Source organism: Pseudomonas sp. NFACC56-3, assembly GCF_900100025.1.
Classification (GTDB): Bacteria; Pseudomonadota; Gammaproteobacteria; order Pseudomonadales; family Pseudomonadaceae; genus Aquipseudomonas; species Aquipseudomonas fluorescens_AA.
The window spans coordinates 1-57671 of the sequence record NZ_FMTK01000028.1; the positions used below are offsets into that span (position 1 = coordinate 1).

Genomic DNA, 57671 nt, shown 5'->3' on the forward strand with positions numbered 1-57671 from the left:
GAGAAAAGGGGACAGATTTATTTTCCTGACCTAAATAAATCTGTCCCCTTTTTCATTCAAAAAAACACCCGCCCTCATCTATCCAAATCACTCCTGGAATTTCATAAAAATAAGCTGTTAGCTCGCTATCATTTTCAGATTCTGCACTTTCTGCCCAACAATCTCTTAGGTAAGACACAATCTTCTTCACATCTAAATCCCAATGGGCTGCTTCATCGTAAATAGAAAGCTTTGGACAGGGATTATCTGGGGAAACATAGCAATCGGCCCCGGGCTTAATGAATTTTATCTTACCACTAACCAGCAAATACTCAATCATGTAAAAAAACGCATCTTTTCGCTGTTCAAATGTAAATTCAGGGTTCCATGAACCAATTGTGCTAAAAAGAGCAGATATCCATAGACCAAATGAATCGCGAACTATTTCATCAAAAAACTTGACAGTCATCATGGCTTCCCAATTAGGAATTTTATTTCTGGGTTATATGTGGTCCCTGTGGCCGCTTTGGGAACATCAAGAAGAAAAGGGGACAGATTTATTTTCGATGCATGCCTTGAAAAATAAATCTGTCCCCTTTTCCTGATATATGCCCATCACCGGTATCGACATCGCCCCAGCAACCCTGCTGATCGACACCGAAGCCCCACTCGACGTCCTCTTCGAAACCGCCGACTATCGCATCCGCACAGTGACTCAGCTGCTGGAAAATATCGCCTTTCGTTCAGATATCAGCTCTGACACGCTAGTGCTTTCTGATTTCTGCAAACTGCTGACGATATCGCTTCGCGATGGGTGTGATGTGATGGATGTGCTTGGGAGACGGTTGCGGGCGCAGGCGGCGGAGTAAGGAGAAAGGGCGACTTGAGGGTCGCCCGCTTCAAGTTCAATAAGTAAGCTGCAGTCAACGGACACTATCAAACTCATAGTTCGCTGGTGTGTGTTCGCAACTACCACCGTAGCCTAATACCACCCCTTCTTCATGTTTCGCAGTTCAATCGTTTAGCCGCTAAGGAAGTGCCATTCAAATCTTTCCCCTTTTTCGCATTTCGTTCCGGGGCAGGAGATCCGGCCGACACACCAGAGTGATCTCCCACATCCAGACACTACCCGTGGCGAGGGCTTTGTTCCCGCTGCGCAGCAGACCCGAACCGGACACCTCGCAGAGGAAGCCTGAGGTTCCCTAAAAACCCAATGCACTCAATCGTCGAGCGCCCTTTTAAATCTGCCGACTGTCTAGCCGCCTCCCGCGAGGCAAGGTCCCTGTCCCTTCTCGTGGCGCAGTTCTGAAAAGTGCGTCAAAATGACGCCAACAGCATCTAAACGGAGCCAACTCAGAGTGAAGAAAGGGAGAGTGAAAAAATTTTTTTCGCCGCACACCTTGAAAAATAGATATGAGAATTATCTAGCAGGCTAATGGGTGTCCCTTTTTCTCTGTGCTCGCCCTATGCGAAGATTTTGAAACACCAGACAAAACGATTTTTTGTATTCAGCCCAGAGTTAAAATAGCAATCATGAACAGCAAACAGCTCAACGAGGTCAGTAAGTTTCTCAGCTATGTATTGCGACATGAACCGCAGTCCATTGGACTTCAGCTGGACATGGAAGGCTGGGCAGAAATTAATTTATTAATTGCAGGCGCCGCTGAGGAAGGGCGTGTTTTAAATCGAGAATTGATCCTGACTGTGGTCAGCAACAGCGATAAGAAACGCTTTGCCATTTCTAACGATGCGCAATACATTCGCGCCGTGCAGGGCCATTCAATTGAAAGCGTAAAGCTCCGGTATATTGAGAAAGAGCCGCCCGAGTTTTTATATCACGGAACAGCAACTCGCTTTCTAGAGTCAATTCAGAAAAAAGGATTAATTGCGGGTTCTCGCCATCACGTACATTTATCACAAGACATGGCGACTGCCGCATCGGTGGGACAGCGATATGGAAAACCTGTAGTGCTAAAAATTGAAGCCCTACGAATGCATCAGCAGGGCTTAAAATTTTTTCTGAGTGAGAATGACGTTTGGTTAACTAGTAGCGTCTCCATTTCTTTTATACATCAGGAATAGCCTTCGTCTTCGACTCGATCAGATTTATAACGAGCGGACTCTTCTTTGGCAGCGCTAAACCATTCAGAGAAACAAGAGTAAGAAAAGTTATCCCAAGGACTTGATTTCGGCCTTGAGTAATCATAAATCCGAACACTTGGATCCCCCTCCCCGCCTCCATCAAAGCAAGCGAGAATTACCCAGCCATCATTATACAGTCCAGACTCGTCATGAATAATTGCAAATGGAACCAGAGCACTCCCTGGAAATTTCAAAAGCATAGAACCATAGTAGGAAAGAGATAACGCCATGTCTTTCGATAAAAACCTCCACGGCTCTATATCCGAACACTCATCCGCCATAACTACACTCAAGTAATCAGCGGGAAATTTAAATCCATTCGGCAAAATTGGAAGCTCATACAAAAAAGGCTTCATTACCTACCTCCTCCAGTAACACGTGGCAAATCTGATGAACCGTAAGGGTTGGAGGAAGAGAAGCCTCCTGACTGTTTATTTATACGAGAACTAATCGCCTCACCCCAAGTACTAAAACTCTCCCACCCTCTAGCCTTTTGAATAACGGGCGTCAACGGATCGTCAAATCCACGAACGCTAGCATTCACGGCAATCCCCGCTTCTCTGGCAGCAGCAATTCGAGTGTTGTCCATACTAGTCAGCTTACCATCGGGCATTTTCACCACATCAACCGGATCACCTTTCCAGCCATCGGTTTTCATGCTCTGAACTAAATCGTCGTAGGTGTAGTTCGTGCCAGAAATCCGGTCCGTCTTATTGAACGAAACGGTATTCTGCGAGAAGCGAATGTCATCAGCTGCATAAGTTGCTGTGTTGCCTACACCTTTCGCTCCCCCTACCTCCCCCAAACCTTTTGTCACAACAGCAGAGCTTCCCCCACCTATCGCCTCGCTCGCAACTCCTTTCCCAAAAATAGATCCCAAGACCTTACCCACCCACGCCATCGGCAAAGGCACGAGTGACCCAACTGCCAAGGCATCTTTCGCCGCCTTTGCGTCTCCTGCGCTGATCCAGCGCTGCGTTTCTGGATCCTTAAGGTCGATGGCGGCCCCGCTTGCAACACACGAAGCATCACCGCAAGGCAGGAAGCGTGGGTTGAACGCCTCTCCATCTACGAGAACTGGCGAGCGGAAACCACCCTGAGCATCAAGCACACGACCCGAGAGGCGATCACGCACCTCATCACTGACATTTGGTGTTTTGCTCCAATCGTAATCAGGAGCAGCAGGGAACGCCGCCCATGTGTAGTTGCTGGCCGATGCACGGATATAGGCTATGAGGTCCAGATCGGGCTTCGCTAATTGCTGGACAAATTGACCGTTACCCAGGTCCACCCATTTTGCCGAAGGATCGTAAATACCATCCTTGGTGGCGACTATGTCGCCTGCATGAATGTCAGTGCCCTCAACATTGGAAAGACGTAGCTGTTCTTCGATTTGCTCGGCCGTGTACTTTCCACCACTGCGCGCCGCCAGTTGCTTGGCGAGCTCGCGATCTTCTTTGTGCAACTGCCTGTTGTACTGCGAAGCATTCTTTGCAATCCACGCAGCCTTCTCCAGCGTGCTGGAATCGACGTCCTTTTGCGCCGTGGCGGCCAAGATCCCGACGATCTGAGAACTCATCGTCAGGAGGTTTTCATTACCTTTGACCAGATTATCCAAGTCTGCTACCAGGGCCTCATTCGCTCCTGCCGCCAAGGCGCCAGTTTTGAAATCCCCGCCAGTGGCTTTAGCCAGCAACCCTCCCACCATCGCGTGTAGAGCGATTTTCTGCAGGGAGCCGTCGTCAATTATTCCTTTTGTATAGTCACCTACTGCATTGAAGCTAGCTGCCGCCAAGGTGTTGAATAAGGCCCCTTTCAGCGCGTCACTTCCACTCCCCCCTTGCCCGAGCGCCTTGCCCAGCAGCGCAGATGTTTCGCCTTGCAGAATCTGATTTCCTGCGAATCGACCGACCCCTTCCAGACTGCTCAGATCAACGGTAACTTTCCCCGTAATCGGATTAGTCGTTGTTTTCAGCATGCCGTCAAAGACACCAGCTGTTAGCCCAGCCGTCACTCCTGAAATGACATAACCTTTAAGCGCATCCGAAGACGTCACGTCCTGGAACACCGCCCCAAGATTTCCCCCATTGTTGATGAAGCTGGTCGTCGCATTCGTCGCGGCACCAGTAGCTATCGCCGCAAGACCTGCGGATCCGATGGTCCCCAGACTGGCAAAAGCGCTCAGGGCAGCAGGGCCGACAACAGCCGCCATGACGATAGCAATGATCATCTGCGAAGCCGGGCCAAGTCCCGAATTCTCGTACTTGAATGACTGGTGGATTTCCTTGACCAGCCGCCAATCCACATCGCCGCGTGCTTCAGCCTGTTTCAACCAGGCCAGTTGCGGATCGGCCTTGACCATCGCATCGATGGCCTGACTGACGGTTTGCTGATTGACCTGTTTAACATCGATTTGCAAGCCATCAACCGCTTTGATCACGATGTTGCCTTTGGCCACCATCTGGGTCTGGCGCAGGGTTTCGTCGGTGTTGCCCTTTCCTTTCGATGAGGTCCAGAACGCATCGCCATTGCTCTTGGTATGCGTCTCCTGGACCAGATCCTTCACACCCTCAAAGGTAATCGCCCCTCCACTCTGCACAGTCAGGTCACCCCCACTGTTCAGCTTCGCAGCCTGATACCGCTGGTCATCCCCACTGACCAACGTCAGATCACCGCCCGCAGTGATTTCACTCCCCACGTTCGTGACCTTGGTCACCTCGTCATGCTTGGTCTTCTTTTTCCCCCAACTGCCTTTTTTCTTCTTGTCGTACAGCGAATAGTCACTGTCCTGCGCCGCCAATACGTCGAGGTTTTCGCCCGCCACCAGATAAGCCTCGTCCCCGGCGCTGATGCGGCTGGAGATGATGGCCATGTCTTTTCCGGCCCCCATCGTCACGTCACCACCAGCGGTGATGGCGCTGCCGATCTGTTTGACGTGATCTTCCTGGATGGTGACTTTTTTCGTTTTGGAATAAGAGTGGGTTTCGTCAGCCGCGGAGGAGATGGTCATATTCTCCCCGGCGGTCAGTGCGACGTTGCGCTCGGCCCCGAGTTGGCTGGCGATGGCGTTGAGATCCCGGCCAGCGTTCACGACCAGGTCACGACCTGCTTGGGCGCTGGAGCCGAACTGCGTCACCGCGCTTTTGCGAACGCCATTGTTGCTGGCACTTTCCTGTTGGGCTGAGACAATGATTGCGTCCCGGCCGGCATCGATCGTGGTGTCACGCCCACTGACCATGACGCTGCCGACACTCTTGATATCGCGTCCGGCGCCCATGTCCAGATCATTGGCAGCCTCGATACGGGCGGCGCTGTCCATGAAGTCCTGTCGCCGGCTGTAGTTTGCGGTGGTCACGGTACGCTCGTTGACGACGTCTCCCATCACCGCCTTGATGTTGACGTCACGCCCGGCGAGGATCCCGCCAGCCTGGTTGGCGATGTTGTTGACCGCCAACAGGTCCAGACGATTACCGGCCTGGATCAAACCACTGTTGACCAGGTCGTTGCCCGCGGTCGCCGACAGGTTGTTGGCGGCGCGCAGGGTGCCGACGTTATCGAGGTTTTGACCAGCGATCAGCGTCACGTCATTACCGGCGATCAGCGCACCGGTCGGCCCGAGGCGGCCTTCGGCCTGGGCTAGGTACAGCACCGGCACCAGAACTTTTTCACCATTCACTTCGTGCTCTTCGAGCCAGACGATGTCGTGGGTCAGCGCGGCGACTTGTTCCGAAGTCAGCGTCACGCCCACCGACAGGCCGAGCTCCTGCTTGCTGGCGATGGCGTTGTTCATCAGGTACTTGAACAAACCTTCGTCGCTGGTCTGACCGTCGATGAAACGCTGGCCGGTGCGGGCAACGACCGCCTGTTGGATCAAGCGCTGTTCGTAGAGGCCATCGCCCAGGCGTTTGGCGCTTTGGTCCGGGTCGTAGCCGAGGTTTTGCAGCAGGTAGTCCGAGCTCATGAAGGATTTGAGGTCGGTGAGTACGGGGTTGGTCTCGATCAGGTACTTCTGCGGATTGGACTTGAAGGAAGTCTCCGGTACACCTTGAACGCGCACGACCGCCTGGCTGGCGGCTGGCGTATCCACCGCATTGCCCACCTGTGGGACGACCTGTGCCGTAGGGAGCAGGTTGGTACCCGTGACATTCACGGCGGCCACTTGAGTCCCGGCGCCGACGTCGCCGTTGCGACTTGGCATTGGCAGCGAGTGACTGCCTTCAACGGGCGCGCTGACGTTGAGCGTACTGGCGCTCACGTTGCTGTCGTTGGCTTGACGAGCGATCAGGGCCAGTTGCCGATCACTGGTGCCCACCGCCGCGATAGCACCTACCTGGACATCACGGGCTTGAGCATCGGGCAGATCTTGTTGACGCTGGCGGGTGCTGATCGAGGCGCTGCCCATGCTCCAGTTTTGCGAGCCGGTGCTGGCCTGGGTGGCCTGTTGAGTCGAACCACCTTGGCCGCTCAAGCGGAACAGACCGTTTTGCCCGGAGGGCAAGGCGAAACCAGGAAGGCTCAGCGGGTTCACCTGCTGCTGGGCGCGATCAGGTGGCAGCTGATTGTTGATCCTTACAACCGTGGTGCCGGTGCCGCTGGCCTTGGTGTCTGCAACCTTGTTGGTACCGCCACTGGCGGCGTAGTCCTCATGGATGACACTGTTCTGCAGGTCTTTGGTTGCGGTGATCGAGACGTTACCGCCGGCCTGGATAACGGCGTTACGGCTGCCGACTGTACTGGCGGCGCCGGAACTGTCTTTGACGATTTCGATGTCACTTAGAAGGTTGTACTGATCCAGGTTTGGCATCTGAAGCAGGTTGTTCGGGTCGTACTGGGATTGCGTGGTGTTTTCGAAGCCGTAGCTCAGCCCGGGCAGTACGAGGTTGTAGTCTCCACGTGTTTTGACAGTGGCCCCTGTATCGACATCTGTAAGAGCCACCACGGAAAACGATTCACCGTCTCGCCCCCCTTCCCTGTAGCGAGTCGATTTGGGGATGGCCTTGTGAATATTCCCGTCCAGATCAAGGTAATAGACATATGGGAAATCAGGGTTATTGCGCTGGTTGTAAGGCGTCAGGACGTTGGCGAAGAACCGCCCGGTACCGCCGTCACTCATACCTGCGACTTGGTACATGCGCGTGCGCTCGATGGTTCCGTTCTGCGCACCGATGTTCTGTACGTTGTCGGCCACAATGTTGATATTGCCGCCAGCGCTCACCGTACTTTTACTGTTGAGAAAGCTGCTGCCTTGGAACACGAAATCCTTGCCGGCCGTCAGCAGCGCCGAGGCACTGGTGTCGTTGTCAACACTTTCAAAGACCTCACGGGCCGCCAGCGTGAAGGTGTAATAGTCCCCTTTGCAGTCATTACATATATTGGCGATAAACCCCGAAATCAGCTTGCGCCCACCAGACGCCACCGCGCCCTCGGTACGGTTCTGGAACCCATCGGCGTTGATCGTGAATGTGCCGCCGCTCTCCATCGAGCCGGAGACGTTGTTCACACTGGCGGCTCGTGCGGCGCCGCCATAGCCCCCCATCAAAACATTCCCCAACCCGTAAAGATCACCGCTCTGGTTGGTGAAGTTGCTCACGCCCAGCGTCATGTCCGCACCGCTGAATACCAACCCGCGGTCATTGAGCAGCGAAGGGGTTTTCAATACGAGGTTCCGGGCCGAACCCAGGGTACCGGAATTGATGAGGTTCCCGGCCTGGACGGTCAGGTTTGCGCTGGAGGTCAGGCGCCCGGCATTGGTCAGTTGTCCACCGATGTTTACCGTGGTGTCACCACCGCCAGCGATGCTGGAAACCGCGCCCAAGTTCAGTTGCGCTGCGGTCAGGTCGATACCACCGAGACTCGACATCCGCCCGCTGCCTCCGTAGCTTCCCCCCAACGCCAGACTGATCGAACCATCACTGGCAATCAGCCCATCGTTACTCCAATTCCCCCCGTTCCCCACCAGGCTGGTAGAAGCCAGCAACTGCCCGGTCCCGGTCTGAGTCAGGTTGTTCACGTTGACGGTCAGGCGTCCGGCCTGGATCACGCTGCTGTTGGTCCAGCTGTCGGCGGTCAGCGTCAAGCCGCCGCGGGTGACGAGGCTGCCGCCGGCGTTGGTGAGGTTGGCGGTGGAGATATCAAAGTTGCCGCTGCCCACGTGTAACAGGCTGCCGCCCTGGTTCTGGAAGTTGGCGGCGTTGAGGATCAGGCCATTGTTGGCGGTTTCCAGCGTGCCATTGCGGTTATCGAACAGGCCGCCAATCTGGAAGTTGGTCGTGCCGCTCCCACCCAAGGCACGCAACTGCCCGGTCTGGTTATCCAGGCTCGCCGCCTTGATCGCCAGGGTGCTGTCACTCTCGATAATCCCCAGGCGGTTGTTCAACGCGCCGGTGAGGTTCAGGTCGATCTGGCTGCCGGCGATCTGGCCGTCGTTGTCGCCGCTGTTGTCAAAATCGTTGCCGCTGACGTTGACCTTGCCTTTGGCATAAAGCCCGCCGTTGCGGTTGTCGAAGTTGCGGGTGGTGACGGTGGCGTCACCGGTCTGAGCTGAGATGCGCCCGCCGTAGTTGTCGAGGCCACCGAGGGCGATCAGGTTCAGGCGCTGGGCCTGGGTGATGCCGCCCTGGCGGTTGTTGTTCAGGTCGTAGCCGTTTTTCAGCACGCCGCTCAGTTGGGTGGCGAGCAGGCCTTGGACGCTGGCGAGCACGCCGCCGCGGTTGTCCAGGTTGCGCCCGACGACAGTCACGTCACCGGTCTTGGCTTGGATTCGACCGCTCTGGTTATCGATGTCCGCATCGACCGTGAGTTTCAACCCGCCTTGGCTTTGCACCACACCCTTGCCGTTGGTAAGGCTGGCCGCGTCGATTTCCACGCCGCCGTTCTGGCTGTAGATCAAGCCATCGGCGTCGTTCTGCACCGCACCAGCGGTGTTCATGATGAGCTGATCATTGGCCGCAACGGTGCCGCGATTGCGGTTGTCCAGGCCGCCGGTGAGCAGGGTCAGCAGGCCCTGGCTGGCGATCTGGCCGCCCTGGTTGTTGATCTGCGTGGCGCGTTCGACCCGCAGCGGGCCGGCGCTGGCGATCTTGCCCGTGGTGTTGGTCAGGGCGCCGAGCAGGTCCAGGGTCACGGCGGCGTTGCCGATCAGGTTGCCGCCGCTGTTGTCCAGGCTGGTGCCGGTGAAGCTCAGGGCTTGTTGTGCATTGACGGTGCCGCCGGCATTGCCCAGGGTCATGGCCTTCATGACCAGAATGGCGCCGCTGTCGATCAAGCCGCCTTGGGCGTTGTTCAGCGAACCGCCAGTGACGGTCAGGATCTGGTCGCCACCGCTGGACAGAATCCCGCCCCGGTTATCCAGGCTGGCGGCGCTGACAGTGAGTTTTTTCTGGCCGACCAGCGCACCGGCAGCGCTGTTGAGCAGAGCTCCGCTGAGGGTGACGCCGACGTCTCCATTGCGGCTGGAGAGCGTGCCGTTGTTGCGGTTGTCCAGGCTGCTGCCACTGACCTGCAAGTCTTGCCATCCAGAGATCAAGCCGTTCTGGTTGACCAAGCTATCGCCCTTTAGGCTCAAACTCTGGCTGCTGATCAGTTTGCCGCCGCTGTTATCGAGTGTCTGACCGCTGAGCGTGAAACTCTGGCTACTGGAAATTTCGCCGCCCTGGTTGTTCAGGTTGCGCAGGCCGTTGAAGGTCAGCGGACCTTTAGCGGTGATCAGGCCATTGCGGTTGTTCAGGTCATGGCCGCCCAGGTTCAGCGCCATGGCTTGTTCGCCCAACAGACGTCCGCCGTTTTGGGTCAGCGCCGCGAGGGTCAGGTTCATATCGCCCTTGGCCGACACTTCGCCGCCGTCGCTGGAGTCCAGCGCGTTGGCAGTCAGCGTGAGGTCACCCTGAGCATTGATCAGGCCGTTGGCGCTGTTGTTGAGCGCCATGGCGTTGAGCAGCAAGGCACCGCTGGCCAACACGCTGCCGCCCTGGTTGTTCAAATCGCCGCTGTTGAGCGTGAGCAATTGCGCGGCGCTGATGAGACCTTGGGCCTGGTTATCCAGTTGCTGATCGATCGCCAGGACGAGGTTGCCGCGGCTGGTGAGGACACCCCCGTTGTTGTTCAGGCTCTGGGCGTGGGCATCGACGGTTGCCGCGCCGATCAGGCCTTTGACGTTGTTCAGCGCCTGGGCGATGCGCAGGGTCAGGCCCTGGTTGCTGAGCAGCCGGCCGCCATCGTTGGTGAGGTTTTGTGCCGCCAGGGTGAAGGCTTGGGCGCTGGAGATTTCACCGCCCTGGTTGTTCACACCGAGCAGATTTTTCAGCAGCAACGTACCGGGGGCGTTGATCAGGCCGTTTTGGTTGTTGAGCTGGCCGTTGTTCAAGTCCAGGCTCAGCGAGGTATTGCTGAACAATTGCCCGCCCTGCTGATCCAGGCCGGAAACCGAGGCAGTCAACGCGCCCTGGCTGCCGATGCGGCCGCCGCCCTGGTTGGTGACCTGGGCCGCCTTGAGGTTCAGCGTGCTGCCACTGTTGAGGCGTCCACTCTGGCTGTTGTCGAACGCGCCGGTGGTGACGTTGACCGCGCCTTTGCCGCTGATACTGCCTTGCTGACGGTTGTCCAGGGCCGTGCCGCTGAGCGACAACGCGCCGTCGGTCACCAGTTCGCCGCCCTGGTTGTCGAGGCGGCCCAGGCTTTTAACGGTGAGGTTCGCCGCGCTGGACAAGCTGCCGCCGCTGTTGCTCAGGTTGGCGGCGCTGACGTCGAGGGTACCTTCGCTGCTGAGTTGGCCCTGGGTGTTGATCAGGTCGCCACTGAGGTCAATGCGTTGGTTCTGCTGGCTGACCAGATAGCCGCCGCTGTTGTCCAGGGAACCGCCGTCGAGGCTCAATTGGGTTTTGGCACTGAGCAGGCCTTTGGTCCGGTTGAGCAGCTTATCCACGGTGAGCTTCAGGCTTTGCCCGGCGAATATTTGGCCGCTGTCGCTGTTGTCGAGGTTTTTGCTCACCAGTGTGACGCCAGTGTTACCGCTCAGCTCGCCGCCACGGTTGTCGAGGTCGTCAACGTTGAGATCCAGCACTTTTGTCGCGCCGATCAAACCGGCCTGGCGGTTGTCGAGGCTGGATGCCTTCAGGGTCAGGTCCGTGGTGCTGACCAGCGTGCCTTGACGGTTATCCAGCGCGGTGACGGTAACGTTGAGCCCGGCTTTGCCGGCGATGCTGGCGGCACGGTTGTCCAGGCGATCAGCGTTCAATGTCAGCGCGCCGTCGGCGATCAGCGAACCGCGCTGGTTGTCGAGCAGTGCATCTACGTTCAAATCGAGCTGATCGAGACTGCTGACCAAGCCATCGCTGTTATCCAGGCTGGCGCTGTGGCTGTCCACGGACGCGGCCGAGATGATCCCTTTGGCGTTGTTCAGGGCCTGGGCTGTCCTCAGGACCAGGCCTTGATTGCTGAGCAGCTTGCCGCCGCTGTTATCGAGGTTCCGCGCCGCCAGGGTGAACGCTAGCCGGCTGGAAATTTCACCGCCCTGGTTGTTGACGTCCTTGAGGTTGCTCAGCAGCAACAGGCCCGGGGCGTTGATCAGGCCGCCCTGGTTGTTCAACTGGCCCTGGTTCATGTCCAGGCTGACGCTGGTGTTGCTGAACAACTCCCCTTGCTGTTGATCCAGCCCGGTGACCGATGCGCTCAAGGCCTGGCTGCTGGCGATACGGCCGGCGGCGTTGTTCACCTGAGCGGCGGTGAGCTTGAGGGTGTTGCCCGAGGTCAGGCGGCCACCTTGACTGTTATTGAAAGCGCCAGTGCGGACCTCAGTGGCGGCGCTGCTCGAGATCAGGCCTTTCTGGCTATTGTCCAGGCTGGCGCTTTTGAGGCTCAGGCCAGCGTCGGTGCTGATGGAGCCACCCTGGTTGATCAGCCCACCCTGGCTGACGATGGACAACGCACCGGCGCTGCCCAGACTGCCAGCGGCGTTGTCGAGGCTGCCGGCGTTGACGGTCAGTTCACCTTCGCTGCTGATCAGGCCTTTGTTGTTCAACAATGCGTTGTCGAGTGTGATCACCAAAGCATTCAGGCTGCTGAGTGCGCCACCGCTGTTGTCCAGCGTACTGCCTGTGAGCGTGAGGCGGCCTTGGGCGTGGATCAGGCCTTTGGTCTGGTTGATCAGTTGCGCGACTTTCAATTCAAGCGCGCTGCCGGCAATCAGTTTGCCGCCGTCGCTGTTGTCCAGGCGTTGACCGCCGACCTTGACGTCCAGCCCTGCGGACAGCTCGCCCGCCCGGTTATCGACTTGCCCAACCTGCAAATCCAGCGCTTTTGTGGTGCCGACCAAGCCACCGTTGCGGTTATCCAGAACGCTGCCAGTCAGGCTCAGGTTGCCTTGTGAAACCAGCGCGCCGCCCTGCTGTTGCAGGGTATCGATCAGCGCGGTGAGGTCGGTTTGGCTGGAGATGCGGCCAAGGGCGTTTTGCACCTCATTGGCCTTCAAGTTCAGCGGGCCGACGCTGCTCAGCAGGCCACCGCTGTTGTCCAGCCGCGTGACTTCGACACCGACGCCGGCCTTGCCGGTGATGATCCCGTTGTTACGGTTGTCCAGTTGCGCGACCGCCAGTTGCAGCGCTTTGTCGGCGCGGATGTTGCCGCCACGGTTGTCGAGCGAATCGCTGCGCACGGTCAGCAGGTCGACCCCAGTGAGGCGACCGCCGCGGTTGTCGAGGCTACCGGTTTGCAGGCTGAGTGCGCCCTTGGCGGTCACTTCGCCCTGGCTCTGGTTGTCCAGCAGGCCGCTGATGCGTGCGCTCAGGCTGCCGTCGCTGATCACCTGGCCGGCGTTGCCGTTGTTCAGGCTCGCGGCCTGGATGTCCACGACCTTGCCCGAACCGAGCACGCCCTCGCGGTTGTCCAGCGCACCGCCCAGGCTGATGTTCAAGGCGTTATCGCCCAGCACCTGACCGTTGCGGTTATTCAGGGTCATTGCGTTGAGCCGGGTCAGACCGGCACTGGACACTTCGCCTTCCAGGTTGGTCAACGTTGCGTCGACGTTCACGCTCAGGTCGGCGTCGCTGCTCAAGGTGCCGCTGCTGTTGTCCAGGCTGGCGGCGCGCACGGCAAGGCCATTGGCCGAGACCAATCCTTGGGCGTTGTTCAACGCCTGGGCAATGGTCAGGTTGAGGCCCTGCTTGCTGACGACTTTGCCGGCACTGTTGTCCAGGCTGTTTGCATTCAGGCTGAAGGCCTTGTCGCTGGAGATCTCGCCGTCACGGTTGTTCACGGCGGCGAGGTTGTTCAACAGCAGCGCGCCGGGGGTGCTGATCAGCCCGCCCTGGTTGTTCAATTGCCCATGGTTGAGATCGAGGGTAAGGCTGGTGTTGCTGACCAATTGGCCGTTCTGTTGCTCCAGCCCGGTGACGCTGGCATTCAGGGCTTTGGCACTGGCGATGCGGCCGGAGGTGTTGCTCACCTGACCGGCCTTCAGTGCCAGCGTGTCGCCGCTGATCACGCTACCGCCGAGGTTGCTCAGGCTCGCGGCGCTGTCGATGTTCAACGCACCGACGCTGGTCAACTGGCCCGCATCGTTATTGATACCGGCGGCTTTGACGCTGGCGCTGGTGTCGCTTTTGAGGCTGCCTTGGGCATTGAGCAGTTGCCCGCGCAGGTCCAGGTTCATCCCTTGCCGGGCGTAAAGCGAGCCCTGGCGGTTGTCCAGTTGCCCGGCATTGACGGCCAGGGCGCCTCGGGTGGAGATCAACCCTTGGCTCTGGTTGGTCAGGCGTTCCAGGGTCAGGCGCAGGTCGTCGTAGGCGATCAGTTTGCCGCTGTTGCCGTTGTTCAGCTCGGTGCCGGTCAGCGCCAGGGCACCCTGGCTCGACAGCTCACCGCCGCGGTTATCCAACGTGCCTACGGTGAGGCTGGCAGCCTGGCTTGTGGTGACGACGCCGCTCTGACGGTTGTCCAGGCTCGCCGCGTTGAGGGTCAGCAGTCCGGCCGAAGACAGCAATCCCGCCTGATTCAGCAACTGCGCCGAAATGCTGGCGGTGAGCGCACCGTCACTGAGCAAGCGGCCTGCGGTGTTATCCATCGACGCAGCGCTGAGCTGCACGCTCTTGCTTGAAGTGATCCGGCCGCTGCGGTTGTTCACTTGGCTGCTGGCGTTGATATCCAACCCCTGCCCCGCCGCGACCAGACCCGCTACGTTGTCCAGCGAAGCAACGCGCAACGTAACGCCGTTCAGGCCGGTGAATTCGCCACTGGTGTTATTCAACTGCCCGACATTGGCCGTCAGGTTGCCGTTGCTGCTGACTGTGCCCTGGGTATTGAGCAGTGTGTTGGCGGTGATGTTCAGTGTATTGCTGCTGAGTACCCGTCCTTTACTTTGATTGTCCAGGGTCGCGGCGTTGACCGTGGTGGTCTGCCCGCCGCTCAGGGTTCCGCCCTGGTTACTCAGCGTCTGCGCCACGTTGGCTGTGAGGTTACGACTGGCAACAACGCTCTGACCATTGTTATTCAGGCTCTGCGCCGTCAGGCTCACATCCCCCGTGGTGTTGCGGGTGTTGTCCGCATTAACCCCAGCCTCGATGATGCCGTTGTTGGTCAACTGCCCGTCCGCGTTCAGCGTAACGCTGTCCCGCGCCGCAAGACTCTGCTGGTTGCTCAGGTTGCCCTGGGTCTGGGCGTTCAACGTGGTGCCGGCGTAGACCGGGCCTTGGGCATCGAGGCTCGCGGCTTTGACGTTGATCGTGCCGGTGGCCGAGGTCTGCGCCAGGCTCAGGTGGCCGTTGGCATCGAGCTGAATATCACCGCCACTGGCAATCAGCTTGCCATCCAGCTTCACCCCAACCCCGGCCTCGGTGCCCACCAGTTTGATCGCGCCGGCGTACATACCGCCCAGGGCCGAAGAGTCGATAGCCAGTTGCGGCTTGGCGCTGCCGTCGTCGGCGCGGGCCGTGGCGCTCAAGGTGTCGGCGTTGACGTCGTTACGCCCGGTGACGATGGTCAGGTTCTTGGCCTGAATCTCAGCGTTGATCTTGGCGCTGCGAGTGATGATTTCGAAACTGTCGACGTTGTTGGCGTTCAGGCCCGCGCCTTCGATGGCGACGCTGCCCTGGTCGACCTGATAGCGGCTCACCTGGCCGTTCTCGATGATTGGCTTGCCGGTGGTCAGGGTGGCCTTCGGGGTATTGATGAAGCCGCAGCCGTTGCAGGTAATGCCGTAGGGGTTGGCCACGATCACGCGGGCCGATTGCCCGGCCACTTCAGTGTAGCCGCGCAACTGGCTGGGGTTGCCGCCGTTGACTTCGTTGAGGATGGTGGTGGCGGCCGTGCCGTTGAGGTTCGGGTTGCCGATAATGATCCCGCCCAGTTGCGTGGACTGGGTGCGGGCGGTGGCGTTGTTGAGGATCACGCCGTTGCTGCCGACGTTGTAGTCGCTGAACTGGTTGTGGGACAGCCCGCTGCCGTTGGGTTTGGCGATGTTGACGATGGGTACGCCGTTGCCTGCCTGACTGAGGCCGGTACCCGGGGCGCTGACGACAATGCCGTCTGCCTGGGCCCACATCGGTTGCCAGAACATGACGTTGGCCAGCAGGAACGCCAGGCCACGCTTGGGCATGCCCCAGAAGCGGTCACGGGCGTGCAGGGCTGCGGAAGGTTGGCGGGCCAGGAAGGCGTATTGGCGGTCGTCCATGTTCAGGTCTCGTTGCAGCAAAATTTAGAGAAATGCATCAATGCGGAAGTAGATCGGCGCTTCGCGCTCGGTCAGGGCATCCGGGCGTTCCAGGGAATGGGCGAAGGTGACACTGGCGCTCAAGTGCTCGCCGCGGGCGAACAACTCCACCGAGTTGCTCGACATGCGCCCGTGCTGCCCGCCGTTGTAGCGGTCGCCGCGAATCACGCCCTGGTCATAGCCGAGGCTGGTGCCGTATTCGGCGAACACCGGGCGCAGCCACTCCACCGCCACCGGGCGGCTCCAGCGCAGGTCGTTGCGCCAGTAGCCGCCGCTGTCGCCGGACAGTGATTGGTCCTTGTAGCCACGAATCGACGATTGCCCGCCCAGGCTCATGCGCTGTGGGCTGAACAGCACGTCTTCGCTGCGCTGGCCGGTCATCAGGCTGCTGAAGCTGAAGGACTCGTCCCACAGTTTGAAAGGCTGCAGGTAGCTGGCGGTGGCGGTGTATTTGCGATAGCGCGCATCCGGCACGCCAGGGCCCGGGTCGTGATCGCCCTGGGCGTCCAGGGCACCGATGCCCTCCTGCATGCCCAGGTCGAGGTTGACGAAAGCACTGCCGACTCGCCGTCCGTGGTTGATCCCGAACTGCGCTTCGCTGATGCGATTGCTGCTCTCGCGAAGCTTGCTGTCTTCGATGAAGTTGTTGGTGCGCAGGTACGAAAGGCCGGTGTTGAGGGAAGTCTTGCTCAGCGCATCGCGATGGATCACCCGCTCGACCCGCAACTGATGGTTCTGGCTGTCGCCCGTCTGCTTGAAGTTGAAACCGTTGGCCGGGATTTGCGAGCGGTATTCGCTCTGGCTGTAGGTGTAGCTGACGTTCCACCAGCCCCAAGGCAGGTTGTAATAAAGCATGGCGTTGTTGGAAGTGTGCTGGTGATCGGTCATCCCATCGTGACCGCCACGCAACATCAACTGGTCGGCCAGGCCCAGCGGGCTGTCCCACTCGAAGCTGCTGCCCCACTGCTGCTCACCGGTGCTGCGCTGGCCGTCGTTGCTGCGCGACAGGCCGGCGCGCCAAGGCTTTTTCGGTTCATTGGTGACCCGCACTTCACTGCCACCGACTTCCTGGCCGGGGGTCAGCTCCATCTTGGCCTGGTTCGACGGCAGGCGATTGAGCTGGTCCACCATCTGCTCGATCTCCCGCAGGTTGACCAGGTCACCGGCCTTGCCGGGAAAAGCCATCGCCAGCTCACGGTCCGACAACTGGCTGTTTTCGGCGCCCTTCAAGCCTTCCAATCGCCCTTCCACCACCAGTACGCTCAGATGCCCACCGGACAGGTCCTGCTGCGGCAGATAGGCACGGCTGGTGACCAGCCCCTTTTCGATGTAGTGGTCGGTGATGACTTTGAGCAGTTCGTTAAGCTGCGGCACACCCAGGCATTGGCCGATGTAGGGCTTGAGCAGATGCTCGCGCTCGCTGGCGGAAAGACTGTTGGCGCCTTTGAGCTCGATGGTCTTGATGGGGAAGCAACGGGTATCGACAGGTGCGCTCGGCTGGGCCGGCTTCGCCTCCTGGCCGGGCAGGTCCTTGAGTTCCTCCAGGCGACGACGCTGCTCTTCGAGCAAACGGTTCTGGCGCTCGCGGATCAGGTCCGTCTCGCCTGGAGTGGGGGCGGCGTGAGCCAGGGTCAGCGGAGAAAGGCACAGCAAAGCCACGCACAACCTCGCCCAAAAGACGGGTGAGGACATGTTCGATCCCTCGAGTGGAAAATGACATCAAAATAGTGGCGCGATATTAATGAGCCATCATTTTGACGTCAACTAAATGAATTGGGCTTTAAGGCTATTTCTGGAACCATTCATCTGAAATCGGATGGCGCCGGTACGGGGGTACGAAAGGTCCCGAGGCAACTCTGGAAACCTCCGACAAAACGGACAAGCAGCGTTCGCCGGGGTAATTTTGTATCGACGGGGCTTCATAAAAAACCGGACTCAAGGTCCGGTTCTTTTATGAAAGAGCTAGGCATTCGCCTCGGAAAGCACGGATACCCTGCAGGGCAGAGGGTTGACGACTACTTGCTTGCCTCCTCAACGGCTGCCGTGTTCCGAGGACCGAAAGAATATTTCAGCGCCCTTGCCTTCATGGTGCGCGGATCAGGTAAGCCTACGGTCTCTGGGCCCGCAAAGCCGGTGACACCGTTGTTGAACGTGGGATTGATCGCGTCGAACAGGAAGCTGAAACCTTGTTTCAGCGAGCTCTGGGCAATGCCGTGACACCCCATGCAACCACCCATGGTCAGGCTTTGGGTGCTGTGGTCATAAACCGGCACCTTGATGTTCGGCTGGTTGCGCGCATTGGTCAGGGTGTTGTTATTCGGGATCGGGAATACGTTGCTCCCACGAAACAGCTGAATCCCCGGCTGGCTGCTTTCGACCATGATATTGGCCAGGTAGTAATCCGGATCGGTTTGAGTACTCGACGGGATGGCCTGCACGCCTTTGAGCCGATAGTGCTTCCAGACCGAATTATCGAACTCATTGCTGCTATCCATGAGTTGCTTGACCTGGTTGTTCACCGCCGCAACTTCGGAATAAATGGTCAGCGGTTGAACGACACGAATCGGGCCTGCCTGCCCCTCGGGGATTCCATTACTGTTGGAGTAGACGGGAGGATTGAGGTTCGAATTGGCGACTGGCCCCGCCTTCGGTAAAGAAACCGTATGGGTTTTGCTGCCGTCAGAGAAAGTGGCCGTTGGGGGATTTGTATCGGAACCGGGGTAGGCAATCTCGTTGTAATTGGCGATGTAGTAGAGTCCGCTCGGCGACTTGCCATCGGACAACGTCAGGGCATCCTCATGCTCGAACGTGGCGAATATGAAGGTCGGGTAGTTGGGCGTCTTGTGGATGATATGCAGGGCAACCAACGCGTAGTCTTCATTGTGCGCCACCGGCGTATCGTCTTTGCCCTGGTAGGTCACCACCGTCGCTGTATGGTAGCGCCCGCGATTCTGTACCGGAATGTCTGCCAGCTTGCGCCATGCCGCCTTGACCTCCACCGCGCCGTCGGGCAGCACTACATTAGTATCCGGGAAACTGGTCAGGCCTTTCGCATATTCGTAAACGACGGGGTTCGCCTTGGCCTCGAACAGGATCTGGCTGTCGTTTGAAGGTGCGTAGTCGTTTCCTGTCTTCGCCGCATTCGGCGGGTTGACCGGGAAAAATATCGCGTTCTGACCTATCTGGGTCGCCTCGTCCAGATTGTTGTAATGAGCATAGGTGGCGCCAGCCGCCAAGGGCACCCCAGTGGGGAAATTGATGTAGCTGTATTGCGGGTCGGAACCAAACGGACGTATAGGACCGCCAGCGGAGTTTTTTTGTTTTCCCGCCGGAAACAGCTCGGTACGGTGAGCGAAGGTTTGCCACAACAAGGGATTGGGAGATTGTGAGGCCTTGCCCGAATCGGCAAAGCTGCCGGTGGGATTGCCGACGCCACGGTTAGCCGGCAACGGGGTCTTGGCCGTATTGTTCAGCGCGAAAAAGCTCCGCCAGGCGAACGTCGCATAGTCGGTATGGCTAAGACCCGTTGCCAGGTCCGCAGGCAGTTGTGGGTTGTCTGCTGTCAGATCGCTCGTGGTAATGGCATAGGAAACGCCCAGCCCCGGCGCGCCCGTCAAATCCCCGGGGAACGTCTTGGAAAAATAGGGGCTCCAGTTGACTCCGTCGATTGAAGCAAACGTATTCGTGCCACTGCTGATGAAAATGCGGTTGCCGATCATTGTGGCACGGCTCAGGAGAAGCTCATTGGCGATGCCCGACAGCGTTTGCTCATCGCCCCACTGAGCACTGCGGTTGTAAGCACGCACGGCCAAATGGCCAACGTCATAAGAGTAGTAAAGCAACAGTTCACCGTTATATACCACCGGCACTATGCTCAGGACCCTGTAAGCGTTTGCCTTGAACCCGAGATTTGGCTGGCTCCACTGAAGACCATCGTCCGAGGTCACGTAGTAAACCGTGTCGTCGTCCTCCTCGCAGTAGAAGACAAACAATTGTCCGTTGTACACCACAGGACTGTTATAGGCGGCATCACTGGAGGCCGTGACAGGGCTAGCGTCGGACCAAGTCATGCCATCTTCGGAACTGATGCTATTTATTTGAGCCTGGTCGGTAAAGGTCAGTATCAGCTTTTGCTTGAACACCGTGACTGAAACATTACCCAAGATATTGGCGACGGGGATGGACTGTGGGGCAGACCAGTTATTTCCCTGCGCCGAAGTGGAAAAATAGATATGAGCGGTATCGCTATCGCTGACCCAGAACATATACATCTTGCCTTTGAACGATTGCACCGCGGGTGTAAACAACCCAACCGAAGTGGATGGCACGTTGCTGGTTGCAGACGGTTTTCCATTGAGGGCATCAGGACTGTCGAATACGTCCACTTCGATCCCCACACCTCTTTGCGGAGTGGCGATGACTACACTTTCTGCATAACTTGATGAGACCGCGAATAAACTACACAGGCACAACACCAGCCGACTGGATATCGCTCTAAGGTTCATCGCTTTCATTCCTTTGAGTTAATGAAGATCCAACATCTGACAGGAGCACTCCAGCGTTGCAGGTTCAGCGCTACCTGTCACATTTTCCATGGTAGACGACGGTTTAATATCGGCGAGGGAATTGCGAAAAAGAAAGCCATCAGGACGGTGGCCAATGAACTTTCCACCCGAGACCGGCCTCAACCCATTACCTGCCTAACAAGGAATACGAGGCCCTGCCATGAAAACCCTCTTGAAACTCACCCTCGCAGCCACCCTGACCTGCGCCCTGCCCGCCTGGGCTTGCACGCCTGACGAAGCCACCCTCAAACGTGAACAGCTGGCCCAGGAAGTGTCCAAGCTCACCGAGCAGAACCCGGCCAAGGCCAAGGAAATCAATGATGAGTTGCAGGCCATGAACCTGGAGACCGCCAGCAAGGATCTGCCGGATAAGTGCCAGTTGATCGATAAACGTCTGGAAGAGTTGAAGCAGGCGGAGAAGAAGGCTGGGTGATTGCTCGAACCGGGCACAGTCAGCTTTTGTGGCGAGGGAGCTTGCTCCCGCTGGGGTGCGTAGCGCCCCCAAAAACCAAGTCTCACTGCGGAAAAATGGTGAACTCGCACCATTGGGCCGCTACGCAGCCTAGCGGGAGCAAGCTCCCTCGCCACAGGGGTCTGCACCAAACTTACATTTTAGTTTCACCCATAAAAAACCGGACCCAAGGTCCGGTTTTTTTCATGAAGCCCTACCGCCGCTTCACTCAGCCGCAGGCGCCTCTGGCTTGCGGCGCTTGAGCGGGGCCATGCCGTCCTTGCTGACCAGCGATGGGGCGTCGGTCTTCGGGCGGTTGGCGGTCTTGCGCTTGGTCGGGGCCTTGGCGCCGGTTTTCTTCTTGTCGCCCTTGGCGTCGACCTTTTTCTTTTTCACACCCACGGCCTTGCCCGAGGCCTTGACCTTTTTCGGTCCGCCGTAGGTGCCTTTGACTTCCTTGATGGTGCGGCGCTCGAAGCTCTGCTTGAGGTAGCGCTCGATGCTCGACATCAGGTTCCAGTCGCCGTGGCAGATCAGCGAAATCGCCAGGCCGTCATTGCCGGCGCGGCCGGTGCGACCGATGCGGTGCACGTATTCGTCGCCGCTACGGGGCATGTCGAAGTTGATGACCATGTCCAGGCCATCCACGTCCAGGCCGCGGGCGGCGACATCGGTGGCGACGAGGATTTTCACGCCACCCTGCTTGAGGCGGTCGATGGCCAGCTTGCGGTCCTTCTGGTCTTTCTCGCCGTGCAGCACGAACGCCTTGTATTCCTGGGCCACCAGGCGACCGTAGATGCGGTCGGCCATGGCCCGGGTGTTGGTGAACACGATGGCTTTTTCGTAGGTTTCGTTGGCCAGCAACCAGTTGACGATCTGTTCTTTGTGCTGGTTGTGGTCGGCGGTGATGATCTGCTGGCGGGTGGTGGAATTCAGTTGGCTGACCGCGTTGAGCTGCAAGTGCTCAGGGTTGTTCAACACCTTGGCGATCATCTCGCGCAGGCCCGAACCGCCGGTGGTGGCGGAGAACAGCATGGTCTGCTGGCGATTGACGCATTCGTCCACCAGGCGCTGCACGTCTTCGGCAAAGCCCATGTCCAGCATGCGATCGGCCTCGTCCAGCACCAGCACTTCGACTTCCTTGAGGTCGAGGTTGCCGGCGTTCAACTGCTCGATCATCCGCCCCGGCGTGCCGATCAGGATGTCCGGCACCTTGCGCAACATGGCGGCCTGGACCTTGAAGTCTTCGCCGCCGGTGATCAGGCCGGACTTGATGAAGGTGAATTGCGAGAAGCGCTCCACTTCCTTCAAGGTCTGCTGGGCCAGTTCGCGGGTCGGCAGCAGGATCAGGGTCTTGATGCTGACGCGGACCTTGGCCGGACCGATCAGGCGGTTGAGGATCGGCAGCACGAACGCGGCGGTCTTGCCGCTGCCTGTTTGCGCCGTCACCCGCAAGTCACGCCCCTGGAGCGCGAGCGGAATAGCCGCTGCCTGCACCGGCGTTGGCTCGACAAATTTAAGCTCGGCCACGGCTTTGAGCAGGCGTTCGTGCAGGGCGAATTGGGAAAACACGGGTGCTACCTCGAAGAAATGCAAAAAAACAGCTGCATAGGGTAACGGTTTCGAGCGCCAAGGCCGAGTTTCTTTATACAAACGGCGGTAAATCGGTGCATTTTTATAAGCCGATTTGTCATCGACGGTCACTTGACCGGGCTTAAATGCTCTAATCGTCCCGTCGCGTCTTTATAGAAGAACCGTTTCGTCCATGGACATCAAACAACTCTGGGTCAACATCCAAGACCTCTGGGGTGCCCTTGACCAGCACCCGCTCCTGCATTCCAGCCTCGCCCTGATATTGCTGCTGGTCATCGCCCTGGTGTTGGGACGGGTGGCGCGCTACCTGATCCTGCACGCGGCCAAGCTGCTTGGGCGTCAACCGGCCCTGCACTGGGTCAACGACTTGCGCCAGAACAAAGTCTTCCATCGCCTGGCGCAGATGACGCCGTCACTGATCATCCAGTTCGGCTTGCACCTGGTGCCGGAACTGAGCAAGACCAGCATGATGTTCCTGGGCAACGTCGCCCTGGCGTTCACCATCCTGTTCATGGTGCTGAGCCTCAGTGCCCTGCTCAGCGCCCTGCTGGACGTGTACGCCCGCACCGAACATGCGCGTACCCGCTCGATCAAGGGCTACGTGCAACTGACGAAGATGGTGCTGTATGTGTTTGGCGCGATCATCATCGTCGCCACGCTGATCGACCGTTCGCCGCTGTTGCTGCTATCGGGCCTGGGTGCGATGTCGGCGGTAATCCTGTTGGTCTACAAGGACACCCTGCTGTCATTCGTCGCCAGCGTGCAGTTGACCAGCAATGACATGCTGCGGGTCGGCGACTGGATCGAGATGCCCCAGGTCGGCGCCGACGGTGATGTGGTGGATATCACGCTGCACACGGTGAAGGTGCAGAACTTCGACAAGACCATCGTCTCGATCCCGACCTGGCGGCTGATGTCCGAGTCGTTCAAGAACTGGCGCGGCATGCAGCAGTCCGGCGGGCGACGGATCAAGCGCAGCCTGTTCATCGATGCCAGCGGCGTGCGCTTCCTGCATGACGAGGAAGAACAGCGCCTGACCCAGGTGCGCCTGCTGACCGACTACATCGGCCGCAAGCAGGCCGAGCTCAAGGCCTGGAACGAGGCCCAGGGCAACGTCGCGGCGATGTCGGCCAACCGTCGGCGGATGACCAACCTGGGCACCTTCCGCGCCTATGCCCTGGCCTATTTGAAGAGCCACCCGGAGATCCAGCCGAACATGACCTGCATGGTCCGGCAGATGCAAACCACCGCCCAGGGTATCCCACTGGAAATCTACTGCTTCACCCGCACCACGGCGTGGGCGGACTACGAACGCATCCAGGGGGATATTTTCGATTACCTGCTGGCGGTGATGCCGGAGTTCGGATTGAACCTGTACCAGCAGCCCAGCGGCATGGACTTGCGTTCAGGGTTGCTGCCGGCGGTGTTGGGGGCGAGTCACCTGCCGGAGCCGCAGAAGCAAGTGATCTGACCCTCAGCCAAGATCTCCATGTGGGAGCGGGCTTGCTCGCGAAGGCGTCGCCTCAGTCGATATATTTGTTGCCTGACACTCCGCCTTCGCGAGCAAGCCCGCTCCCACAAGGGGATTCAGTGTGAAAGCTGAGACTGGCGTACCCCCAACCGACTGATCCACACCGCCGCCAGTATCACCGCCCCACCCAGCAGCAACCGCCCCAACGCCTCGTGCTGGTTCCAGATCAGCAGGTTCATCAGCAGCCCCACCGGCACGTGCAGGTTGTTCATCACCGCCAGCGTCCCGCCGTTGACCAGGCAGGCGCCTTTGTTCCACCAGTACAACCCCAGTGCGGTGGAAACCAGGCCGAGGAACACCAGCACGCCCCATTGCAACGGCGCTTCTGGCCAGAAATTGGCCTTGCCGAACAGCAGGAATGCCGGCAACGCCACCATCAACGCACCGAGATAGAAATAGCCGAAACGCCGGTAGTGCGGCAGGTCGCTCGGGTGACGGGCCACCAGGTGTTTGTAGAGCACCTGCCCGGCCGCATAGGTGAAGTTGGCCAGTTGCAGCAGCAAAAAGCCCATGAAGAAATCCGGGTTGATCCGGTCGTAGCGAATCACCGCCGCGCCGGCCACGGCCACCAGCGCCGCGATCAACGCCCAGGGATTGAAGCGCCGGTTCAGCGCATCCTCGATCAAGGTCACGTGCAAAGGCGTAAGGATGGTGAACAGCAGCACCTCGGGCACCGTCAATACTCGGAAGCTCAGGTACAGGCAGACGTAGGTCACGCCGAACTGCAAGGCACCGATCAACAGCATGCCGCGCATGAACGACGGCTCCACCTGACGCCAGCGGGTCAGCGGAATGAACACCAGCCCGGCCAACAGGACCCGTACCAGTACAGCGAAGTAACTGTCGACATGCCCAGCCAGGTACTCGCCGATCAGGCTGAAGGAAAATGCCTGGATCAATGTCACAAAAAGTAGATAGCCCATATCGCCCCTCGTTTCAGATGGCGGCGAAGATAGCGTTTTTTGAGGACGGTAACGAGCAGATAATAGAAACTGGCCAGCCCCGTCGCAGCAGGCAAAAAAAGCAGTACTTCATGATCGAAAGGGAGAGCATCGTTGTGGCGACGTCAAATCGGAACAAGAGCTGTTTTAACCGGTGATCTATAGGCCTGCTTACCGCTTTGCTGTCGGCAGGCATTGCCAACAGTTTCGCAGAGGATAAGGAAGTCAAAGAAATGCAGAGTATTCAGTTCCAAAAGGTCATTGATCTGAGCCACATCATCAGCCCGACCATTCCACTGTGGCCTAACGATCCCCCAATGACATTCGATGTGGTGGCTTCGCAGGAAAAAGACGGTTATTACTTGCGGCGCTTTAGCATTGGTGAGCACAGCGCGACTCATATGAACGCTCCAAATAGTTTTCACCCCAATGCCATTGGGATTGATGCCTATGAACCGGCGTCACTGGTACGGCCTGCTGTCGTGATCGATATACGTCCCCTGACTCAAGACAATCCAGATTATGTAATTGGCATCCAGGATATCGAAAAATGGGAACAGACCCATGGACACATTGATCAGGGATCTGTCGTGCTGTTTTATACAGGGTGGCAAGAGCTCTGGAACGATCCTGAGCGCTTTATCAATGAGGATGAGAAAGGTCCTCACTTCCCGGGTATTGGTGCTGCTGCCACAACGTTTTTGCTTGAAGAACGCCGGATAGCAGGAGTCGGTATCGATACACATGGTGCTGATCCAGGCCAAGACACGGTTTATGCCACCAACAGTCAAATCCTGGCTAAAAATGGGATTGTCCTGGAGTGCCTGACCAATCTTGATCAGTTACCCGCGAAAGGCACGACACTGGTCATTGGAGTGCTTCGCTTGAAAGAGGGGTCGGGCTCTCCTGTTTCCGTCATGGCATTTGTACCCTGAACTCACCTCAACTTGGAATTTCAGCCACTACCGGGGCACGAGCCTGGCACTGCTGCCGGTAGTGCTGGATGAAACCAAGGCTCTGCATTCGAACACACAAGGCTTTAGCTCAAGTTTGCCCGCTTCATTTTTTGCAAGACATCTGCGCCCCTCATCAGAAAAAAAAAGCCCGATCTCGCTAAAGCGTTCAATCGGGCTGATGCACTCAGGAGCAATAAGTGCAAAGGGAGGTTCGATGCGCAAAACGGTTTGAAGGGAATCGCCAGGTCACTAGACCACCTGGCGATTACCCGAGGATTAACGGATCAGGCGACCTGGGACAATTTGGCGTTGGCCTGATTCAGGCCCTTCTCCTGGAAGTCGCCGCCCAGGTTCATGCCTTCGGCATGGATGAAGGTCACGTCGTGGATGCCGATGAAGCCCATGACTTGGCGCAGGTAGGGTTCCTGATGGTCGGTGCTGCCACCGGCGTGAATGCCGCCCCGAGCGGTGAGCACGAAGGCGCGCTTGTCGGCCAGCAGGCCCTGGGGGCCGGTGGGGGTGTATTTGAACGTCACGCCGGCACGCAGCACATGGTCGAGCCACGCCTTCAAGGTGCTGGGAATGGCGAAGTTGTACATCGGTGCAGCCATCACCAGTACGTCGGCGGCCAGCAGCTCATCGGTCAGTTGGTTCGAACGTTCCAGCGAGGCGTTTTCGATGTCGTTGCGCTGCTCGACAGGCTTCATCCAGCCACCCAGCAGATTGGCATCCAGGTGCGGCACCGGGTTGATGGCCAGGTCGCGGACGGTGATGTCGTCGGCCGGGTGCGCAGCTTTCCACTGGCTGATGAAGGTCTGGGTCAGTTGACGGGAAACCGAGTCTTGCTGGCGGGCACTGCTTTCGATGATCAGAACGCGGGACATGGCTTGTAGGCTCCATCTGAGAATGTTGTCAGTCGATGGAAAGAAGGTTAAACGTGAGCATATCGATGAAAAAGCGCAAATAACTGCTGTAATGCATCGATATTTTCGTTTATAAGCGGAGCAGGCACGATCACCTGCCCCGTTGCCGGCTATTTCGGCTGACAGGTCAGCTTGATGCGCAGCTTGATGATGTTGCGGTTGAACTTGGCCGTGGCGTTCTTGAACTTGCCGGCGGCGACTTCAATCTTGCGGGTGCGCGGTGCCTCGGGACCGTTGTTGAACACCACGGTGCAGGCCGCGTCGGTGCTGCCGTAGTTGTTGACCTGGATAGAGCCGATGTCGGCATCGGTGTCATAGGCGGTGTAGTCGATGCTCAGGCCGTTGAGGTGTTTTTCCACATCGATCGGGTAGGCAAACGCAGTCAGTGGCAGCAAAGCCAGCACCACACAACAGATTTTCTTCATTCGGCAGTCTCCACCAAGGGACCGCCAGCTTAGGACAAGAGGAGCTCATTATGAAAGCGCCCCGCGTGACCCTTGATCAATGGCGAACCTTGCAAGCCGTGGTGGACCACGGTGGTTTCGCCCAGGCCGCCGAAGTGCTGCATCGCTCCCAGTCATCCGTGAGCTACACCGTGGCCCGCATGCAGGATCAGCTCGGCGTGCCGTTGCTGCGCATCGATGGACGCAAGGCCGTGTTGACCGAAGCCGGCGGGGTGCTGCTGCGCCGCTCGCGGCAACTGGTGAAACAGGCCAGCCAATTGGAAGACCTGGCCCACCACATGGAGCAGGGCTGGGAAGCGGAAGTGCGCCTGGTGGTCGACGCGGCCTACCCCAACGCCCGCCTCGTTCGCGCCTTGACCGCGTTCATGCCGCAAAGCCGTGGCTGCCGGGTGCGGCTGCGCGAAGAAGTGTTGTCGGGTGTCGAGGAAGTGCTGCTTGAAGGCGTGGCCGACCTGGCCATCAGCGGCTTCAGCATTCCCGGTTACCTGGGGGCGGAGTTGAGCGACGTGGAGTTCATCGCGGTGGCCCATCCCGAGCATGCCTTGCACCGCCTCAATCGCGAGCTGAACTTCCAGGACCTGGAAAGCCAGTTGCAAGTGGTCATCCGCGACTCCGGCCGCCAGCAGCCTCGCGACGTCGGCTGGCTCGGCGCCGAGCAGCGCTGGACCGTGGGCAGCCTGGCCACCGCCGCGAGTTTTGTCGGCAGCGGCCTGGGCTTCGCCTGGCTGCCCCGGCACATGATCGAACGGGAACTCAAGGAAGGCGTGCTCAAGCGTCTACCCTTGGAACAGGGAGGCAGCCGCAACTCGACCTTCTATCTTTTCTCAAACAAGGAAAAACCCCTTGGGCCGGCCACGCAAATCCTGATCGAATTGCTGCGTACCTTCGACACCGCGCCGCTGGATGCACCGTTCGCCGCCCCTGAACAAGCCTGACAAGGACTTCGCCGATGGCCTATTTTGCACACGAAGGATGCGACCTGCATTACGAGGAATACGGCCACGGCACGCCCTTGGTGCTGGTCCATGGGCTGGGCTCCAGCACCCGCGACTGGGAAAAGCAGATCCCGGCATTGTCCGTCCGCTACCGCCTGATCGTGATGGATGTGCGCGGCCATGGCCGCTCCGACAAACCCCGCGAGCGCTACAGCATCAAAGGTTTCAGCGCCGACCTGAGCGCCCTGATCGATCACCTGGAGCTGGGTCCGGTGCATTTGGTGGGCTGGTCCATGGGTGGCATGATCTGTTTCCAATTGGCGGTGGATGAGCCCGAACGGATCAGGAGCCTGTGCATCGTCAACAGCGCGCCAGAGGTCAAGGTCCGCACGCCCGACGATTGCTGGCAATGGTTCAAGCGCTGGAGCCTGATGCGCCTGCTCAGCCTGGAAACCATCGGCAAGGCCCTGGGCGCCAAGCTGTTTCCCAAGCCTGAGCAAACCGAGTTACGCCTGGAAATGGCCCGGCGCTGGGCAAAGAACGACAAACGTGCTTATCTCGCCAGCTTCGATGCAATCGTGGGGTGGGGCGTCCAGGAACGACTTTCACAGGTCGCCTGTCCAACCCTCGTCATCTGCGCCGACCACGACTACACCCCGGTGGCGCTGAAAGAAGCCTATGTAAAGCGGCTGCCCAATGCACATCTGGTGGTCATCGCCGATTCACGGCACGCTACCCCGCTGGATCAACCCGAACGCTTCAACCAAACCCTGCTCGACTTTTTGACCGCAACCGATTCCACCACTCAGGATCTCTGACCCCATGCTGAAAAAAATCGCCCTCGCCGCCGGCACCGTATTGTTTGCCGCCAACCTGATGGCCGCCACGCCCGCCAAGGCGCCCCATGTACTGCTGGACACCACCAACGGTCTGATCGAAATCGAACTGGACCCGGTCAAGGCCCCCATCAGTACCAAGAACTTCCTCGAGTACGTGGACAGTGGTTTCTACAACAACACGATTTTCCACCGCGTGATCCCGGGCTTCATGGCCCAGGGCGGCGGCTTTACCGCACAGATGCAACAGAAAGACACCAAGGCACCGATCAAGAACGAAGCCAGCAATGGCCTGCATAACGTTCGCGGCACCTTGTCGATGGCGCGCACGTCCAACCCGGACTCGGCCACCAGCCAGTTCTTCATCAACGTGGCCGACAACGCCTTCCTCGATCCGGGCCGTGACGCCGGTTACGCGGTGTTCGCCAAGGTGGTCAAGGGCATGGACGTGGTGGACATCATCGTCAACTCCCAGACCACCACCAAGCAAGGCATGCAAAACGTGCCGATCGACCCTGTGCTCATCAAGTCGGCCAAGCGCATCGACTGAGGCGGCACACGGCAAGCCTGGGCGGCGCGGTCATCCCGCACCGCCCATCAGCAAAAAGGAGAGCCCCTGCCAGGGCATTTACAGATGGTTTTTCGCCGCTTCGAAACACTGATCGATATCTTCCGCGACGCCCCGAGCTCGGCCCCGCCGAACCGCGTCCTGCCCTTCTACACCTATTATCTGAAACAGGTCTGGCCCAGCTTCGTCGTGCTGCTGGTGGTTGGCCTGATCGGCGCGCTGATCGAAGTGGCGCTGTTCAGCTACCTGAGCCGCATCATCGACCTGACCCAAGGCACGCCCAATGTGGACTTCTTCAAGGTCCATGGCCTGGAGCTGGCCTGGATGGCCGTGGTGGCGCTGGTTTTCCGGCCAATCTTCGTGGCCTTGCATGACCTGCTGGTGCACCAGACCCTGAGCCCCGGCATGACCAGCCTGATCCGCTGGCAGAACCACAGCTACGTGCTCAAGCAGAGCCTGAATTTCTTCCAGAACGATTTCGCCGGGCGCATCGCCCAGCGCATCATGCAGACCGGCAATTCCCTGCGCGACTCGGCGGTCCAGGCGGTGGATGCCCTGTGGCATGTACTGATCTATGCCGTCAGTTCCCTGGTGCTGTTCGCCGAAGCCGACTGGCGCCTGATGATCCCGCTGCTGATGTGGATTGCCGCCTACATCGGCGCACTCTGCTATTTCGTGCCACGGGTCAAGGAGCGCTCGGTGGTGTCATCCGATGCCCGCTCCAAACTCATGGGGCGGATCGTCGACGGCTACACCAACATCACCACCCTGAAGCTGTTCGCCCATACCAATTTCGAACAGCAATACGCCCGCGAAGCCATCCAGGAGCAGACCGAAAAAGCCCAGTTGGCTGGACGCGTGGTGACCAGCATGGACGTGGTCATTACCAGCATGAACGGGCTGCTGATCGTCGGCACCACCGCGCTGGCGCTGTGGCTCTGGACTCAGTCGCTGATCAGCGTGGGCGCCATTGCCCTGGCGACCGGGCTGGTGATCCGCATCGTCAACATGTCCGGCTGGATCATGTGGGTGGTCAACGGCATCTTCGAAAACATCGGCATGGTCCAGGACGGCCTGCAGACCATCGCCCAGCCGGTCAGCGTCACCGACCGCGACCAGGCCAAGCCCCTGGCGGTGGCTCGCGGCGAGGTGCGTTTCGAGCATGTGGATTTCCACTATGGCAAGAAAAGCGGGGTCATCGGCGACCTCAACCTGACCATCAAGCCCGGCGAGAAAATCGGCCTGATCGGCCCGTCCGGCGCGGGTAAATCCACCTTGGTGAACCTGCTGCTGCGCCTCTATGACGTGCAAAGCGGGCGCATCCTCATCGACGGCCAGGACATCGCCGAAGTCGGCCAGGAAAGCCTGCGCGAGCGCATCGGCATGATCACCCAGGACACCTCGCTGCTGCATCGCTCGATTCGCGAAAACCTGCTCTACGGCAAACCCGACGCCACCGATGCGCAACTCTGGGAAGCCGTGCACAAGGCCCGGGCCGATGAATTCATCCCATTGCTGTCGGACGCCGAAGGTCGCACCGGCTTCGATGCCCATGTGGGTGAGCGCGGGGTGAAACTGTCCGGCGGCCAGCGCCAGCGCATCGCTATCGCGCGCGTGCTGCTCAAGGACGCGCCGATTCTGATCATGGACGAAGCGACGTCAGCGCTGGACTCGGAAGTCGAGGCGGCGATACAGGAAAGCCTTGAAACCCTGATGCAAGGCAAGACCGTGATCGCCATCGCCCACCGCCTCTCCACCATCGCCCGGATGGACCGATTGGTGGTGCTGGAAAATGGCCGCATCGCCGAAACCGGCAGCCATGCCGAATTGCTGGCCCAGGGCGGGTTGTATGCGCGGCTGTGGCAGCATCAGACCGGTGGTTTCGTGGGAATCGACTGATTCCGACCTGACACAGCTGACCCTGTGGCGAGGGAGCTTGCTCCCTCGCCACAGGGTTCGGTGTCAGGCCTGCCGATACGGCAGTGCCGTCCTGGCCTCTTCGGCGTATGCCAGCACCCCCTCCTGCTCGCGCACGAGAAAATCCGCCACTGCCGCTTTCAACCCCGGATGACGCAAGTAATGCCATGAGCGGGTAATCACTGGCTCGAACCCGCGAATCAACTTGTGCTCACCTTGGGCGCCGGCATCGAAGCGCTGCAAGCCATGGGCAATCGCATAATCCATGCCTTGATAGAAACAAGTCTCGAAGTGCAACCGGTCGAACTCCGCCAGGCAGCCCCAGTACCGTCCATAGAAACTGTCGCCGCCCACCAGGCTGAATGCCATCGCCACCGGCCGTGAACCTTGCTTGGCCAGCACCACACGGATGGCCTCGGGCATGCGCTCGGCCAACAGGCTGAAGAATGTCCGGGTCAAGTAGGGCGCCTGCCGTCGTATCGCGTAGGTGTTGGCGTAACAGGCGTAGACAAAATCCCATTGTGCCTCGTCCAACTGATGACCTTCGAGCCATTCGAACGCGATGCCCTGCCCCGCCACCTGTTCACGCTCCTTGCGCATCTGCTTGCGCTTGCGGGAACTGAGGGCATCGAGAAAATCCTGGAAGTCCCGATAACCACGATTTTGCCAGTGGTACTGGCAGCCGATCCGCTGCAGCCAGCCTTCTTGCCCGGCAAGTGCCGCGTCGGTGAAGGCATCGGTGAAGTTGATGTGGGCACTGGAAAGCCCTTCGATTTCCAGGTATCCGGGCACGCTGCCCAGCAACGCCAGACCGTCCTCCACCCGCGCCGCCAACAGTCGCGGGCCACTGACCGGGCTGAACGGTACCGCCGTCAACAGCTTGGGGTAGTAATCGATGCCGGCGCGGGCGCAAGCATCGGCCCAGCCGTGGTCGAACACGTATTCACCGTAGGAATGCCACTTGCGGTAACTGGGCAGGGCCGCCAACAGTTGACCGTTTTCAATGTGCAACAAATGCTCGGCTTGCCAACCGGATTGCGGCCCCAGGCTGGCGCTGTCTTCCAGGGTGCCAAGGAAGGCGTGGCGCAGGAAAGGCTGGTTGGCGGGCATCAACGCGTCCCACTCGTGCGGCGCGATGGCGGACAGGCTGTCCAAGACGTGAAGCGGCATGCGATTCCTCGAGAGCCAGACGACGGATGGAACGAGTATCGCCGATCCTGACCGAGCGCACATAAAAAAACCCCGCCAGGGGCGGGGTTGAAAAGGAGCATTAACGGATGAAGAAAACGCTCTGCATCAAGTCAGCGCGTTTCAGAACACGTACTGGGCACGGACGACGAAACCGTCGCCATCGTCATCGCCATTGACGTTGGTGACCTTGTCGGTCTTGGCCTTGATGTAGGCACCGGTGATTTTCACCGCTTCGTTGGCGTACCAGTTCACGCCCAGGTTGTGCACCTTGGCTTCGGCATCGCCGACGTCACGGGTGGCGCTGGCGGTGGTGATGTTGTCGTCTTCGACGGTCATGCTGTCGAAGCGGTAGAACACTTCCCAGGCACCGATGGACTTGTTCTGAGGCTTGATGGCGTCGAACTTGCCGACTTTATAGCCGCGGGATTCACCGGTGAGGGTGTAGGCGCCCTGGACATAGAAGCCGTGGCCCTTGATGTCTTCGAAGCCGTCGGCATCAGCCTTGGTCTTGCGAGTGATGTATTCACCCTGGATCGACGCCGGGCCCATGGCGAAAGCGGCTTCCAGGCCGAACGCGGTGTCACGGTCGTAGGAACCGGCCGGCGAGTTGTTGGCGCCGCCCAGTACCGGACGGTTGCCGTTAGGGCCGGCGTCGTTGCCGCCGAGGGTTTCAACGCCACGCATGCCCAGGCGGGAACGATAACGTGCATCGAACACCGTGTCGGACACATCACGGGAGGCCACGTTCAGACCGAAGTGCAGCACGTTGCCAGCTTCGTGCATCGGAGCGAAGACGAAGCGACCGTTGACTTGCTTGACGCTGTCGCCGTCGGTGTCGTCGGTGTCCTTGCTGAACACACCGGCCGAAGCATAGAACGAATCGGCGAAGGTGCTGGACGCCTGGATGCCCAGGCCGTTCTGATGGCTGTTGGCCCAATCGATCAGGTCGTAGGCGGCGTTACGCTCTGGTGCAGTCACCCATTTGGAGCTGGTGGCTTTTTCCAGGCCGAAGTCGGGGTCGAAACGACCGACCTTGATCGACACCGGCTTGAAGCCGTTGTAGGCCAGGGACGCTTCGTCGAAGTAGCCGTTGTCGGAGTCGCCGGTGTTGTGGGACATGTCGTAGTTGATGGTGTAGGCCCAGTCCGTGTACAGCACGCCGGACAACTCCAGGAAAGCGCGACGGAAGTAAGCGGCGTCGGCCGATTTGCCGTTGTCGGTGTAGATCCCATCAAACTGGCTGTAGTCAGCCTGCAAACGACCGCCGAGCTTGAAGCTGAACTCTTTGTCCGTGGTAGCGACCTCAAGGCCGCCCTTGGTTTTGACCACGATATCGGCGCCATCGGTGGTGACGGTGCCGGCGAAAGCCTGGGCGGTTACTGCCATTGCCAGTGCGCTGGCGGCAACACCTGCGAAGTGCTTACGGATCATCGAAGAATTCCCCTGTTGGTAGTCTATGCGTTAGAAAACACGCGGAACTGGGCCCGCTGGTGTTGGGAGGGGATGTTGGCGACCGGTTGTGTCAGGCGAGTTGCTATCACATAAAGATTTTATGACAGCGGAACTTTTTACTTCGAATGGGAATAACCAGCACAACGGCAAGCCCCTTGTGGGAGCGAGCTTGCTCGCGATAGCGATATGTCAGTGACAGATTTGTTGCCTGATGCGCCGCCATCGCGAGCAAGCTCGCTCCCACATGGGGGGTGATGTGTCAGGTGTCAGCGGATGTTTTTGCGACGCTCAGCGGCGAGTTTCTCGGCGAGGTGGTCCAGGTCGGGAATCGGTGGTTGCGGCAGTTTTTTGAGGGTCGCCTGCATCAGGCGCATCTGACGGATGAAACGTCGGCAATTGGGGCAGAACATCAAGTGATGCCGCACCATCAGGCGTTCACGAAAGCTCAATTGACCATCGAGATAATCGCTGGAGCGCGCCACTTGTTCCTTGCAGGTCAGCATTCGCCGGTTTCCTCGAAATGTTCAACAGTCGCGAAGACCTTCAGTCGGGCACGATGCAACAGCACACGTACATTGGAGAGTGAAATACCCAGCAGATTACAGATTTCGTCCAACTCCAGATCCTGCTGTTCCCGCAGGGTCAGCACGCTGCCTTGCAGTTCCGACAGGCTGAGCAACGTGTGCTCCAGGCAATCACGCAATTCACTCATCGTGAGCAGCGCTTCGGGCGTGTCCTGGTGCCAGGCGAACGGCGCCAGCAACCAATGGCCGTCAGCGGCGAAACGGTCTTCGCCGAGGGTGCCGTGGGGGGCAGGGAGATCATCGAGCAGCACTTCCCGCCGATTCTGCTTGTAGCGACCCTTGGCGGCGTTCGCCGTGATGGTCAACAGCCAGGTCTTGAGGCTGGAGCGCCCCTGGAAACCACCGAGATTGCGCACCACGGACAGCCAGGCGTCCTGCACCACTTCGTCGACATGGCGACTGCCGACGATGGCATAGGCCACGGCACGCATCGGGCTCTGGTAGGCGCTGACCAGTTCCCTGTAGGCCTGCTGCTCACCGGCCAGGAGGCGTTGGAGCAGGAGGGTGTCGTCGGTGACCGTCATTCAACATCCCATTGCCTGGAAGGACTGATGATTTTTCTGTGGCGAGGGAGCTTGCTCCCGCTCGGTTGCGCAGCAACCGCAAAATCCCGGGGCCGCTTCGCAGCCCAGCGGGAGCAAGCTCCCTCGCCACAAAAGCTGAAGCAGCCCGGATCGGATCAATGCTTACGCAAAATCACGCTGCCAATCGAATAACCGGCACCGAAGGAACTGAGGACGGCGACCGAGCCGCTGGGTAAGTCATCCTGGTATTTGTGGAATGCAATCACCGAACCGGCCGAACTGGTGTTGGCGTAGCGGTCGAGGATCACGGGGGCTTCCGCTTCGGTGGCTTCGCGTCCCAGCAGTTTGCGCACGATCAGGTGGTTCATGCTCAAGTTGGCCTGGTGCAGCCAGAAGCGTTTCACGTCGCCAACGTTCAGTTGGTTTTCTTCCAGATGGGTACCGATCAGTTCGGCCACCATCGGGCAAACGTCGCGGAACACTTTGCGGCCTTCCTGGACGAACAACTTGTCGCGGCTGCCGATGCCCTCTTCGGCGGCGCGGTTGAGGAAGCCGAAGTTGTTGCGGATGTTATTGGAAAACTTGGTGAGCAGCTTGGTGCTGACCACGTCGAACTGGTACGGCGAGGTCGCCAGGTCCGCCCGCTCGATGATCACGGCGGTGGCCGCGTCGCCGAAGATGAAGTGGCTATCGCGGTCGCGGAAGTTCAAGTGGCCGGTGCACACTTCCGGGTTGACCATCAGGATCGCTCGGGCCTGACCCAGTTGCACACTGTTGGCCGCGGCCTGGATACCGAAGGTCGCCGAGGAACAGGCCACGTTCATGTCGAAACCGAAACCTTCGATGCCCAGGGCTTCCTGGACTTCGATGGCGATGGCCGGGTAGGCACGCTGCAGGTTGGAACAGGCGACGATCACACCGTCGATGTCGGCGGCGGTGCGGCCGGCGCGCTCCAGGGCCTGCTTCGCAGCGCCGACGGCCATTTCGCAGAGCACCGACCACTCGTCGTTGGAGCGCTCGGGCAGGCGTGGGGTCATGCGTTGCGGATCGAGAATGCCGTCCTTGTCCATGACAAAGCGGCTCTTGATGCCCGAGGCCTTTTCGATGAACGCGGCGTTGGATTCGGTCAATGCCTCGACTTCACCCCGCTCGATGGCATCGGCGTTGTCGGCGTTGAATTGCGCGACATAGGTATTGAAAGATTGCACCAGCTCTTCGTTGGAGATGCTGTTGGCCGGGGTGTACAGGCCGGTGCCGCTGATGACGACGTTATGCATGGGTCGTGTCTCTGATCTGTTCAGGCAGAAAGTATTGGCACCGACGTACCAATACACAAAGGGACTTTTCCCATCCGGGGAAGCAGCCCTGGCATCGCTTTATTCCGGATCCGCCCGTGGCCTTGAAGCTCAAAACCACGGAACCGGCATTTATAGGCGCGAAGTTTGCCATAAACGCTGGGGTTTGGCCCATTCTCCCTTACTGACGACACAAAACCTGTGGGAGCGAGCTTGCTCGCGATAGCGGTGGTTCAGCCTGCATTGATGTTGACTGATTCACCGCAATCGCGAGCAAGCTCGCTCCCACAAGGGTTTGGTGGCCTTGACCATCACCCCTCCACCAACCCCCACTGCTTGCCCAGGCGCTTGTCGGAAATCGGCACCTTGGTCCCCAACTGCTGGGCAAACAGCGATACCCGGTATTCCTCCAGCCACCAACGGTACAACTCCAGTTGCGGGTCGCGCTTGCCTTCCTGGGCGTGTTTGCTGGCGCGGGCCTGGTATTGGGCCCAGAGGTTCGACAGTTCGCCGCTCCAGACCCGGTCCTTCTGCACCTGGCTGCCCAGCTTCTCGAAGCGTTGCTCGATGGCCTTGAGGTAGCGCGGCAACTCCTTGAGCCACTGATGCGGGGTTTCCCGCACGAAGCCCGGGTACACCAGGTGACTGAGCTGCTGCTTGATGTCATTCAGCGCCACGGCCTGGGCCAGGTCGATCTTGCCCTTGAAGCGTTTTTGCAGGCCATGCCAGAGCTTGAGGATGTCCAGGGTCAGCTTCGCCAGGCGTTCGGCGTGTTCGGTCCAGCCGCCGCGCTTGCGCTCGGCCAGGGCAGCGAGGGCGGCGCCGTCGCGGGGCAGGCTCGCTTCACCTTCGAGCACACAGCTGTCGAGGCTGGCGAGCAGGATGTCTTCCACCAAGCCATCGATACGGCCCAAGTCGCGGTACAGCAGGCCCAGCTCCGTCAGCCCCGGCAGCTTGCCCCGCAGGAACTTGGCCGATTCGGCCAATTGCTGCATGAGCAAGCGCTGCAAGGCGCGGCGATGCTGGAATTCGGCTTCGGCCGGAGTCGGGAAACGACCTTCCTTGACCACGCCACCCTCTTCCACCAGCGCCGGATAGACCGTCATCGACAGGCCGGCGATCTTCTGCTGGGTTTTCTCGGCCACCGGCGCGAAGACCTTCGCTTCCACCGGTGCCTGGCTCTTGGCCGTTTGCGGCACGGCCAAGGCCGCCTGGCTGGCCTCGGCAAAGCGTGCTGTCAGCTCGGCCAGGTCGCGGCCCTCGCCGAGGAACTTGCCCTGGCCGTCGACAATTTCCAGGTTCATGCGCAAGTGGCTTTCCACCTGCTGCGCGGCTTCCGCCCAGGCTTCGTCGCTGACCCGCGCACCGGTCATGCGCAGCAGCTCACGGCCCAGGGCTTGGGGCAACGAACCTTCGGCAAAAGTGATGCGTTGCAGCGCCGCCTTGACGAAGTCCGGTACCGGCACGAAGTTCTTGCGCAGGGCCTTGGGCAGGTTGCGCACCAGGGCGATGCACTTGGCCTCGATCATCCCCGGCACCAGCCATTCCAGGCGCTCCGGCGGCAGCATCGGCAACAACGGCGCCGGCACGCGCAAGGTCACGCCGTCGCGGGGATGGTTGGGCTCGAAGTGGTAGCTCAGCGGCAACGTCAGGTCGCCGACACGCAAGGTGTCGGGGTACTGCGTGGCGGTGACCTCGCTGGCCTCGCGGGCCAACACGTCTTCCTCGCGCATGATCAGCAATTGCGGGTCTTTCTGGCTGTTGATCCGGTACCAGCTGTCGAATGTCGCGGTCTGGTGGATCTCCGCCGGCAAACGGGCATCGTAGAACGCGAACAGGGTTTCCTCGTCCGCCAGGATGTCGCGGCGGCGGGCCTTGGCTTCCAGTTCGTCGAGTTGCTCCAGCAAGCGGGTATTGGCGCCCAGGCACTTGGCCTTGGACTGGATCTCGCCGCGCACCAGCGCCTCGCGGATGAACAGCTCACGGGACACCACCGGGTCCACCGGACCGTAGTGCACCGGCCGCCGGCCGACGACGATGAGCCCGAACAAGGTGATCTGCTCATAGGCCACCACTTGCCCGCGCTTCTTCTCCCAATGGGGTTCGAAGTGGTTTTTCTTGATCAGGTGTCCAGCCAGCGGTTCGATCCAGTCCGGCTCGATCTTGGCCACCATGCGCGCGTACAACTTGGTGGTTTCCACCAACTCGGCGGTCATCAGCCACTGCGGCCGCTTCTTGCCCAGGCCCGACGAGGGGTGGACCCAGAACCGCCGCTGGCGAGCACCGAGGTAATCACCGTCTTCGGTTTTCTGGCCGATCTGACTGAGCAGGCCCGAGAGCACCGCTTTGTGCAGTTTCGGGTAGTCGGCCGGGTCCTTGTTGAGGCTCAACTGCATGTCGCGGCAGATCAGGCTCAACTGACGATGGGAATCGCGCCATTCGCGCAGGCGCAGGTAATTGAGGAAATTCTTGCGGCACCAGTTGCGCAGCGGGCTGGCGGTCAAGGCCTGGCGCTGCTCTTCGAAACCGCGCCACAGGTTGACCAGCCCGGCGAAGTCCGAATCCGGGTCCTTCCACTGGGCGTGGGCCTGGTCGGCCGCCTGCTGACGCTCCGGCGGACGTTCGCGCGGGTCCTGGATCGACATGGCGCTGGCGACGATCAACACTTCCTGCAGGCTGCCCAGCTTCGCCGCTTCCAGCAGCATGCGGCCCATGCGCGGGTCCACCGGCAGGCGCGCCAACTGCCGGCCGAGCGGGGTCAGCTGACTGTTGCGGTCCACCGCCGAGAGTTCTTGCAGCAGATTGAAACCGTCGCTGATGGCTTTGCCATCCGGCGGTTCGATAAACGGGAAATCGGTGATCTCGCCGAGGCGCAGGTGCAGCATCTGCAGGATCACCGCCGCCAGGTTGGTGCGCAGGATCTCAGGATCGGTGAACTCTGGCCGCCCAAGAAAATCCTCCTCGCTGTACAACCGCACGCAAATCCCCGGCTCGACCCGGCCGCAACGCCCCTTGCGCTGGTTGGCGCTGGCCTGGGAAATGGCCTCGATGGGCAAGCGCTGGACCTTGGCCCGATAACTGTAGCGGCTGATGCGCGCGGTGCCGCTGTCGATCACGTAGCGGATACCCGGCACGGTGAGCGAGGTTTCAGCGACGTTGGTCGCCAGCACCACGCGACGGCCCGGGTGGGACTGGAAGATCCGCTGCTGTTCGGCCGGCGACAAGCGCGCATAGAGCGGCAGGATCTCGGTGTGCTTGAGCTGGGCCTTGCGCAGCATCTCCGCCGCGTCGCGAATCTCCCGCTCGCCCGGCAGAAACACCAGCACATCCCCAGGACTGCGGCGCTCGCTACGCTCGTAGGCGGCGATTTCATCGAGGGTGGCGAGGATCGCCTGGTCAACGGTCAAATCGTCCTCGACCCGGTTACCCTCCTCGTCCTGCTCCAGGGTCAGCGGGCGATACCAGGTTTCCACCGGGAAGGTGCGACCCGAGACCTCCACGATCGGCGCGTCGTCGAAGTGCTTGGAAAAGCGCTCCAGGTCGATGGTCGCCGAGGTGATGATGACTTTCAGGTCCGGGCGACGCGGCAGCAGGGTCTTGAGGTAGCCGAGCAGGAAGTCGATGTTCAGGCTGCGTTCGTGGGCTTCGTCGACGATGATCGTGTCGTAGCGCTCGAGGTAGCGGTCATTCTGGGTCTCGGCCAGTAGGATACCGTCGGTCATCAGCTTGATCAGGGTGTTGGCGTCGCTCTGGTCCTCGAAGCGCACCTGATAACCCACCAGCGCCCCCAACGGCGTAGCCAGTTCTTCGGCGACACGGCTTGCGACGCTGCGGGCGGCGATCCGGCGCGGTTGGGTGTGGCCGATCAAACCGTGCTGGCCGCGACCGATTTCCAGGCAGATCTTCGGCAACTGCGTGGTTTTGCCCGAGCCAGTCTCGCCGGCGATGATCAGCACCTGGTGCTTGAGCAACGCCTCCTTGATTTCGTCGCGCTTGGCGGCGATCGGCAGATTGTCGTCATAGCGGATCACCGGCAGGCTCGCCTTGCGCGCCAGCACCTGGTCGCACGACGCCTGCATGCGCGTCACCCACTGGGCCAGCTTGGCCTCGTCGGGCTTCTTGCGCAGCTCGAGCAACTGGCGCCGCAACCGGTGACGGTCGGCGAGCATGGCGTGGTCGAGGTTTTTCAGCAGCTTGTCGATAGCGGGGGCTTGGTCAGTCATCAGGTACGCAAGGGTCGTCGGTTTATGCAGGGGCGGATTGTCGCAGATTTGCGGCCATTGCGCCGAACACGCAAAGCAGCCCACCCGCCACACCCTGGTGGGAGCGAGCTTGCTCGCGATGGCGGTGGTTCAGGCTGCATTGATGTTGACTGAGATACCGCTATCGCGAGCAAGCTCGCTCCCACAGGGGATTTGCGTCAAGGCTGCTTTTGTGGCAAGGGAGCCTGGCGGTTATTCGTTGTCCAGGTCCTTGCGCCGATACGGGAACACATCGATCACCTTCCCCGCCCGGATCGCCTCTTGCAGGCTTTTCCAGTAGTCGGCGTTGTACAGCTCGCCGTGCAACTGGTCGAACAGCTTGCGCTGCCCGGCGTCGGCGAACAGGAACGGTGGGAATTCTTCGGGGAACACGTCCAGCGGCCCGATGGAATACCAGGGCTCGGAGGCCATTTCATCCTCCGGGGTACGGGGCTCGGGGATGTGGCGGAAATTGGCTTCGGTGAGGAAGCAGATTTCATCGTAGTCGTAGAACACCACGCGACCGTGGCGGGTCACGCCGAAGTTCTTGAGCAGCATGTCGCCGGGGAAGATATTGGCCGCCGCCAGTTGCTTGATCGCCAGACCGTAGTCTTCCAGCGCCTCGCGCACCTGGTCCGGGTTGGCGTTTTCCAGGTAGAGGTTCAGGGGCGTCATCCGGCGTTCGGTCCAGCAGTGCCGGATCAGCACCGTCTCGCCTTCCACCGACACCGTGGACGGCGCCACTTCCAACAGTTCCTCCAGGCAGGCCGGCTCGAACTTGCTCAGGGGAAAGCGGAAATCGGCGAACTCCTGGGTATCGGCCATGCGTCCGACCCGGTCGACGCTTTTCACCAGTCGGTACTTCTCAATCACCGTGGCCCGGTCGACGTTTTTCGACGGCGAGAAGCGGTCCTTGATGATCTTGAACACCGTGTTGAAGCCCGGCAGGGTGAATACGCTCATGACCATCCCGCGCACGCCGGGGGCCATGATGAACTGGTCGTCGGTGTTCGCCAGGTGGTTGATCAGCGCCCGGTAGAACTCGGACTTGCCGTGCTTGTAGAAGCCGATAGAGGTGTACAACTCGGCGATGTGCTTGCCCGGCAAGATGCGCTTGAGAAAGCCGATGAATTCCGCCGGCACCGGCACGTCCACCATGAAGTATGAGCGGGTGAACGAGAAGATGATCGACACCTGCGCCTCGTCGGTGATCAGCGCATCGATCTGGATACCCCGGCCCTCACGGTGCAGCAGCGGGATCACCAGCGGCCATTGGTCGTCGCGGGTAAAGATCCGGCCCACCAGGTAGGCGCCCTTGTTGCGGTAGAGCACCGAGGAAAACAACTCCACCGTCAGTTCCGGGTCCTTGCAGACCCAGTCCGGCAGGTTCTCGCGCAGTTGCGCTTCGAGACGCTGCAGGTCGCCTGGCAGGTCGCCGTAGTCCTCGCTGAACCGGTAATCGGCGAACACGCTGGCCAGCATCCGGTCCAACTGCCCCTGGGGCTTGTAGGTGCGGGTCTGGGCGGCACGGGCCCGGCGCAGGCTGGGCCGGGTGGTGTGGATGAACATGGTGCCATCGCTGATCAGGTCGTGGCTGAACAGCCCGCAGAAGATCGAGTTGTACCAGGTTTCCGACAGTTCATCGTCGAAACGCAGGTCGATCAGGCTGATGTAGGCGCTTTTGACCAGCGGCCAGCAGCTCACCTCCATCAGTGTTTCGTCATCGAAGGCCTTGTGCAGCCTGGCGACGGTTTCGAAGACTTTTTCTTCATACAAATTGATCCGCGCCGCCGACGCCGCTTGGGCCTCCAGCCACCGGGCCTGCTCGAACCGGGCGCGAGCGCCGTCGGTGATCTGCCGGAAATGCTCACGGTAATCGTCGAAGCCGTCGAGGATCGAACGGGCGATTTCGAGGGCGGGCCATGGCTGCAGCATAGGGTAAACCTCGGCGGGTCATGCTTGTTATTGGCGACTGAGCTTAGAGGCCAATCACGCGCCAACGCAACCATTGCCATCGCCATGCCGGGCGGCGACACTTGCCACCCCATCAAGGAAGGAGTGGCTCGTGAACCTCGTCGACATCCTGCGTTTACTGTCATTGGCCGCCATCTGGGGGGCCAGCTTCCTGTTCATGCGCATCATCGCCCCCGTCATCGGCCCAATCCCCACGGCTTTCTTTCGCGTGTCCATCGCCTTCGTCGGGCTGCTGGTGATCCTGGCCCTGATGCGCGTCGACTGGAATTTTCGCGGCAAGCTCAAAGTCGTGATGGTGCTGGGCCTGATCAACTCAGGGATTCCGGCCACCTTTTATTCGCTGGCGGCCCAGGTGCTGCCGGCCGGTTATTCGGCGATTTTCAATGCCACCACGCCATTGATGGGGGTGTTGATCGGCGGCTTGTTCTTCAGCGAACAACTGACCCTGGCCAAGGTCAGCGGTGTGTTCCTGGGGCTGCTCGGCGTTGGCATCCTGACCCGCGCCGGCCCGGTGGCCTTCGACCTGCAACTGTTGATGGGCGCCCTCGCCTGCCTGCTGGCCACGACCTGCTACGGCTTTGCCGGTTTCCTCACCCGGCGCTGGCTCGATCACCAAGGAGGCCTGGACAGCCGCCTCTCCGCCCTGGGCAGCATGTTCGGTGCCACGGTGTTTTTGCTGCCGCTGTTTGGTTACGGCGTCATCAGCCAGCCGCCGGCCAGTTGGGGTGGCTGGAGCGTCTGGTTGTCACTGCTGGGCCTGGGCCTGGTGTGCACCGCCCTGGCGTACATTCTTTACTTCCGCTTGCTCAGTTCCATCGGCCCGGTCAAATCCATGACCGTGACGTTCCTGATCCCGCCGTTCGGCGTGTTGTGGGGGGCGTTGCTGCTGGATGAGCCGTTGGGGATGGCGCATTTGTATGGCGGGGTGTTGATTGCGGCGGCGTTGTGGCTGGTGTTGAAACCTGGGGTGGTGAAACCGGCTGAAGCGTCTGCCCGGTAGTTCATCGGTGTGGCTGAATAGGCCATCGCGAGCAAGCTCGCTCCCACAGAGGGCTGCGCATAACCCTGTGGGAGCGAGCTCGCTCGCGATGGCGGTGGTACAACCAGCGAAGAGCTAAGGGCTAGCGGCTCTTACGAAACACAAACACCAACCCCACGATGATCAGCGCCATCCCCAGCAAGCTCAACAACGCCAGCCGGTTGCCGAACACCAGGTAGTCCATGATCGCCGTCACCGCCGGCACCAGGTAGAACAGGCTGGTGACATTGACCAGGTTGCCACGGGCAATCAAACGGTACAGCAGCAACGTCGCCAGTACCGACACCACCAGCCCCATCCACAACACCGGCACGAAGAACCCCGTGCTGTATTCGAAGTGAAACGGCTGGAACGGTACGAACACCGCGCACAACACCAACCCGGCCAGGTATTGCACCGGCAGCGTGCCCAGTGGGTTATCGGTGATGCGCTTCTGCATGATGGAACCGGCCGTCATGCTCACCAGTGCCAGCAACCCGCACACCATCCCCGCCAGGGACATGCCGGCCAGGCCGATGCCCTGGTAGACCACCATGACCAACCCGACCAAGCCCAGCACCAGGCCGAACATCCGCGACCAGGAGCGCTGACGCTCCATGAGCACCACGGTCAGGATCGGTTGCACGCCCATCAGGGTGGCCATGACCCCGGGCGTGACACTCATTTGCAGCGCCAGCAGATAAAAAATCTGATAGGCGCCCAGCAGCACCAGCCCGGTGGTCACCGCGTACAGCATCGGCTTGCCGGTCTTGGGCAGCTTGAACTTGAGCATGGGTATCAACAGCACCAACGCGAACAGCGCGATGGCAAAACGGATCAGCAAAAAGGCGAAGGGGGAAGCGTGGGCCAGGCCCAGCTTGGAAAAGATCGCCCCGCTGCTCCACAGCAAAACGAACAGGCTCGTGGAAGCCGCCGCCAATAAGGCGTTTTTGGAAAGGGAAAACATGGATACCACCTGTAGTCAGGCAAAAAGCCAACTCAGCCGAAGCTGAAGTCCAGTCGTTTTTTCAGGCGGGCGCAGGGGATGGCAACCGTTGCCGATCAGCCCTGAATGCCAACACCCGGCGGTGATACGACGGCGTACACCGATGAGCGACTGACAGGTGGGGGGTATTGACCGATCTGCACAGGCTGCTGATTCCCACACGGCACGACGCCAGCGTTGAACGCTGGAACCACGACCGCGATGACAGGGGATGCAGGCATGAGCCGATCTCTTGAAGGGTGGGTTCGAAAACCCGAAGAGCGCTGACTATAACCAGCACTCGATGGACTACGCAATGGTTAAACGAACAACCAATAGCCAAGCGCCGTCAGCACCACCACCGCCAACACCGGCCGCATCACCCGGTAGGCCTTGGGATGCTTGCGTTTGAACTGCTTGACCCGGCCGCTGATGCCGTCACTGAACGTCTTGCTCCAGGCATAAGCCCGGTTGATGCCGCCGACGTGTTCATCCTCCAGGTTCTGCGGCGCGGTGGCGCGGCCGAGAAACGCGCTGATGCTGCGGTTGAGGCGGGTCATCAGCCGGCTTTTCAGGGGCCGCTCGACATCGCAGAACAGGATTACGCGGGTCTGTGGGGTTTCGTTCTTGACCCAGTGCACATACGTTTCATCGAACATGACGTCTTCGCCGTCGCGCCAGGCGTAGATCTGACCGTCGACGAAGATCCGGCAGTCATCGGAATTGGGCGTGGACAGCCCCAGGTGATAACGCAACGAACCGGCGAAGGGGTCTCGATGGGGATTCAGATGGCTGCCACCGGGCAACAGGGCAAACATCGCGCCCCGGACGTTGGGAATCCGACTGACCAGCTCGACCGTCCTGGGGCAGAGCAACTCGGCCGACGGCAGCGGTTTGTCGTACCACTTGAGGTAGAAACGCTTCCACCCCTTCTTGAAGAACGAGCCGAACCCGGCGTCGTTATGCTTCTCGGCGGCACGAATGTAACCCTCGTCGAACAAATGCATGGCCTCGTCGCGAATGACCTGCCAGTTGTCCTTGAGCACATCCAGCTCGGGGAATCTGCTGCGATCCAGGTACGGCTTCGAAGGCACGCCGGAGAACAGGTACATCAAGGCGTTATAGGGGGCGAACAGCGCCGAGTGATTGACGAACTGGCGCAATACCGGCAAGCGTGCCTTGCCACGCAAATGCACATAAAGCGTACTGCCCAGAAACAGCAGCAACACCGAGGCCTTGGCGACAAACGAAACGGTCATTTTTACAACTCCTTGTCCAAAAACAACTGACGCGACGCCTACTACCCGACGTAGCCGCGGCCATGTTAATCCCTAATGGCCCAGGTAAAAACCGTCTGACGCGACATTCTGTATTGAGCGAAACGCAATAAACACTTTCTAACATGCGCCGCCTGAACCTTGGCTGACGCATCGAACAATCATTCAACCCACAAAAGCGTCTCGCGACACCTGTGAATTCACGGTCACTGCTGAGTCTCCTGCTCGGTAAACAGATCACTGAACAACATGCTCGACAAGTACCGCTCGCCCGAATCCGGCAGGATCACGACGATGGTCTTGCCCTGCATTTCCGGTTTTTCCGCCAGGCGCACAGCCACGGCCATCGCCGCCCCACAGGAAATGCCGCAGAGGATGCCCTCCTCCTGCATCAAGCGCAGGGCCATGGCCTTGGACTCCTCGTCAGTGACCCGTTCGACCAGGTCGACGATCGACAGGTCGAGGTTCTTCGGCACGAACCCGGCACCGATTCCCTGGATCTTGTGGGGGCTGGGCTTGATCTCTTGGCCCGCCATCGCCTGGGTGATCACTGGCGAAACCTCAGGTTCGACGGCCACCGACAGGATCGGTTTGCCACAGGTGTTCTTGATATACCGCGAAACCCCGGTAATGGTTCCGCCGGTGCCCACGCCCGCCACCAGCACATCCACCGCGCCGTCGGTGTCGTTCCAGATTTCCGGGCCGGTGGTTTTTTCGTGGATCGCCGGGTTCGCCGGGTTATCGAACTGCTGCGGCATGAAGTATTTGGAAGGGTCGCTGGCCAGGATCTCGGCGGCCTTCTCGATGGCCCCCTTCATGCCCTTCGCCGGTTCGGTGAGCACCAGCTCCGCCCCCAGGGCCTTGAGCACCTTGCGGCGCTCGATGCTCATGGAAGCCGGCATGGTCAGCATCAGTTTGTAGCCACGGGCGGCGGCCACGAACGCCAGGCCAATCCCGGTGTTGCCCGAGGTCGGCTCGACGATGGTCATGCCCGGCTTGAGTTTGCCCGAGCTTTCAGCGTCCCAGATCATGTTCGCGCCGATCCGGCACTTGACCGAATACCCTGGGTTGCGCCCCTCGATCTTGGCCAGGATGGTCACACCGCGCGGCGCAATGCGGTTGATCTGTACCAGTGGCGTATTGCCGATGGAATGGGCGTTGTCAGCGAATATACGACTCATGGCTGGGTCCTTGATGCGACGAGAATTTAAGCCTTTAAAGGTATGCCTGTTGCCCACGGGCGTCCAGTTGCACCGAACGTTCCCACCACTACGACAGTCAATGGCTTTAATAGCGCTGGAGACTGATGGACATGAAGCGTCGATACAGCTGGCCATTGTGGGGGCTCGCCGCCATCGTTGCGGTGTTGGTAATCCTGCACTTCACCTTGCCCTACCTGGTGCGCAACTACCTCAACGACAAGCTGGCCGAAATGGGCGATTATCGCGGCCAGGTTACCGACGTGGACCTGGCCCTCTGGCGCGGGGCCTACCGGATCAACGGCCTGAAGATCGTCAAGGTCGACGGCAAGGTCCCGGTACCGTTCGTCGACGCCCCCCTGGTCGACCTGTCGGTCAGTTGGCATTCGTTGTGGTATGACCATGCCGTGGTGGCCGAGGCGCAATTCACCCGCCCCGAAGTGAACTTCGTCGACGGCGGGACCAACCGGCAGAACTCCCAGACCGGCCAAGGCACCAACTGGCGGGAGCAATTGAGTAAGTTGCTGCCCATTACCCTCAACGAAGTGCGGATCAGGGACGGCAAGGTCACCTTCCGCAACTTCAACTCCAAGCCACCGGTCAACCTGCGGGCCACCGACGTCAACGCCAACTTCTATAACCTGACCAACGTGGTCGACACCGAGGGCAAGCGCGATGCCCGCTTCGAGGGCAAGGCCCTGGTGGCCGAACATGCGCCCCTGGAAATGCAGGCTACCTTTGACCCGTTGAGCAACTTCGAGGACTTCGACTTCCGCCTGCGGGCCACGAACATCGAACTCAAGCGCCTGAACGACTTCGCCGCAGCCTATGGCAAGTTCGATTTCAATGCCGGCCACGGCGACCTGGTCGTCGAGGCCGAAGCCGACAACGCCCGACTCAGCGGCTACATCAAGCCGCTGCTGCGTGATGTCGACGTCTTCGATTGGCAGCAGGACGTGGAAAACAAGAACAAGAACATCTTCCGCTCGGTCTGGGAAGCGCTGGTCGGCACAGGCGAAACAGCCCTCAAGAACCAGCGCAAGAACCAGTTCGCCACCCGGGTGGAACTCAGCGGCAATGTCCACCAGCAGAACATCAGCGCCTTCGAAGCTTTCCTGCAGATCCTGCGCAACGGTTTCGTCCAGGCGTTCAACGCCCGTTATGAACAGCCACCGCCTTCGACCGACTAGGGTTTGCGCGTGACGGTGTAGCGGCCGATCGGTTCCGCCGCCGCGATGCCCGCGCCACGCTGCAGCGAGTCCCATCCCAAGCACGCGAGGGCCAGCGAACGCGGTACAGCCTCGCGCCCGCTGCTATAGCGAGTGATGCTGCGAGTGCTGACCCCGAGGGCTTCGGCTGCCTTGTTCAACGGCAGGCCGGTACGGGCACGCCAATCGATGAAGATACGGGTATTTTCATCCACGGCATTCTGCGCCAGCGCATCCAGATACAAGGTATCGGCACCGATCTGGATATCCAGTTCGGGCCATTCCACGCTCCAACCATCATCCCCCAGGCTCGCACCTCCAAACGCAGCCTCTTTCAGCAAAGGCTGCAAGCCTGGGTAACGTTGCACGTCGGCACTCAAGTCCAGCGTCAATTGCTGCCCGTCGATGAACGTCAGTTCAAGACTGAACGGTAATAAGGCCTGCACGGCCAATAGCCGCGGCCGTTTCATGGGTAACATCGTTTCCAATCCTCCAACAGTTGCGCCTGGTGGACTCTGACCCAGTCCAGCGCTTCCTTGATGATCAACGGCGGCGCACGGCCCATCATCACTTCCATCGTCTCCAGGCTCAACATCACATCCACCCCACCGCCCGTCAGGTGAACATGGGGCGGTGGATGGTCTCGTTCACGCAGTTGAATGCGGTAAGTATTTTTGAATCGATATTTAGTAGACATGCACCAAACATATCGCCAAATTGGCGATATGCAATACTGGCAAGCAGCCTAGACTGAGTCAACATGTGACGCCCCATTCAGAGACTGAATACAGCGTCTGCGTTCACAGTCGGCGGGGCCTCGCGTTATAGTCGGGCACGATATCTATTTCGTGCGCCCCGCCTCGCCAGGCCGGCGACACCGTTCGAGGAATTGCAGATGAAGTTCGAAGGCACCAGCGCCTACGTGGCCACCGATGACCTGAAACTGGCCGTGAACGCCGCCATTACCCTGGAGCGGCCGTTGCTGGTCAAGGGCGAACCGGGTACCGGCAAGACCATGCTGGCCGAACAACTGGCCGAGTCCTTCGGCGCGCGCCTGATCACCTGGCACATCAAGTCCACCACCAAGGCTCACCAGGGCCTGTACGAGTACGACGCAGTCAGCCGCCTGCGGGACTCGCAACTGGGTGTGGACAAGGTCCACGACGTGCGCAACTACCTGAAGAAGGGCAAGCTCTGGGAAGCGTTCGAGTCCGAGGAGCGGGTGATCCTGCTGATCGACGAAATCGACAAGGCCGACATCGAGTTCCCCAACGACCTGCTGCAGGAACTCGACAAGATGGAGTTCTACGTCTACGAGACCGACGAAACCATCAAGGCCAAGCAGCGCCCGATCATCATCATTACCTCCAACAACGAAAAGGAACTGCCGGACGCCTTTCTGCGTCGCTGCTTCTTCCACTACATCGCCTTCCCTGACCGCGTCACCCTGCAGAAAATCGTCGATGTGCATTACCCGGACATCAAGAAGGACCTGGTCAGCGAAGCGCTGGACGTGTTCTTCGACGTGCGCAAGGTGCCAGGCCTGAAGAAAAAGCCCTCCACTTCCGAACTGGTGGACTGGCTCAAGCTGCTGATGGCCGACAATATCGGCGAAGCGGTGCTGCGCGAGCGCGATCCGACCAAGGCCATCCCGCCACTGGCCGGCGCCCTGGTCAAGAACGAGCAGGACGTGCAACTGCTCGAGCGCCTGGCGTTCATGAGCCGTCGCGGCACCCGCTGATCCTCTTCGTCCAACAGAGCGAGGGCGATTGCCATGCTGCTTAACCTGTTCAACGAGATGCGCGCCGCCAAGGTGCCCGTGTCGGTGCGTGAACTGCTGGACCTGATCAACGCGCTGAAACAGCGGGTGATCTTCGCCGACATGGACGAGTTCTATTACCTGTCCCGGGCCATCCTGGTGAAGGACGAACGGCATTTCGACAAGTTCGACCGGGCGTTCGCCGCCTACTTCAACGGCCTGGAGAAACTCGACGACCACCTCCAGGCGCTGATTCCCGAGGACTGGCTGCGCAAGGAATTCGAGCGCTCGCTGACCGATGAGGAACGGGCACAGATCCAGTCCCTGGGCGGCCTGGACAAGCTGATCGAAGAATTCAAGAAACGTCTGGAAGAACAGAAGGAACGCCATGCCGGTGGCAACAAGTGGATCGGCACCGGCGGCACCAGCCCGTTCGGCTCCGGCGGCTTCAATCCCGAGGGCATTCGGGTCGGCGACGCCGGCAAACGCCAGGGCAAGGCCGTGAAGGTCTGGGACCAACGCGAGTACAAGAACCTCGACGATCAGGTGGAACTGGGCACCCGCAACATCAAGATCGCCCTGCGCCGGCTGCGCAAGTTTGCCCGCCAGGGTGCGGCCGAAGAGCTGGATATCGACGGCACCATCGACCACACCGCCCGGGACGCCGGCCTCTTGAACATCCAGATGCGCCCGGAGCGACGCAACACCGTGAAGTTGTTGCTGCTGTTCGACATCGGCGGCTCGATGGATGCCCACGTGAAGGTCTGCGAAGAACTGTTCTCGGCCTGCAAGACCGAGTTCAAGCACCTGGAGTACTTCTACTTCCACAACTTCGTCTACGAATCGGTGTGGAAGAACAACCTGCGCCGCACTTCCGAGCGCACCTCGACCCTGGATTTGCTGCACAAGTACGGTGCCGACTACAAAGTGATCTTCATCGGCGACGCCGCCATGGCCCCCTATGAAATCACCCAGGCCGGCGGCAGCGTCGAACACTGGAACGAAGAAGCCGGTTATGTGTGGATGCAGCGCTTCATGGAGAAGTACAAGAAGCTCATCTGGATCAATCCTTACCCCAAGGACACCTGGGGTTATACCGCCTCGACCAACATCGTGCGCGAGTTGGTGGAAGACCGGATGTATCCGCTGACCTTGCGGGGGTTGGAGGAAGGGATGCGGTTCCTTTCCAAGTAAGATTTTGGTTGCCTGTTCAGGCCTCATCGCGAGCAAGCTCGCTCCCACAGGAAAGCGCATTTCAATGTGGGAGCGAGCTTGCTCGCGATGCTTTTAGCGGTCGAGAAAACTGCGCAAACACTCCACCTGCTGCCGATGCGCAACCTCCTGCACCACCGGCCGCAACCGCACCTGTGCCCCCGGCAGGCATTGCGCCAGCCGGGCCAGGGCCAACGGTGTCAGGGCGCCCAGGCGTGGATAACCGCCGATGGTTTGCCGGTCATTAAGCAGCACGATCGGCTGGCCATCCGGCGGCACTTGCACAGCGCCCAAGGGGATTCCTTCGGAAATCATCGCCGCCCCCTGATACGCCAGCGCCGTGCCCAGCAACCGCATGCCCATGCGGTCGGCGCGACTGTCCAGCGTCCACGGGGTGTTGAACGCGTCGAACAGACTCTGCCCGCTGAACGCGCCATTCTGCGCCCCCAGGATCAGGTCCAGCGGCTGCGCTTGCTGGAAATCCGGAATCCGCGTGTGCGGCATGGGCCGAGGCGTCGCCGTGCCTGAATAGCTCAAGTGCGCCCCGCGACTCAGCGCCCGCCCCCGTCCATCCAGGCCTCCGAGCTCCTCGCGCACCACCGTCGCCCGGCTGCCCAGCACCGCAGGCGCGTTGAAACCGCCAGGGGCCGCCAGATAGGCCCGGGCACCGAGCACGGGCTGGGTGAGCGCCAGCACCTGGCCCTTGCGCAGGCTGAAGAAGCGCCACGATGCCACGCCCTGGCCGTCTATTCGCGCGCCCAGGTCCGCCCCGGCCAGCGCCAGCACGCAATCCTCTTCCGCCACCACGGTAAAGCCGCCGAGGGTAATCTCCACCACCGCCGCGTCCAGGCCATTGCCGAGCATCCAATTGGCCCAAGCCATCGACAGCCAGTCCGCCGCCCCGCCCTGGGTCACGCCCAGGTGCCTCACGCCGAAACGGCCGGCGTCCTGCAACAGGCACAGCGGTGTGCTGGCCTCGATCAACAACCGGCTCATGCCTGGGTCTCCAGCGGTGTGTCGTCGCCACCCAGCGCGATGAATTCGGCATGGTCCACGGGGGCAAAACGCACCGTGTCCCCCGGCTGCATCAGGCTGTAGCCGTCGCGCTCACGATCAAACAGTTTGGTCGGGGTGCGACCGATCAGGTTCCAGCCACCGGGCGACACCAATGGATACGCCGCGGTCTGGCGTTCGGCGATGCCGACACTGCCCGCGGCCACGCGCTTGCGTGGCGTGTCGAGGCGCGGTGCAGCCAATGCTTCGTCCACCAGCCCCATGAAGGCGAAGCCGGGCGCGAAGCCCAGGGCAAACACCTGGTACTCGCGTTCGCTGTGGCGACGGATCACCTGGGCGACCGTCAAGCCGCTGCGGCTCGCCAGCAGTGCCAGTTCCGGCCCGACGCCAAGGTCGTACCACACCGGCAGCACATGGCACTGGCCGGCGGACCGGGCATCCGGGGAGAGGTTATGCAGCGCCTCGCCGATCAATGCGCGGGCCTGGGCCGGGTCCAGGGCGAGCAAGTCGTAGTGCACCATCAAGGTGGTGTAGGACGGCACCAGATCGATCAGACGTTCGGCAAACACCGCTCGCAGGCGCTCGCTGGCGGCGAGCATCCAGGGCATGTTGGCCTCGGCGATCTCGTCGAACAGGCGCACCATCAGGCAGTCCACCGCCACCACTTCCAAGCGTGGTTTCATGGCGCACGCTGCCGGTCCAGGGCTTCGCGGATGCGTTGCACGGCCGCCACGGAGCTGGCGTTGTCACCGTGCACGCACAAGGTATTGGCCTTCAGGTGCAAGGCGCTACCATCACTGGCGGTCAACGCATCGCCGCGGGCAATGGTCAGGGCCTGCCCGATAATGACCTCGGGATCGTGGTGCACCGCGCCCGGCGCTTGCCGCGAAACCAGGCGGCCGCCACTGTCGTAGGCGCGATCGGCAAAGGCTTCGAACCACAGGGTCAGGCCGTACTCGTCGCCCAAGGCCTGGGCGGCGCTGTTGTCCCGGGTCGCCAGGAGCATCAGCGGCAGTTGCCGATCATAGGCCGCGATAGCCTGGATCACCGCGCGCAGCTGCGCCGGGTTGGCCATCATGTCGTTGTACATCGCGCCGTGGGGTTTGACGTAGCTGACCTGCCCGCCCTGGGCCCGGCAGATGCCGTCGAGGGCGCCGATCTGGTAATGCAGCAAGTCCTGCAATTCCTGGGCGCCATAGGCCATGGAACGGCGGCCGAAGCCCGCCAGGTCCTGATAGGCCGGGTGCGCGCCGATCCGCACGCCGTGACTCAGGGCCAGGCTGACGGTCTTGCGCATGATGCTCGGGTCGCCAGCGTGGAAGCCGCAGGCGATGTTGGCGCAATCGATGAAGGGCATCACCTCGGCGTCCAGACCCATGGTCCAGCTGCCGAAGCTTTCGCCGATGTCGCAGTTCAATAGCAGGCGGTTCACGGTGAACGCTCCTGTAGGTTCTTTCTTTTGTTTAACTGTTGGGCACGTACCCCACAGGTTATCAGTTACTCGGCTTCCAACTGCTTGCCCTGGGTTTCCGGCAGGCTCAGGGCCGCCAGAATCACCACGCCATAGGACACCGCCGCGAACGCCCCGATACCCACGCTCAGCGGCACCTTCTGGCTCAAGATACCGATCAACAGCGGGAACAATGCCGCCACCGCCCGGCCAATGTTGTAGCAGAAGCCTTGGCCCGAACCACGAATGCGCGTAGGAAACAGTTCGGTGAGGAACGAGCCCATGCCGCTGAACATGCCCGACGCGAAGAACCCCAAGGGGAAGCCCAGCCAGAGCATCACGTTATTGCTTACCGGCACCTGGGTGTACAGCAGGACGATGGTGAAGGAGCCGACGGCGTACAGGACGAAGTTCTTTTTGCGCCCCAGGATGTCACTCAAATAGGCACTGATGACGTAACCCACGTAGGAACCGACGATCACCATCGCCAGGTAGCCGCCGGTGCTCAATACACTCAGGCCGCGCTCATTTTTCAGGAACGTTGGCAGCCAGGACGTGATGGCGTAGTAACCGCCCAGGGCACCGGTGGTCAGCAGCGAGGCGCGTAGGGTGGTGAAGAGAATGCCGGGGGCAAAAATCTCGTAGAACTTCGCTGGGTTTTCCGGCGTCAGCCGGGCCTTGGTCTGGTTATAGACGTCCGGATCCTTGACCAGTCGACGGACGAAAATCACGAACACCGCCGGCACGATGCCGAGGATGAACAGTGCACGCCAGGCGTCTTCCGGCGGCAGCACCGAGAACAGCAGTGCATACAGAATCGCCGTCAGGCCCCAGCCCAGCGCCCAGCCCGACTGCACCATGCCCACGGCCTTGCCGCGATCCTTGGCACGGATCACCTCGCCCATCAACACCGCACCGGCGGTCCACTCGCCACCAAAGCCGAAGCCCATCAATGTGCGAGCGATCAACAGTTGTTCGTAGTTCTGGGCAAAGCCGCACAGGAAAGTGAAGAAGGCAAACCACAGCACTGTCAGTTGCAGGGTGCGCACCCGGCCGATCCGGTCGGAGAGAATCCCCGCCAGCCAGCCACCAATGGCCGAAGCGATCAAGGTGCTGGTGTGGATCAGGCCTGCCTGGCCGGTGGTGATGCCCCACATTGCGATCAGGGTCGGCACCACGAAACTGAGCATCTGGGTGTCCATGCCGTCCAGGGCGTAACCGATCTTGCAGCTCCAGAAAGTGCGACGTTCCTGCTGGTTGATGTTGCGATACCAATCGAACGGGCCAGAACGGGCCTGGGGTTGGGGGACGTCGAGCGTGTCGGGTGCACTCATGGCGGTTCTCCACGGTTTTATTTTTTTGAGTCTCGACGACGCTGACGTGGAGACCGTTGCCCCGATTCTTGAGCGCGCGGCCGATCCCGTCCAACGAATAAAACCTTGGCTGGGTCATAAGAAAAATTTGATTGGGTAACACGCAGGGCCTGAACACCGTTGTGGCGAGGGAGCTTGCTCCCGCTGGGCCGCGAAGCGGGCCCAAAACCAGGCACCGCGCAGTGTCAGGTTGATGTTATCAGCAAGTTTGGGTCTGCTGCGCAGACCAGCGGGAGCAAGCTCCCTCGCCACAGAAGCCGGCGGCTGCGGCTTTCATAGTCCCCGCAGATCCCGCTCTTCAATCGGCCGCCCCTGGCGCAGGCGCTTGCCCCCCAGCACCACCCAGTCGATCAGGCGGAACAGGCATTCCAGGCCCAACGACAGCAACATCGCGCCGCTGATGCCCCAGACCATGGCCTCGGGGGTCAGCAGGATCTGGTAGCTGTAGCCGTTCCAGGTTTCCTTGCGAATGTCCGGATCGGCGGCCAGGGCCACTTGCAGCAGGCGGATGTACCACGGCCCTTGCATGGCCTGGAATTGCTTGTCCAGGGCCTGTTGGCGCACGAGCAAGGTGTTCAGGCTGTCGGCATCGCTGCGAAAGATCGGGTCCTCGCTGGCGCGGTAATGGGCCACCAGGGCCTGCATGTCGCCCTTGAAGAACTGGTTGGCGGTGCCCTGGAAACCTTGCAGGCCGGTCTGCGCCTCGATCAGGTGGGCCTCGACCCGCTTGGCGTAATCATTGATGAAGCCCGGCACCTGGACCCCAACCAACAGGCCCACCGCGAACAACACCAGCCGTAGATAACTGAGCAACATAACGTGACGTCCTTATTCGGTCCGGCCGTGGCTGACGCATTCGCCGCGTCGCCACAGGCTCCATTGGCCCGGTTCGTAGCGGGTCCAGGTTTCGTTTTCGGTCAAGGGCTCGGTGGCGATCACCGTGACCACGTCGTTGGGCGTGGTTTCCGCCTGGAAATCGACAATCACATCCACGTCCTTGAGCCGCGCCGGGCCGAAGGGCGCGCGACGGGTGATCTGGGCCAGTTTGGTCGAGCAATAACAGAACAGCCAGTCGCCATCGCTGAGCAGGCAGTTGAACACGCCTTTGCTGCGGTATTCGGTGCAGGCCTCGATCAACGACGGCAGCAGCTGCTCTACCTCCACCGGCTCCGGGAAGGCCTGGCGCACGCGGTTGAGCAAATCGCAGAAGGCCGCTTCGCTGTCGGTGTCGCCCACCGGGCGGTAGAAGCTCACGCCCGGTTGGAAATCGGCCAGCTGGCCGTTGTGGGCAAAACACCAGTTGCGGCCCCACAACTCACGCACGAAGGGGTGGGTGTTGGACAGGCAGACTTTGCCGACATTGGCCTGGCGAATATGCCCGATCACCACTTCGCTCTTGATCGGATAACGCTGAACCAGGTTCGCCACTTCCGATTCGCTGCTGGCAGCCGGGTCCTGGAACAGGCGCAGGCCACGACCTTCATAGAAGGCGATGCCCCACCCGTCCCGGTGCGGCCCGGTCTTGCCACCGCGCTGCATCAGCCCGGTGAAGCTGAACACGATGTCGGTCGGCACATTGGCGCTCATGCCCAGTAACTCACACATGCTCGAACTCTCGCTTCAAGGGGCAGGCCTGCTTACAGACGCGGTTCGATACGCGAACGCTGGGGGTTGCTCGGCACGGGCGGGCGACCGTAGCGGTCATCGCCGGCCACGCCGAACGGTGGTTCGTCCTCCGGCTCATCGACCGCGGCGGCGGCTTTGGCGGCGGCAGCCCGTTCCTTGCGCGCGTTGGCGGCACGCTCGATGGGGAAGCGGATCAGCACGATCACCAAGTAGAGGCCGAAGGCGATCATGCCGTACATGAGCAGATCGGACGCCGCCCGCCAGACGTTGTTGCCGACCTTGAACAGGATATCCAGGGCAACAATGGCCAAGGCCGGGGCGACTTTGTCCTTCACCGGGTCTACGATGGTGGGGCTGAACAGCAACACCGCCATCAGCAAGCGCAGCGGTTCGCGCAACCAGCGCCACATCCAGCGGGTCATGCGCATCCACACCAGCAGGCAGCCCAGGGCAGCGAAGGCGTAGAGGCCCCAGGCGATCAGATAGTCATTCTCGGTCATGGTGTCCATGGCAAGGCAGGCAAAGAGACGCTTATAGTAACGGCTTTTCGCGCGTCAGGCTGCCCCGGCGTCTGGCGAATGGCCTGTGTGGTGGGTTCTGTCCAGGCCGCGTGCCCCTTTTCGTACAACGTTCGAGAGCCTTTCATGTCCCTATCTGCCCACGTTTCCAACGCCCCGATTGCCCGCAGGGACGCCGGTGTTGACCCGTACGCCTGGCTGCAGGAGCGCGACACCGACGCCGTGCTCGACTACCTCAAGGCGGAAAACAGCTATCAGGAGGCGCAACTCG

At 60.2% G+C, this 57671-nt stretch carries 42 protein-coding genes (1 of these 42 running past the window's edge); 14 read left to right on the forward strand and 28 right to left on the reverse strand.

Annotated elements, in window-relative coordinates:
* Positions 1 to 52 precede the first annotated feature (52 nt).
* Positions 53 to 448 carry a hypothetical protein gene (locus BLO80_RS26390; protein WP_092333069.1) on the reverse strand — a complete coding sequence of 132 codons (396 nt, stop codon included), beginning with the start codon at positions 446 to 448 and terminating at the stop codon, positions 53 to 55.
* A gap of 139 nt (positions 449 to 587) precedes the next feature.
* On the opposite strand from BLO80_RS26390, the gene BLO80_RS26395 reads away from it, so the two are divergent.
* Both BLO80_RS26395 and BLO80_RS26400 read left to right on the forward strand, forming a co-directional pair.
* The gene (locus tag BLO80_RS26395; RefSeq protein ID WP_092333071.1) at positions 588 to 848 is read left to right on the forward strand and encodes a hypothetical protein; all 261 of its coding nucleotides are present in this window, start codon (positions 588 to 590) and stop codon (positions 846 to 848) included.
* Positions 849 to 1512: 664 nt separating this feature from the next.
* Positions 1513 to 2061, forward strand: a complete 549-nt coding sequence (locus BLO80_RS26400; RefSeq protein WP_092333073.1) for an RNA 2'-phosphotransferase — start codon at positions 1513 to 1515, stop codon at positions 2059 to 2061.
* On the opposite strand, the gene BLO80_RS26405 is transcribed toward BLO80_RS26400, so the two are convergent.
* The 4 genes from BLO80_RS26405 to BLO80_RS26420 form a co-directional block, all read right to left on the reverse strand.
* Positions 2052 to 2477, reverse strand: a complete 426-nt coding sequence (locus BLO80_RS26405; protein ID WP_092333075.1) for a hypothetical protein — start codon at positions 2475 to 2477, stop codon at positions 2052 to 2054. The genes BLO80_RS26400 and BLO80_RS26405 overlap by 10 nt on opposite strands.
* Positions 2477 to 15781 carry a two-partner secretion domain-containing protein gene (locus BLO80_RS26410; RefSeq protein ID WP_092333077.1) on the reverse strand — a complete coding sequence of 4435 codons (13305 nt, stop codon included), beginning with the start codon at positions 15779 to 15781 and terminating at the stop codon, positions 2477 to 2479. Before BLO80_RS26410 ends, BLO80_RS26405 begins: the two co-directional genes overlap by 1 nt.
* A gap of 24 nt (positions 15782 to 15805) precedes the next feature.
* A complete protein-coding gene (locus tag BLO80_RS26415) occupies positions 15806 to 17512 on the reverse strand; it encodes a ShlB/FhaC/HecB family hemolysin secretion/activation protein (protein ID WP_092333117.1) in 1707 nt (568 codons plus the stop codon).
* Between the two features lie 323 nt (positions 17513 to 17835).
* Complete coding sequence (locus tag BLO80_RS26420) at positions 17836 to 20325, reverse strand: PQQ-binding-like beta-propeller repeat protein (RefSeq protein ID WP_092333120.1); 2490 nt, start codon at positions 20323 to 20325, stop codon at positions 17836 to 17838.
* A 220-nt stretch (positions 20326 to 20545) separates the two neighbouring features.
* Here BLO80_RS26420 and BLO80_RS26425 point away from each other — a divergent pair, with 220 nt between their 5' ends.
* On the forward strand, positions 20546 to 20818 hold the full coding sequence (locus BLO80_RS26425; protein ID WP_092254920.1) for a hypothetical protein: 273 nt from the start codon (positions 20546 to 20548) through the stop codon (positions 20816 to 20818).
* Between the two features lie 243 nt (positions 20819 to 21061).
* On the opposite strand, the gene BLO80_RS26430 is transcribed toward BLO80_RS26425, so the two are convergent.
* Positions 21062 to 22408, reverse strand: a complete 1347-nt coding sequence (locus tag BLO80_RS26430; protein WP_060738709.1) for a DEAD/DEAH box helicase — start codon at positions 22406 to 22408, stop codon at positions 21062 to 21064.
* Between the two features lie 193 nt (positions 22409 to 22601).
* Here BLO80_RS26430 and BLO80_RS26435 point away from each other — a divergent pair, with 193 nt between their 5' ends.
* Positions 22602 to 23900 carry a mechanosensitive ion channel family protein gene (locus tag BLO80_RS26435; RefSeq protein WP_092333122.1) on the forward strand — a complete coding sequence of 433 codons (1299 nt, stop codon included), beginning with the start codon at positions 22602 to 22604 and terminating at the stop codon, positions 23898 to 23900.
* A 116-nt stretch (positions 23901 to 24016) separates the two neighbouring features.
* On the opposite strand, the gene BLO80_RS26440 is transcribed toward BLO80_RS26435, so the two are convergent.
* Positions 24017 to 24883 carry a carboxylate/amino acid/amine transporter gene (locus BLO80_RS26440; protein WP_092333124.1) on the reverse strand — a complete coding sequence of 289 codons (867 nt, stop codon included), beginning with the start codon at positions 24881 to 24883 and terminating at the stop codon, positions 24017 to 24019.
* Between the two features lie 251 nt (positions 24884 to 25134).
* Between BLO80_RS26440 and BLO80_RS26445 the strand changes: the two genes are divergently transcribed.
* Positions 25135 to 25836 (forward strand): cyclase family protein, encoded by a 702-nt coding sequence (locus BLO80_RS26445; protein ID WP_092333126.1) that lies wholly within the window; start codon positions 25135 to 25137, stop codon positions 25834 to 25836.
* 305 nt (positions 25837 to 26141) lie between these two features.
* On the opposite strand, the gene BLO80_RS26450 is transcribed toward BLO80_RS26445, so the two are convergent.
* Positions 26142 to 26741 carry an FMN-dependent NADH-azoreductase gene (locus tag BLO80_RS26450; protein ID WP_092204640.1) on the reverse strand — a complete coding sequence of 200 codons (600 nt, stop codon included), beginning with the start codon at positions 26739 to 26741 and terminating at the stop codon, positions 26142 to 26144.
* Positions 26742 to 26890: 149 nt separating this feature from the next.
* Entirely contained in the window at positions 26891 to 27205 is a 315-nt protein-coding gene (locus tag BLO80_RS26455) for a hypothetical protein (RefSeq protein ID WP_060738712.1), read from the reverse strand.
* Positions 27206 to 27255: 50 nt separating this feature from the next.
* Between BLO80_RS26455 and BLO80_RS26460 the strand changes: the two genes are divergently transcribed.
* The 4 genes from BLO80_RS26460 to BLO80_RS26475 all read left to right on the forward strand — a co-directional run bounded on the left by BLO80_RS26460 (position 27256) and on the right by BLO80_RS26475 (position 31482).
* Positions 27256 to 28179 (forward strand): PA3225 family LysR-type transcriptional regulator, encoded by a 924-nt coding sequence (locus BLO80_RS26460; protein WP_060738713.1) that lies wholly within the window; start codon positions 27256 to 27258, stop codon positions 28177 to 28179.
* A 14-nt stretch (positions 28180 to 28193) separates the two neighbouring features.
* The gene (locus BLO80_RS26465) at positions 28194 to 28997 is read left to right on the forward strand and encodes an alpha/beta fold hydrolase (protein WP_092333128.1); all 804 of its coding nucleotides are present in this window, start codon (positions 28194 to 28196) and stop codon (positions 28995 to 28997) included.
* A 4-nt stretch (positions 28998 to 29001) separates the two neighbouring features.
* On the forward strand, positions 29002 to 29565 hold the full coding sequence (locus tag BLO80_RS26470) for a peptidylprolyl isomerase (RefSeq protein ID WP_092173055.1): 564 nt from the start codon (positions 29002 to 29004) through the stop codon (positions 29563 to 29565).
* Between the two features lie 84 nt (positions 29566 to 29649).
* Entirely contained in the window at positions 29650 to 31482 is a 1833-nt protein-coding gene (locus BLO80_RS26475) for an ABC transporter ATP-binding protein (RefSeq protein WP_092333130.1), read from the forward strand.
* Between the two features lie 63 nt (positions 31483 to 31545).
* Here the strand turns inward: BLO80_RS26475 and BLO80_RS26480 are convergent, their stop codons facing one another.
* The 7 genes from BLO80_RS26480 to aceK all read right to left on the reverse strand — a co-directional run bounded on the left by BLO80_RS26480 (position 31546) and on the right by aceK (position 42722).
* Positions 31546 to 32670, reverse strand: a complete 1125-nt coding sequence (locus BLO80_RS26480; protein WP_092333132.1) for a GNAT family N-acetyltransferase — start codon at positions 32668 to 32670, stop codon at positions 31546 to 31548.
* A 141-nt stretch (positions 32671 to 32811) separates the two neighbouring features.
* Complete coding sequence (locus BLO80_RS26485) at positions 32812 to 34122, reverse strand: OprO/OprP family phosphate-selective porin (protein WP_092333134.1); 1311 nt, start codon at positions 34120 to 34122, stop codon at positions 32812 to 32814.
* Between the two features lie 287 nt (positions 34123 to 34409).
* Complete coding sequence (locus BLO80_RS26490; protein ID WP_018607575.1) at positions 34410 to 34646, reverse strand: anti-sigma factor family protein; 237 nt, start codon at positions 34644 to 34646, stop codon at positions 34410 to 34412.
* A complete protein-coding gene (locus BLO80_RS26495) occupies positions 34640 to 35251 on the reverse strand; it encodes an RNA polymerase sigma factor (RefSeq protein WP_092333136.1) in 612 nt (203 codons plus the stop codon). Before BLO80_RS26495 ends, BLO80_RS26490 begins: the two co-directional genes overlap by 7 nt.
* A gap of 155 nt (positions 35252 to 35406) precedes the next feature.
* Positions 35407 to 36528 (reverse strand): beta-ketoacyl-ACP synthase III, encoded by a 1122-nt coding sequence (locus BLO80_RS26500; protein ID WP_092333138.1) that lies wholly within the window; start codon positions 36526 to 36528, stop codon positions 35407 to 35409.
* Positions 36529 to 36857: 329 nt separating this feature from the next.
* Positions 36858 to 40769, reverse strand: coding sequence for an ATP-dependent RNA helicase HrpA (gene hrpA / locus BLO80_RS26505; RefSeq protein WP_092333140.1), 3912 nt, complete (start codon positions 40767 to 40769; stop codon positions 36858 to 36860).
* A 231-nt stretch (positions 40770 to 41000) separates the two neighbouring features.
* On the reverse strand, positions 41001 to 42722 hold the full coding sequence (gene aceK, locus BLO80_RS26510; protein ID WP_092333142.1) for a bifunctional isocitrate dehydrogenase kinase/phosphatase: 1722 nt from the start codon (positions 42720 to 42722) through the stop codon (positions 41001 to 41003).
* 130 nt (positions 42723 to 42852) lie between these two features.
* Between aceK and BLO80_RS26515 the strand changes: the two genes are divergently transcribed.
* Positions 42853 to 43761, forward strand: a complete 909-nt coding sequence (locus BLO80_RS26515) for a DMT family transporter (RefSeq protein WP_092333144.1) — start codon at positions 42853 to 42855, stop codon at positions 43759 to 43761.
* Positions 43762 to 43882: 121 nt separating this feature from the next.
* Here BLO80_RS26515 and BLO80_RS26520 read toward each other — a convergent pair whose 3' ends face one another.
* The 3 genes from BLO80_RS26520 to cysK form a co-directional block, all read right to left on the reverse strand.
* Complete coding sequence (locus tag BLO80_RS26520) at positions 43883 to 44746, reverse strand: DMT family transporter (RefSeq protein WP_092333146.1); 864 nt, start codon at positions 44744 to 44746, stop codon at positions 43883 to 43885.
* A 338-nt stretch (positions 44747 to 45084) separates the two neighbouring features.
* Positions 45085 to 46023: an aspartyl/asparaginyl beta-hydroxylase domain-containing protein gene (locus BLO80_RS26525; protein WP_092333148.1), complete on the reverse strand. Its 939-nt coding sequence runs from the start codon at positions 46021 to 46023 to the stop codon at positions 45085 to 45087.
* 224 nt (positions 46024 to 46247) lie between these two features.
* The gene (cysK, locus tag BLO80_RS26530; RefSeq protein ID WP_092333150.1) at positions 46248 to 47222 is read right to left on the reverse strand and encodes a cysteine synthase A; all 975 of its coding nucleotides are present in this window, start codon (positions 47220 to 47222) and stop codon (positions 46248 to 46250) included.
* A 131-nt stretch (positions 47223 to 47353) separates the two neighbouring features.
* Here cysK and BLO80_RS26535 point away from each other — a divergent pair, with 131 nt between their 5' ends.
* Positions 47354 to 48430, forward strand: a complete 1077-nt coding sequence (locus BLO80_RS26535) for a DUF748 domain-containing protein (RefSeq protein ID WP_092333178.1) — start codon at positions 47354 to 47356, stop codon at positions 48428 to 48430.
* On the opposite strand, the gene BLO80_RS26540 is transcribed toward BLO80_RS26535, so the two are convergent.
* Together BLO80_RS26540 and BLO80_RS26545 are read right to left on the reverse strand one after the other, a co-directional pair.
* Complete coding sequence (locus tag BLO80_RS26540; RefSeq protein ID WP_092173094.1) at positions 48427 to 48927, reverse strand: DUF2442 domain-containing protein; 501 nt, start codon at positions 48925 to 48927, stop codon at positions 48427 to 48429. The genes BLO80_RS26535 and BLO80_RS26540 overlap by 4 nt on opposite strands.
* Positions 48915 to 49145, reverse strand: coding sequence for a DUF4160 domain-containing protein (locus tag BLO80_RS26545; protein ID WP_092333152.1), 231 nt, complete (start codon positions 49143 to 49145; stop codon positions 48915 to 48917). The genes BLO80_RS26540 and BLO80_RS26545 overlap by 13 nt, the downstream gene beginning before the upstream one ends.
* A 198-nt stretch (positions 49146 to 49343) precedes the next feature.
* Here BLO80_RS26545 and BLO80_RS26550 point away from each other — a divergent pair, with 198 nt between their 5' ends.
* Both BLO80_RS26550 and BLO80_RS26555 read left to right on the forward strand, forming a co-directional pair.
* Positions 49344 to 50189, forward strand: coding sequence for an AAA family ATPase (locus BLO80_RS26550; protein WP_003184225.1), 846 nt, complete (start codon positions 49344 to 49346; stop codon positions 50187 to 50189).
* A gap of 33 nt (positions 50190 to 50222) precedes the next feature.
* Positions 50223 to 51401, forward strand: coding sequence for a vWA domain-containing protein (locus BLO80_RS26555; protein WP_092333154.1), 1179 nt, complete (start codon positions 50223 to 50225; stop codon positions 51399 to 51401).
* A 93-nt stretch (positions 51402 to 51494) separates the two neighbouring features.
* Here the strand turns inward: BLO80_RS26555 and BLO80_RS26560 are convergent, their stop codons facing one another.
* From BLO80_RS26560 to BLO80_RS26590, 7 genes are all read right to left on the reverse strand, one after another.
* The gene (locus BLO80_RS26560; RefSeq protein WP_092333156.1) at positions 51495 to 52415 is read right to left on the reverse strand and encodes a 5-oxoprolinase subunit C family protein; all 921 of its coding nucleotides are present in this window, start codon (positions 52413 to 52415) and stop codon (positions 51495 to 51497) included.
* On the reverse strand, positions 52412 to 53116 hold the full coding sequence (gene pxpB, locus BLO80_RS26565) for a 5-oxoprolinase subunit PxpB (protein ID WP_092333158.1): 705 nt from the start codon (positions 53114 to 53116) through the stop codon (positions 52412 to 52414). Before pxpB ends, BLO80_RS26560 begins: the two co-directional genes overlap by 4 nt.
* Positions 53113 to 53865, reverse strand: a complete 753-nt coding sequence (locus BLO80_RS26570; RefSeq protein WP_092333160.1) for a 5-oxoprolinase subunit PxpA — start codon at positions 53863 to 53865, stop codon at positions 53113 to 53115. Before BLO80_RS26570 ends, pxpB begins: the two co-directional genes overlap by 4 nt.
* A gap of 65 nt (positions 53866 to 53930) precedes the next feature.
* The gene (locus BLO80_RS26575) at positions 53931 to 55217 is read right to left on the reverse strand and encodes an MFS transporter (RefSeq protein WP_092333162.1); all 1287 of its coding nucleotides are present in this window, start codon (positions 55215 to 55217) and stop codon (positions 53931 to 53933) included.
* 312 nt (positions 55218 to 55529) lie between these two features.
* Entirely contained in the window at positions 55530 to 56072 is a 543-nt protein-coding gene (locus BLO80_RS26580; RefSeq protein ID WP_092333164.1) for a DUF2937 family protein, read from the reverse strand.
* Positions 56073 to 56084: 12 nt separating this feature from the next.
* Positions 56085 to 56861: a class II glutamine amidotransferase gene (locus tag BLO80_RS26585; protein WP_053120116.1), complete on the reverse strand. Its 777-nt coding sequence runs from the start codon at positions 56859 to 56861 to the stop codon at positions 56085 to 56087.
* Positions 56862 to 56893: 32 nt separating this feature from the next.
* Positions 56894 to 57391 (reverse strand): MFS transporter, encoded by a 498-nt coding sequence (locus BLO80_RS26590; protein WP_092333166.1) that lies wholly within the window; start codon positions 57389 to 57391, stop codon positions 56894 to 56896.
* Positions 57392 to 57526: 135 nt separating this feature from the next.
* Here BLO80_RS26590 and BLO80_RS26595 point away from each other — a divergent pair, with 135 nt between their 5' ends.
* Positions 57527 to 57671, forward strand: partial view of a S9 family peptidase gene (locus tag BLO80_RS26595; protein WP_092333168.1) — the start only. It continues 1910 nt past the right edge of the window; only the first 145 of its 2055 coding nucleotides appear in the window; its start codon is at positions 57527 to 57529; its stop codon lies off the right edge, out of view.

Bases quoted from the DNA above. Each gene is read 5' to 3' on its own strand.
- BLO80_RS26475 (WP_092333130.1), top strand. From the start codon at position 29,650: ATGGTTTTTCGCCGCTTCGAAACACTGATCGATATCTTCCGCGACGCC.
- BLO80_RS26555 (WP_092333154.1), top strand. From the start codon at position 50,223: ATGCTGCTTAACCTGTTCAACGAGATGCGCGCCGCCAAGGTGCCCGTG.
- BLO80_RS26495 (WP_092333136.1), bottom strand. From the start codon at position 35,251: ATGACGGTCACCGACGACACCCTCCTGCTCCAACGCCTCCTGGCCGGT.
- BLO80_RS26480 (WP_092333132.1), bottom strand. From the start codon at position 32,670: ATGCCGCTTCACGTCTTGGACAGCCTGTCCGCCATCGCGCCGCACGAG.
- BLO80_RS26395 (WP_092333071.1), top strand. From the start codon at position 588: ATGCCCATCACCGGTATCGACATCGCCCCAGCAACCCTGCTGATCGAC.
- BLO80_RS26585 (WP_053120116.1), bottom strand. From the start codon at position 56,861: ATGTGTGAGTTACTGGGCATGAGCGCCAATGTGCCGACCGACATCGTG.
- BLO80_RS26420 (WP_092333120.1), bottom strand. From the start codon at position 20,325: ATGAACCTTAGAGCGATATCCAGTCGGCTGGTGTTGTGCCTGTGTAGT.
- cysK (WP_092333150.1), bottom strand. From the start codon at position 47,222: ATGAGTCGTATATTCGCTGACAACGCCCATTCCATCGGCAATACGCCA.
- BLO80_RS26455 (WP_060738712.1), bottom strand. From the start codon at position 27,205: ATGAAGAAAATCTGTTGTGTGGTGCTGGCTTTGCTGCCACTGACTGCG.
- BLO80_RS26465 (WP_092333128.1), top strand. From the start codon at position 28,194: ATGGCCTATTTTGCACACGAAGGATGCGACCTGCATTACGAGGAATAC.
- BLO80_RS26450 (WP_092204640.1), bottom strand. From the start codon at position 26,741: ATGTCCCGCGTTCTGATCATCGAAAGCAGTGCCCGCCAGCAAGACTCG.
- BLO80_RS26545 (WP_092333152.1), bottom strand. From the start codon at position 49,145: ATGTCTACTAAATATCGATTCAAAAATACTTACCGCATTCAACTGCGT.
- BLO80_RS26490 (WP_018607575.1), bottom strand. From the start codon at position 34,646: ATGCTGACCTGCAAGGAACAAGTGGCGCGCTCCAGCGATTATCTCGAT.
- BLO80_RS26575 (WP_092333162.1), bottom strand. From the start codon at position 55,217: ATGAGTGCACCCGACACGCTCGACGTCCCCCAACCCCAGGCCCGTTCT.
- BLO80_RS26580 (WP_092333164.1), bottom strand. From the start codon at position 56,072: ATGTTGCTCAGTTATCTACGGCTGGTGTTGTTCGCGGTGGGCCTGTTG.
- BLO80_RS26500 (WP_092333138.1), bottom strand. From the start codon at position 36,528: ATGCATAACGTCGTCATCAGCGGCACCGGCCTGTACACCCCGGCCAAC.
- hrpA (WP_092333140.1), bottom strand. From the start codon at position 40,769: ATGACTGACCAAGCCCCCGCTATCGACAAGCTGCTGAAAAACCTCGAC.
- BLO80_RS26540 (WP_092173094.1), bottom strand. From the start codon at position 48,927: ATGTTACCCATGAAACGGCCGCGGCTATTGGCCGTGCAGGCCTTATTA.
- BLO80_RS26485 (WP_092333134.1), bottom strand. From the start codon at position 34,122: ATGATCCGTAAGCACTTCGCAGGTGTTGCCGCCAGCGCACTGGCAATG.
- BLO80_RS26590 (WP_092333166.1), bottom strand. From the start codon at position 57,391: ATGGACACCATGACCGAGAATGACTATCTGATCGCCTGGGGCCTCTAC.
- BLO80_RS26460 (WP_060738713.1), top strand. From the start codon at position 27,256: ATGAAAGCGCCCCGCGTGACCCTTGATCAATGGCGAACCTTGCAAGCC.
- aceK (WP_092333142.1), bottom strand. From the start codon at position 42,722: ATGCTGCAGCCATGGCCCGCCCTCGAAATCGCCCGTTCGATCCTCGAC.
- BLO80_RS26425 (WP_092254920.1), top strand. From the start codon at position 20,546: ATGAAAACCCTCTTGAAACTCACCCTCGCAGCCACCCTGACCTGCGCC.
- BLO80_RS26520 (WP_092333146.1), bottom strand. From the start codon at position 44,746: ATGTTTTCCCTTTCCAAAAACGCCTTATTGGCGGCGGCTTCCACGAGC.
- BLO80_RS26535 (WP_092333178.1), top strand. From the start codon at position 47,354: ATGAAGCGTCGATACAGCTGGCCATTGTGGGGGCTCGCCGCCATCGTT.
- BLO80_RS26405 (WP_092333075.1), bottom strand. From the start codon at position 2,477: ATGAAGCCTTTTTTGTATGAGCTTCCAATTTTGCCGAATGGATTTAAA.
- BLO80_RS26390 (WP_092333069.1), bottom strand. From the start codon at position 448: ATGACTGTCAAGTTTTTTGATGAAATAGTTCGCGATTCATTTGGTCTA.
- BLO80_RS26400 (WP_092333073.1), top strand. From the start codon at position 1,513: ATGAACAGCAAACAGCTCAACGAGGTCAGTAAGTTTCTCAGCTATGTA.
- BLO80_RS26560 (WP_092333156.1), bottom strand. From the start codon at position 52,415: ATGAGCCGGTTGTTGATCGAGGCCAGCACACCGCTGTGCCTGTTGCAG.
- BLO80_RS26445 (WP_092333126.1), top strand. From the start codon at position 25,135: ATGCAGAGTATTCAGTTCCAAAAGGTCATTGATCTGAGCCACATCATC.
- BLO80_RS26525 (WP_092333148.1), bottom strand. From the start codon at position 46,023: ATGACCGTTTCGTTTGTCGCCAAGGCCTCGGTGTTGCTGCTGTTTCTG.
- BLO80_RS26410 (WP_092333077.1), bottom strand. From the start codon at position 15,781: ATGGACGACCGCCAATACGCCTTCCTGGCCCGCCAACCTTCCGCAGCC.
- BLO80_RS26440 (WP_092333124.1), bottom strand. From the start codon at position 24,883: ATGGGCTATCTACTTTTTGTGACATTGATCCAGGCATTTTCCTTCAGC.
- BLO80_RS26435 (WP_092333122.1), top strand. From the start codon at position 22,602: ATGGACATCAAACAACTCTGGGTCAACATCCAAGACCTCTGGGGTGCC.
- pxpB (WP_092333158.1), bottom strand. From the start codon at position 53,116: ATGAAACCACGCTTGGAAGTGGTGGCGGTGGACTGCCTGATGGTGCGC.
- BLO80_RS26470 (WP_092173055.1), top strand. From the start codon at position 29,002: ATGCTGAAAAAAATCGCCCTCGCCGCCGGCACCGTATTGTTTGCCGCC.
- BLO80_RS26550 (WP_003184225.1), top strand. From the start codon at position 49,344: ATGAAGTTCGAAGGCACCAGCGCCTACGTGGCCACCGATGACCTGAAA.
- BLO80_RS26415 (WP_092333117.1), bottom strand. From the start codon at position 17,512: ATGTCCTCACCCGTCTTTTGGGCGAGGTTGTGCGTGGCTTTGCTGTGC.